At 70.6% G+C, this 57671-nt stretch carries 50 protein-coding genes (1 of these 50 cut by a window edge); 27 read left to right on the top strand and 23 right to left on the bottom strand.

All coding sequences use genetic code 11. The features are described 5' to 3' along the window. The 3 genes from ACFFCN_RS02000 to ACFFCN_RS01990 form a co-directional block, all read left to right on the top strand. Positions 1-667 carry the 3' portion of a glycoside hydrolase domain-containing protein gene (locus ACFFCN_RS02000; RefSeq protein WP_375489204.1) on the top strand. Its footprint begins 995 nt before the window's first position, so only the last 667 of its 1662 coding nucleotides appear in the window; the start codon falls outside the window, past its left edge; it ends in the stop codon at positions 665-667. Between the two features lie 133 nt (positions 668-800). Continuing rightward, positions 801-2573: a 3-hydroxyacyl-CoA dehydrogenase family protein gene (locus ACFFCN_RS01995; RefSeq protein WP_375489202.1), complete on the top strand. Its 1773-nt coding sequence runs from the start codon at positions 801-803 to the stop codon at positions 2571-2573. A 4-nt stretch (positions 2574-2577) separates the two neighbouring features. Beyond that, a complete protein-coding gene (locus tag ACFFCN_RS01990; protein WP_375489200.1) occupies positions 2578-2883 on the top strand; it encodes an ATP/GTP-binding protein in 306 nt (101 codons plus the stop codon). A 27-nt stretch (positions 2884-2910) separates the two neighbouring features. Here the strand turns inward: ACFFCN_RS01990 and ACFFCN_RS01985 are convergent, their stop codons facing one another. From ACFFCN_RS01985 to mce, 3 genes are all read right to left on the bottom strand, one after another. Beyond that, positions 2911-4005 (bottom strand): hypothetical protein, encoded by a 1095-nt coding sequence (locus tag ACFFCN_RS01985; RefSeq protein ID WP_375489198.1) that lies wholly within the window; start codon positions 4003-4005, stop codon positions 2911-2913. A 42-nt stretch (positions 4006-4047) separates the two neighbouring features. Continuing rightward, positions 4048-5400, bottom strand: a complete 1353-nt coding sequence (gene ccrA / locus ACFFCN_RS01980) for a crotonyl-CoA carboxylase/reductase (RefSeq protein ID WP_375489196.1) — start codon at positions 5398-5400, stop codon at positions 4048-4050. 70 nt (positions 5401-5470) lie between these two features. Next, complete coding sequence (gene mce, locus ACFFCN_RS01975; protein ID WP_375489194.1) at positions 5471-5905, bottom strand: methylmalonyl-CoA epimerase; 435 nt, start codon at positions 5903-5905, stop codon at positions 5471-5473. A gap of 133 nt (positions 5906-6038) precedes the next feature. On the opposite strand from mce, the gene ACFFCN_RS01970 reads away from it, so the two are divergent. The 4 genes from ACFFCN_RS01970 to ACFFCN_RS01955 all read left to right on the top strand — a co-directional run bounded on the left by ACFFCN_RS01970 (position 6039) and on the right by ACFFCN_RS01955 (position 9692). After that, complete coding sequence (locus ACFFCN_RS01970) at positions 6039-7223, top strand: acetyl-CoA C-acetyltransferase (protein WP_375489192.1); 1185 nt, start codon at positions 6039-6041, stop codon at positions 7221-7223. Positions 7224-7233: 10 nt separating this feature from the next. Beyond that, positions 7234-8202, top strand: coding sequence for a methylmalonyl Co-A mutase-associated GTPase MeaB (gene meaB, locus ACFFCN_RS01965; protein WP_375489190.1), 969 nt, complete (start codon positions 7234-7236; stop codon positions 8200-8202). Between the two features lie 87 nt (positions 8203-8289). After that, entirely contained in the window at positions 8290-9294 is a 1005-nt protein-coding gene (locus ACFFCN_RS01960; RefSeq protein WP_375489188.1) for a sulfotransferase, read from the top strand. A 68-nt stretch (positions 9295-9362) separates the two neighbouring features. Next, positions 9363-9692, top strand: a complete 330-nt coding sequence (locus ACFFCN_RS01955) for an HNH endonuclease (RefSeq protein ID WP_375489218.1) — start codon at positions 9363-9365, stop codon at positions 9690-9692. 41 nt (positions 9693-9733) lie between these two features. Here the strand turns inward: ACFFCN_RS01955 and ACFFCN_RS01950 are convergent, their stop codons facing one another. Then, positions 9734-10921 carry an alpha/beta fold hydrolase gene (locus tag ACFFCN_RS01950; protein ID WP_375489186.1) on the bottom strand — a complete coding sequence of 396 codons (1188 nt, stop codon included), beginning with the start codon at positions 10919-10921 and terminating at the stop codon, positions 9734-9736. A 23-nt stretch (positions 10922-10944) separates the two neighbouring features. Then, positions 10945-11697 (bottom strand): DUF2127 domain-containing protein, encoded by a 753-nt coding sequence (locus tag ACFFCN_RS01945; RefSeq protein ID WP_375489184.1) that lies wholly within the window; start codon positions 11695-11697, stop codon positions 10945-10947. A gap of 101 nt (positions 11698-11798) precedes the next feature. On the opposite strand from ACFFCN_RS01945, the gene ACFFCN_RS01940 reads away from it, so the two are divergent. From ACFFCN_RS01940 to ACFFCN_RS01925, 4 genes are all read left to right on the top strand, one after another. Further along, complete coding sequence (locus ACFFCN_RS01940) at positions 11799-12188, top strand: YciI family protein (protein WP_375489182.1); 390 nt, start codon at positions 11799-11801, stop codon at positions 12186-12188. A 5-nt stretch (positions 12189-12193) separates the two neighbouring features. After that, positions 12194-13420 (top strand): RNA polymerase sigma factor, encoded by a 1227-nt coding sequence (locus ACFFCN_RS01935; protein WP_375489180.1) that lies wholly within the window; start codon positions 12194-12196, stop codon positions 13418-13420. A gap of 124 nt (positions 13421-13544) precedes the next feature. Further along, a complete protein-coding gene (locus tag ACFFCN_RS01930) occupies positions 13545-13898 on the top strand; it encodes a VOC family protein (RefSeq protein WP_375489179.1) in 354 nt (117 codons plus the stop codon). Between the two features lie 28 nt (positions 13899-13926). Then, a complete protein-coding gene (locus tag ACFFCN_RS01925) occupies positions 13927-14310 on the top strand; it encodes a VOC family protein (protein WP_375489177.1) in 384 nt (127 codons plus the stop codon). 9 nt (positions 14311-14319) lie between these two features. Here ACFFCN_RS01925 and ACFFCN_RS01920 read toward each other — a convergent pair whose 3' ends face one another. Beyond that, positions 14320-15495 carry an acyl-CoA dehydrogenase family protein gene (locus ACFFCN_RS01920; RefSeq protein WP_375489175.1) on the bottom strand — a complete coding sequence of 392 codons (1176 nt, stop codon included), beginning with the start codon at positions 15493-15495 and terminating at the stop codon, positions 14320-14322. A gap of 61 nt (positions 15496-15556) precedes the next feature. On the opposite strand from ACFFCN_RS01920, the gene ACFFCN_RS01915 reads away from it, so the two are divergent. The 3 genes from ACFFCN_RS01915 (at position 15557) to ACFFCN_RS01905 (ending at position 18497) form a co-directional block, all read left to right on the top strand. Beyond that, positions 15557-16129, top strand: coding sequence for a MarR family winged helix-turn-helix transcriptional regulator (locus tag ACFFCN_RS01915; RefSeq protein WP_375489173.1), 573 nt, complete (start codon positions 15557-15559; stop codon positions 16127-16129). A 59-nt stretch (positions 16130-16188) separates the two neighbouring features. Then, positions 16189-16758 carry a DUF421 domain-containing protein gene (locus tag ACFFCN_RS01910; protein ID WP_375489172.1) on the top strand — a complete coding sequence of 190 codons (570 nt, stop codon included), beginning with the start codon at positions 16189-16191 and terminating at the stop codon, positions 16756-16758. 71 nt (positions 16759-16829) lie between these two features. Further along, complete coding sequence (locus tag ACFFCN_RS01905; RefSeq protein WP_375489170.1) at positions 16830-18497, top strand: methylmalonyl-CoA mutase; 1668 nt, start codon at positions 16830-16832, stop codon at positions 18495-18497. 13 nt (positions 18498-18510) lie between these two features. Here the strand turns inward: ACFFCN_RS01905 and ACFFCN_RS01900 are convergent, their stop codons facing one another. From ACFFCN_RS01900 to ACFFCN_RS01885, 4 genes are all read right to left on the bottom strand, one after another. Then, positions 18511-20070: a purple acid phosphatase family protein gene (locus ACFFCN_RS01900; RefSeq protein WP_375489168.1), complete on the bottom strand. Its 1560-nt coding sequence runs from the start codon at positions 20068-20070 to the stop codon at positions 18511-18513. Positions 20071-20133: 63 nt separating this feature from the next. Next, complete coding sequence (locus tag ACFFCN_RS01895; protein ID WP_375489166.1) at positions 20134-20547, bottom strand: hypothetical protein; 414 nt, start codon at positions 20545-20547, stop codon at positions 20134-20136. Beyond that, a complete protein-coding gene (locus ACFFCN_RS01890) occupies positions 20544-21098 on the bottom strand; it encodes a hypothetical protein (RefSeq protein ID WP_375489164.1) in 555 nt (184 codons plus the stop codon). The genes ACFFCN_RS01895 and ACFFCN_RS01890 overlap by 4 nt, the downstream gene beginning before the upstream one ends. A gap of 161 nt (positions 21099-21259) precedes the next feature. Continuing rightward, complete coding sequence (locus ACFFCN_RS01885) at positions 21260-22015, bottom strand: crotonase/enoyl-CoA hydratase family protein (RefSeq protein ID WP_375489162.1); 756 nt, start codon at positions 22013-22015, stop codon at positions 21260-21262. 164 nt (positions 22016-22179) lie between these two features. Between ACFFCN_RS01885 and ACFFCN_RS01880 the strand changes: the two genes are divergently transcribed. Then, positions 22180-23100: a tetratricopeptide repeat protein gene (locus ACFFCN_RS01880; protein WP_375489217.1), complete on the top strand. Its 921-nt coding sequence runs from the start codon at positions 22180-22182 to the stop codon at positions 23098-23100. Between the two features lie 71 nt (positions 23101-23171). On the opposite strand, the gene ACFFCN_RS01875 is transcribed toward ACFFCN_RS01880, so the two are convergent. Genes ACFFCN_RS01875 through ACFFCN_RS01855 form a run of 5 tightly spaced genes read right to left on the bottom strand, consistent with a single transcriptional unit; the run spans position 23172 to position 31851 of the window. Then, the gene (locus ACFFCN_RS01875) at positions 23172-24425 is read right to left on the bottom strand and encodes an MFS transporter (RefSeq protein WP_375489160.1); all 1254 of its coding nucleotides are present in this window, start codon (positions 24423-24425) and stop codon (positions 23172-23174) included. A 16-nt stretch (positions 24426-24441) separates the two neighbouring features. Next, positions 24442-26688 (bottom strand): 1,4-alpha-glucan branching protein GlgB, encoded by a 2247-nt coding sequence (gene glgB, locus ACFFCN_RS01870; protein WP_375489158.1) that lies wholly within the window; start codon positions 26686-26688, stop codon positions 24442-24444. After that, positions 26685-28070, bottom strand: a complete 1386-nt coding sequence (locus tag ACFFCN_RS01865) for a hypothetical protein (protein ID WP_375489156.1) — start codon at positions 28068-28070, stop codon at positions 26685-26687. Before ACFFCN_RS01865 ends, glgB begins: the two co-directional genes overlap by 4 nt. Continuing rightward, positions 28067-29824, bottom strand: coding sequence for a maltose alpha-D-glucosyltransferase (gene treS, locus ACFFCN_RS01860; RefSeq protein WP_375489154.1), 1758 nt, complete (start codon positions 29822-29824; stop codon positions 28067-28069). Before treS ends, ACFFCN_RS01865 begins: the two co-directional genes overlap by 4 nt. Positions 29825-29850: 26 nt before the next feature. Next, positions 29851-31851, bottom strand: coding sequence for a maltotransferase domain-containing protein (locus ACFFCN_RS01855; protein ID WP_375489216.1), 2001 nt, complete (start codon positions 31849-31851; stop codon positions 29851-29853). Positions 31852-31921: 70 nt separating this feature from the next. Between ACFFCN_RS01855 and glgP the strand changes: the two genes are divergently transcribed. After that, positions 31922-34486 carry an alpha-glucan family phosphorylase gene (glgP, locus tag ACFFCN_RS01850; protein WP_375489152.1) on the top strand — a complete coding sequence of 855 codons (2565 nt, stop codon included), beginning with the start codon at positions 31922-31924 and terminating at the stop codon, positions 34484-34486. A 434-nt stretch (positions 34487-34920) separates the two neighbouring features. Beyond that, a complete protein-coding gene (asnB, locus tag ACFFCN_RS01845; protein WP_375489150.1) occupies positions 34921-36492 on the top strand; it encodes an asparagine synthase (glutamine-hydrolyzing) in 1572 nt (523 codons plus the stop codon). Positions 36493-36500: 8 nt separating this feature from the next. Here the strand turns inward: asnB and ACFFCN_RS01840 are convergent, their stop codons facing one another. Beyond that, on the bottom strand, positions 36501-36806 hold the full coding sequence (locus ACFFCN_RS01840) for a DUF4190 domain-containing protein (RefSeq protein ID WP_375489148.1): 306 nt from the start codon (positions 36804-36806) through the stop codon (positions 36501-36503). A 153-nt stretch (positions 36807-36959) separates the two neighbouring features. On the opposite strand from ACFFCN_RS01840, the gene ACFFCN_RS01835 reads away from it, so the two are divergent. Next, entirely contained in the window at positions 36960-38390 is a 1431-nt protein-coding gene (locus ACFFCN_RS01835; RefSeq protein WP_375489146.1) for an amidase, read from the top strand. 563 nt (positions 38391-38953) lie between these two features. Here ACFFCN_RS01835 and ACFFCN_RS01830 read toward each other — a convergent pair. Then, positions 38954-39511, bottom strand: a complete 558-nt coding sequence (locus ACFFCN_RS01830) for a MarR family winged helix-turn-helix transcriptional regulator (protein ID WP_375489144.1) — start codon at positions 39509-39511, stop codon at positions 38954-38956. Between the two features lie 81 nt (positions 39512-39592). Here ACFFCN_RS01830 and ACFFCN_RS01825 point away from each other — a divergent pair, with 81 nt between their 5' ends. Further along, positions 39593-41548: an acetoacetate--CoA ligase gene (locus tag ACFFCN_RS01825; RefSeq protein WP_375489142.1), complete on the top strand. Its 1956-nt coding sequence runs from the start codon at positions 39593-39595 to the stop codon at positions 41546-41548. Here the strand turns inward: ACFFCN_RS01825 and ACFFCN_RS01820 are convergent. Continuing rightward, positions 41538-42386 (bottom strand): ABC transporter permease, encoded by an 849-nt coding sequence (locus ACFFCN_RS01820; protein ID WP_375489140.1) that lies wholly within the window; start codon positions 42384-42386, stop codon positions 41538-41540. The two genes, ACFFCN_RS01825 and ACFFCN_RS01820, sit on opposite strands and share 11 nt — an antisense overlap. Continuing rightward, a complete protein-coding gene (locus ACFFCN_RS01815; RefSeq protein ID WP_375489138.1) occupies positions 42383-43456 on the bottom strand; it encodes an ATP-binding cassette domain-containing protein in 1074 nt (357 codons plus the stop codon). The genes ACFFCN_RS01820 and ACFFCN_RS01815 overlap by 4 nt, the downstream gene beginning before the upstream one ends. A gap of 160 nt (positions 43457-43616) precedes the next feature. Between ACFFCN_RS01815 and ACFFCN_RS01810 the strand changes: the two genes are divergently transcribed. After that, positions 43617-44273, top strand: coding sequence for a biliverdin-producing heme oxygenase (locus ACFFCN_RS01810; protein WP_375489136.1), 657 nt, complete (start codon positions 43617-43619; stop codon positions 44271-44273). Further along, entirely contained in the window at positions 44270-46531 is a 2262-nt protein-coding gene (locus ACFFCN_RS01805; RefSeq protein ID WP_375489134.1) for a SpoIIE family protein phosphatase, read from the top strand. The genes ACFFCN_RS01810 and ACFFCN_RS01805 overlap by 4 nt, the downstream gene beginning before the upstream one ends. A gap of 13 nt (positions 46532-46544) precedes the next feature. Here ACFFCN_RS01805 and ACFFCN_RS01800 read toward each other — a convergent pair whose 3' ends face one another. Continuing rightward, a complete protein-coding gene (locus ACFFCN_RS01800; protein ID WP_375489132.1) occupies positions 46545-47315 on the bottom strand; it encodes an HAD-IIA family hydrolase in 771 nt (256 codons plus the stop codon). 41 nt (positions 47316-47356) lie between these two features. Then, positions 47357-49519 carry a glycogen debranching protein GlgX gene (gene glgX / locus ACFFCN_RS01795; protein WP_375489130.1) on the bottom strand — a complete coding sequence of 721 codons (2163 nt, stop codon included), beginning with the start codon at positions 49517-49519 and terminating at the stop codon, positions 47357-47359. A 133-nt stretch (positions 49520-49652) separates the two neighbouring features. Here glgX and ACFFCN_RS01790 point away from each other — a divergent pair, with 133 nt between their 5' ends. Together ACFFCN_RS01790 and ACFFCN_RS01785 are read left to right on the top strand one after the other, a co-directional pair. Then, positions 49653-51107 carry a S1C family serine protease gene (locus tag ACFFCN_RS01790; protein ID WP_375489128.1) on the top strand — a complete coding sequence of 485 codons (1455 nt, stop codon included), beginning with the start codon at positions 49653-49655 and terminating at the stop codon, positions 51105-51107. A gap of 96 nt (positions 51108-51203) precedes the next feature. Beyond that, positions 51204-52019 (top strand): ABC transporter ATP-binding protein, encoded by an 816-nt coding sequence (locus ACFFCN_RS01785; RefSeq protein WP_375489126.1) that lies wholly within the window; start codon positions 51204-51206, stop codon positions 52017-52019. A gap of 1 nt (position 52020) precedes the next feature. Here the strand turns inward: ACFFCN_RS01785 and ACFFCN_RS01780 are convergent, their stop codons facing one another. Further along, entirely contained in the window at positions 52021-52473 is a 453-nt protein-coding gene (locus ACFFCN_RS01780; RefSeq protein WP_375489214.1) for a nitroreductase family deazaflavin-dependent oxidoreductase, read from the bottom strand. Positions 52474-52556: 83 nt separating this feature from the next. Here ACFFCN_RS01780 and ACFFCN_RS01775 point away from each other — a divergent pair, with 83 nt between their 5' ends. Genes ACFFCN_RS01775 through ACFFCN_RS01760 form a run of 4 tightly spaced genes read left to right on the top strand, consistent with a single transcriptional unit; the run spans position 52557 to position 55624 of the window. Then, positions 52557-53354, top strand: coding sequence for an enoyl-CoA hydratase/isomerase family protein (locus ACFFCN_RS01775; protein ID WP_375489124.1), 798 nt, complete (start codon positions 52557-52559; stop codon positions 53352-53354). Continuing rightward, positions 53351-54283, top strand: a complete 933-nt coding sequence (locus ACFFCN_RS01770; protein ID WP_375489122.1) for a class I SAM-dependent methyltransferase — start codon at positions 53351-53353, stop codon at positions 54281-54283. Before ACFFCN_RS01775 ends, ACFFCN_RS01770 begins: the two co-directional genes overlap by 4 nt. After that, the gene (locus tag ACFFCN_RS01765; RefSeq protein ID WP_375489120.1) at positions 54280-54987 is read left to right on the top strand and encodes an HAD hydrolase-like protein; all 708 of its coding nucleotides are present in this window, start codon (positions 54280-54282) and stop codon (positions 54985-54987) included. Before ACFFCN_RS01770 ends, ACFFCN_RS01765 begins: the two co-directional genes overlap by 4 nt. Next, complete coding sequence (locus tag ACFFCN_RS01760) at positions 54965-55624, top strand: acyltransferase (protein WP_375489212.1); 660 nt, start codon at positions 54965-54967, stop codon at positions 55622-55624. The genes ACFFCN_RS01765 and ACFFCN_RS01760 overlap by 23 nt, the downstream gene beginning before the upstream one ends. A 505-nt stretch (positions 55625-56129) precedes the next feature. Here the strand turns inward: ACFFCN_RS01760 and ACFFCN_RS01755 are convergent. Continuing rightward, positions 56130-57671 (bottom strand): amidase (locus tag ACFFCN_RS01755; protein ID WP_375489118.1); only part of this gene is annotated, 1542 nt, incomplete at its 5' end.

Here is a 57671-nt window from a genome sequence, read left to right as displayed (position 1 = left end):
GAACACCGATCACTGCTGGGGCGTGGACACCGTCGACGCAGTTACCGCGGGCTCGTTGAGCGATCTCAACCATCGGTGGGGGCGCAACCCGGACTTCATCGGTCAGTATCTCAACACACGCCCAGGTTCGGGTCTGTCGAGTCTGACCAAGGACCACGCCGACTTCGCCCACTCCAAGAACATCGGCATCCTGTTGATCCAGGACGAGGGGCAGTGCACCAGCGACTCGGTCGGCAAGGGTTACGCGGACGATGCCGCCAGCGACGCCGGGAAGCTCTCCGTGCCCACCAACCAGGGCATCTTCATCTTCATGGACGTGGAGCAAGGTGACACGGCAACGAGCGACTGCATCTCGTCCTATGTGTCCGAGCTCAAGAGCAAGGGGTACCAACCGGGCTTCTACGAGAACCCGGACAACGGCGACTTCTCGAACAACTACTGCAGCGCTGTCAGCGCGAACTCCGACGTGGCGTCGGCCTACCTGTGGTCGAGCGAGCCGGGTGACACGGGATCCACGACCGCGGCCAATTCCCCGAAATTCGGCCCGGACAGATTCAGCGGTTGCGCAGACAAGACGGTCGCGTGGCAGTACGCCCTGCCGCCGGACAACGACTTCAACTACGACGAGGACGAGATCGTGCCCAACCGTCGTCCGTTGCTGTGGTGAACGACCCGGCTGACGTGAGTTCGCGCGCACTCGGCTGATTCGGACCGCGTCGGCGGTGGAGCTCGGGCTAGTGTTCGCGTCGATCGGCGCGTGGTCACCCGGCGCCGCCGCACTTCACGGAGGTCGACAGCAGATGGCACGCGAGTTCCAGCAGATCGGAGTCGTCGGGCTCGGCACCATGGGCGCCGGCATCGTCGAGGTGATGGCCCGCAACGGGCTGTCGGTCACCGCGATCGACAAGGACGACGCGGCTGTCACGCGCGGCCGTGGGCACGTCGAGGGCTCGACCGCGCGCGCCGTCGACCGCGGCAAGCTGTCCGCGGAGGATCAGACCGCGCTGCTCGAGCGCGTCAGCTGGGGGACCGAGGTGTCCGCGCTCGCCGAGTGCGACCTGGTGATCGAGGCCGTGCCCGAGCAGCTGGAACTCAAGCGCGCGGTGTTCACCGAGCTCGACACGATCTGCAAGCCGGACACCGTGCTGGCGAGCAACACCTCGTCGTTGTCCATCACCGAGATCGCGGTGGCCACCGGCCGCCCGGGCAAGGTCGTCGGGCTGCACTTCTTCAACCCCGCGCCGGTGATGAAGCTCGTCGAGGTCGTGCGCACGGTCGTCACCGAGCAGGACGTGATCGACGACGCCGAGAGCTTCGTCCAGCAACTCGGCAAGACAGACGTGACGATCGGCGACCGCGCGGGCTTCATCGCGAACGCGCTGCTGTTCGGCTACCTGAACCACGCGGTGTCGCTGTACGAGTCCAAGTACGCCACCCGCGAGGACATCGACGCCGCGATGAAGCTCGGCTGCGGGCTGCCGATGGGCCCGCTCGCACTGCTCGATCTCATCGGCATCGACACCGCGTACGAGATTCTCGACACGATGTACCGGCAGGGCCGCGACCGCCTGCACGCGCCGCAGCCGATCTTCAAGCAGATGATGACCGCCGGCTTGCTGGGCCGGAAATCCGGCCGCGGTTTCTACAGCTACGCCGACAGCGAGTCGCCGGAGGTTGTCGCGGACGACCTCACGCCGCCGGCGAAGCTGGACCTCGAGGGCGTACGTCCGGTGTCGCAGGTGGGCGTGGTCGGCTCCGGGACGATGGCCACCGGCATCATCGAGGTGTTCGCGAAGGCCGGGTACGACGTCACCTTCGTCGCGCGCAGCCAGGCGAAGGTCGACGGCGTGCTCGCGTCCGTCACCAAATCGCTGGACAAGGCCGTGGCGCGCGGAAAGCTCGCCGAGGACAAGCGCGACAGCGCGCTGGACAAGATCACCGGCGCGCAGACGCTCGACGCGCTCGGGGACGTCGACCTCGTGGTGGAGGCCATCGCGGAGGACTTGTCCGTCAAGCAGACGACGTTCGGTGCGCTGGACGAGATCTGCAAGCCCGGCGCGGTGCTGGCGACCACGACGTCCTCGCTGCCCGTCGTCGCGATCGCCGCCTCGACGAGCCGGCCGGCCGACGTCATCGGCATGCACTTCTTCAACCCGGCCGCGATCATGCGGCTGGTCGAGGTCGTGGACACCGTCGCGACGGCGCCGGACGTGGTGGCCACCGTGCTCGAGGTGACCGCCAACATCGGCAAGCACGCCGTGCGGTGCGCCGACCGCGCCGGCTTCATCGTCAACGCGTTGCTGTTCCCGTACCTGAACGACGCGGTGCGGATGCTCGAGGCGCACTACGCCACGGCCGATGACATCGATTCGGCGATGAAGGTCGGCTGTGGGTACCCGATGGGGCCGTTCGAGCTGCTCGATGTCGTCGGCAACGACGTCTCGCTGGCGATCGAGCGGGAGCTGTACCAAGAGTTCCGCGAACCGGGCTTCGCGCCCGCGCCGTTACTCGAGCAGCTGGTGACTGCCGGGCGGCTCGGCCGTAAGACCGGCAAGGGCTTCCGCGACTACTGAGCAGATGGGTCGTCGTAACCGGCGTGACGTGCCGCCCGCGCGAGCCTTCGGCGGCGCCGGCGCGCAGCGCACGGAGATGTGGCGGGGTGCGGACTACGTTGTTCGGTCGGTCACCGGGCAGTCAGCCACGAAGGACTACCGCTGCCCGGGCTGCGACCAGCTGATCCTGGCCGGGCGCCCGCACGTCGTGACGTGGCCGGCCGCCGATCCGGACGCGGACGACCGTCGGCATTGGCACACCGCGTGCTGGGCGGCGCGCAACCAGCGCGCACCCGGCGTGCAGCGCGGCCGCAACGCGCCGCGGCACTGAGAATCAGCCCCGCGGATCGATCGCGAGTCAGCTGGCGGCCGGCGGCGTTGGCTTCGGCCGGGTGTCCAGGTCGGCCGTCGAACCGGTGTCGGCCAACTCGGGCTTCGGCGGCGTCTCGGCCAGCGATTCGTCCAGCGCCAGGCGCAGAGTGCCGGACAGGGTCTCGAGCGAGGTGTGTGTGCGGTCGCGTTCGTCGTGCAGCCGCCGCACCTCGTGCGTGGCGTCGGCGATCAGCTGACGGGCGCGCGCCTGGGCGTCGGCGACGGTCTTCGCGGCGGCCGCGTCGGCGTTGGCCTTCTGCTCGGCCTGCTCGCGGGCCATCTTCGAACGGCGTAGGCGCAGCGTGATCTCGAAGTCCTCGTTGGCCCGCTCGCGCACGGCATTGGCCTGCGCGTCGAGGCGCTCGCGCTCGGCCGCGGACTTGGCGTCGAGGCGCTCGCGTTCGGTCGCCGACTCGGTGTTGCGGGTTGTGCGCGACGTATTCGCTTCGTCGTCGAGCCGGCCGCGCAGCGTGGCGGACTCGGTGTTCAGCCGCTCCCGCTCCGCCTCGGCCTCGGCGGTCAACCGGACCTGCTCGGCACGCAGCTTGGCGTCCCGCTCGGCGAGCTCGGCGTCCACCCGCACGCGATGGGCATCCGCTTCGTCCACGCGCTGGCGGTAGACGGCCTCGGCCTCGGCCTTGCGGTCGGCCGCCTCGCCGAGCAGCTGCTCCGCCTCGGTCTGTGCCGTGGCGCGCGTTCGGGCGGCGCTGTCCGCGGCGCCGGTGCGCGTCTGCTCGGCCTGGGTCTGCGCGTCCTGGCGCAGCTTGGCGGCGTCGGCCTTGGCGGCGGTCAGGATCGCGCGTACGCGCTCGTCGACGTTCTCCGGGGTGACCGCCTCGGTGGCGGTGCGCAACTGCCGGCGCATGGATTCCACCTGGGCGTGCGCACTGGCCAGCTGCGCGGCGAGGTCGGCGCTGCGGTTGGCCGCGGCGTCGCGCTCGGCGACGGTGACCCGGACCTCGTCGTCGAGCCGGCTGACCTCGCGATCGACCTGTTCGCGGTCATAGCCGCGCATCGCGGTATCGAAGCCGCGGCTGGATTCGTAGAGCGGCAGGAGGTCGGTCGGTGATGAGTCGCTCATCGACCCATAATCCCACCTGCGACCCGATTGCCGAAGTGCCCCTTACCGATTTCGGAATCGGTTGATCGCCTCGAGGTGTTGCTCGCGCAACTGCTGGTCGCGGACGCCCAACCCTTCCTCGGGCGCGAGGCACAGCACGCCGACCTTGCCCTGGTGCAGATTGTGGTGCACGTCGTTCGCGGCCTGCCCGGTCTCGGCGAGCGGGTAGACCCGCGACAGCGTGGGGTGGATGGCGCCCTTGGCGATCAACCGGTTGGCCTCCCACGACTCGCGGTAGTTGGCGAAGTGTGAGCCGATGATGCGTTTCAACGTCATCCAGAGGTAACGGTTGTCGTACTCGTGCATGTAGCCCGACGTCGACGCGCAGGTCGTGATGATGCCGCCGCGTCGGGTCACGTACACGGACGCGCCGAACGTCTCGCGTCCCGGGTGTTCGAAGACGATGTCGATGTCGTCGCCACCGGTGAGCTCGCGGATCTTCGAGCCGAACCGCTTCCATTCGGCCGGCTGCTGCTCGCCGTCGCGCCAGAACTCGTATCCCTCTGCGGACCGGTCGATGATCAGCTCGGCGCCCATCGCGCGGCAGATCTCGGCCTTCTCCGGCGAGGACACGACGCAGACCGGGATGGCCCCGCCGTTCAGCGCATACTGCGTCGCGTAGCCGCCGAGGCCGCCGGAGGCGCCCCAGATCAGCACGGTGTCGCCCTGCTTCATGTTCGCGCCGTGGTGGCTGACAAGCTGCCGGTAGGCCGTCGCGTTGACCAACCCGGGCGCGGCCGCCTCCTCCCACGTCAGGTGCGCCGGCTTCGGCATGAGCTGGTTGGACTTGACGAGGGCGAGCTCGGCCAGGCCACCGAAGTTGGTCTCGAACCCCCAGATGCGCTGCTGTGGGTCCATCATCGTGTCGTCGTGGCCCTGCGGGTCCTCGAGCTCGACGGACAGGCAGTGGGCGACGACCTCGTCACCGGCCTTCCACCGCGTGACGCCGGGGCCGGTACGCAGGACGACGCCGGACAGGTCCGACCCGACCACGTGGTACGGCTGGTCGTGCTTGGCGGCCAGGCTCGACGAGCGGCCGTAGCGCTTGAGGAAGGAGAACGTCGACACCGGCTCGAAGATCGAGGTCCACACGGTGTTGTAGTTGATGGCGCTGGCCATCACGGCGACGATCGCCTCGCCCGGGCCGAGCTCGGGGGTCGGCACGTCCTGCAGGTGCAGGCTCTTGCGCGGGTCCTTCTCCTTGGTCTGCAGACCCTCGAACATGTCGACCTCGTCGGCGCGCACGACCATGCCCTGGTAGCTCTCGGGGAGGGGCAGGTCGGCGACGGCCGAGTAATCGTCGTTCAGGATGGCGCTCTGCACCTTGCTGACTGCGTCAGAGTGAATGTCGCTCACGGGAGGCCTCTCTCGGGTGGGCGGATGTTACCGAAGAGTAACATGTGCGCGGATCGTCGGCGGGCGAAGGTCAGCGGGCGGGCTCGACCAGCTCGACGAGTACCCCGCGCGCGTCCTTCGGGTGCACGAAGTTGACCCGGCTGCCCGACGTCCCGCGCTTCGGCGCGTCGTAGAGCAACCGCATGCCGCGCTCGCGCAGGGTCGTGGACACCGCGTCGATGTCGTCCACCGTGTACGCGACCTGCTGCACGCCCTGACCGTTGCGGTCCAGGAACTTGGCGATGGTGGACTCGGGCGTCAGCGGCGCGAGCAGCTGGATGCGGGTGGATCCGCTGGAATCATCACCCTGGGCTACCTCGAGCATCGCTTCGCGCACGCCCTGCTCGTCGTTGGTTTCCTCATGGACGCTCACCACACCGAAGGTGTCGCGGTAGAAGGCGATCGCGTCGTCGAGATCGGGCACGGCGATGCCCACGTGGTCGATCTTGCGGAACAGACTGCTCATGGCCGCAATCCTGGCAACCTCAACCGCTTTCGGGCGATGTCCCGTGCCACGGCTCACACCGCGCGACCGTACGGCGCGGATACAGTCAGACGATTGCCCGCCGCCTGTCATTGCAGCGAGAGAGGACGCACACATGGCTGAATCGGTCATCGTCAACGGAGCCCGTACCCCGATGGGGCGGCTGCTCGGCTCGCTGAAGGAATTCTCCGGCGTCGACCTCGGCTCGTTCGCGATCAAGGCGGCGCTGGGGCGTTCGGGCATCACCGGCGACCAGGTCCAGTACGTGATCATGGGTCAGGTCATCACCGCCGGCGCGGGCCAGATCCCCGCACGACAGGCTGCGAGCAAGGCCGGCATCCCGCTGTCGGTTCCTGCGCTGACCGTCAACAAGGTGTGTCTGTCCGGCCTGGACGCCATCGCCCTGGCCGACCAGCTGATCCGCGCCGGCGAATTCGACATCATCGTGGCCGGCGGCCAGGAGTCGATGACCCAGGCACCGCACCTGCTGCCGAAGTCGCGCTCGGGGTTCAAGTACGGCTCGGTCGAGATGATCGACTCGATGGCCTTCGACGGCCTGACCGACAGCACCGAGAACATCCCGATGGGCGAGTCGACCGAGCACTACAACACCAAGTTGGGCATCGGTCGGGCGGAGCAGGACGAGTTCTCGGCACGCTCGCACCAACGCGCGGCTGTCGCCCAGAAGAACGGCTTGTTCGACGACGAGATCACCCCGGTCTACGTCCCGCAGCGCAAGGGCGACCCGATCGAGGTTCGCGAGGACGAGGGAATCCGTGGCGACACCACCGCCGAGGTGCTCGGCAAGCTGCGCCCCGCGTTCAGCAAGGACGGCACGATCACCGCGGGCTCGTCCTCGCCGATCTCCGACGGTGCGGCCGCGGTCGTGGTGATGAGCAAGGCGAAGGCCGAGGAGCTGGGGCTGACCTGGCTCGCCGAGATCGGTGCGCACGGCAACGTCGCAGGTCCGGACAACTCGCTGCAGAGCCAGCCCGCCAACGCCATCAAGCACGCGCTGGGCAAGGCCGGCAAGCAGGTGAGCGACCTCGACCTGATCGAGATCAACGAGGCGTTCGCGGCCGTCGGCCTGCAGTCGATGAAGGACCTCGGCGTCAGCGACGACATCGTCAACGTCAACGGCGGCGCGATCGCGCTCGGTCACCCGATCGGCATGTCCGGCGCGCGGCTCGCACTCACGCTGGCCCTCGAGCTCAAGCGCCGCGGCGGTGGCACCGGCGCGGCGGCGCTGTGCGGCGGCGGCGGTCAGGGCGACGCGCTGCTGCTCACCGTCCCTGCGTAATACTCGCGCAGTGGCGACAGCTCGCCGAGACGTCGACGTCGCGGACCTCGTGTCTCGCGCCCGCGACGGTTCGGCGCGCGCGGTCGCCCGGTTGATCTCGCTGGTCGAGAACGACTCGCCGGCGCTGCGCGAGGTGGCCGCGGCGCTGGCGCCGCACGGCGGCAACGCACAGATCGTCGGGCTGACCGGTTCGCCGGGCGTCGGCAAGTCGACGTCCACCTCGGCGTACGTGACGGCACTGCGCAGTGCCGGCAAGCGCGTCGGCGTGCTCGCCGTCGACCCGTCGTCACCGTTCTCCGGCGGCGCCCTGCTCGGTGACCGGGTGCGCATGCAGGACCACGCCACCGACGACGGCGTGTTCATCCGCTCGATGGCCTCGCGTGGGCAGCTCGGTGGTCTGTCTGCGGCGGTGCCGCAGGCACTGCGGGTGCTCGACGCCGCCGGTTGCGACGTCGTGCTCGTCGAGACCGTCGGCGTCGGGCAGGCGGAGGTGGAGATCGCCTCGCTGGCCGACACGACGCTGCTCGTGCTGGCCCCCGGCTTCGGTGACGGCATCCAGGCCGCGAAAGCGGGGATCATCGAGATCGCCGACATCTTCGTGGTGAACAAGGCCGACCGCGACGGCGCCGATCAGGTGGTGCGCGACCTGCGCTACATGCAGTCGCTGGGCGGCCGGCACTCCGCGGCCGGCGCGTGGCGCCCGCCCATCGTCAAGACCGTGGCCGCGCGGGCAGAAGGGGTCGACGACGTGGTCGCGGCGGTCGAGAAGCACCGGGGCTGGCTGGCCGAGCACGGCGAGCAGGAGCGTCGCCGCACGGCTCGAGCTGCGGCCGAGATCGAGGCGATCGCGCTCGGCACCGTGCGCCGCCGGCTGGGCAACGTGCACGGGTCGTCGGACCTGGACGCGGCCGCGGCACAGGTGGTCTCGGGCGAGACCGATCCCTATACCGCCGCCGAACACCTCGTCGCTGCCCTCTGAGCCGCCGAGTCGCGTCGGCGCGGTCGTCCGCGGCCGAGGAGGCCGTCACCGGCCGGAGCTTCGACAGATCAGTAGTGTCGTCAGGCAATGAGTGGCCGACCCGTACTGATGATGGGATGCCCGCGTTCGGGCACCACCTTGCTGAGCGCGCTGCTGCATGCGCATCCCGACTTCGCGGTCGCCCCCGAGACGCGGTTCCTGCTGCCGGCCTACCGGCGGCGCGCCGAGTTCGGCGATCTGCACGACGCGGCGAGCCGCAGGCGGCTGGGCGAGTTCGTCACCCGTCCGGAATCGTCGTTCAACGACCTGAAGCTGGACCGCGACACGGTCATCGCCGCTGCGGTGGCCTCGCCCCCATCGTTCGGATCCGTGGTCTCGGCGGTGTGGCGCGAGTTCGCGGCGCAGCGCGGTGCGCGCAGATGGGTGGAGAAACGACCGCTGTACTGGCGCTACACGGCCGTGCTCCTGCGCCTGTTCCCCGACGCGCAGATCGTGCACCTCGTCCGCGACCCGCGCGCGGTGGTCGCGTCGCTGATGCGCGTGCCCTGGTACCAGAAACCGGTGACGCACGCGTTGGCGCAGTGGGCATCGGCCGAACGCGAACTGCGCGCGCTCGGCCGTCGGCTGCCGTCGGACAGCTACTTCTGTCTGCGCTACGAGGATCTGCTCGACGATCCCAGGACGCAGCTCGGCGCACTGTGTCAGTTCCTGGACGAGCCGTTCGCCGAGCAGATGCTGGACTTCGCCGATGCCGCCGGAGACCTGGTGCCCGACCGCAAGACGTGGCACTCGCGGGTCCGTGGACCCTTCGACCCGAGTCGCGTCAACGCGTGGGAGCGGGTGCTGACGCCGGAGCAGACGGGTCTGATCGAGTGGGGCGTCCGGCGCTCGATGGGTCGGGTCGGTTACTCGGCGAGCGGCAAGGCGGCGCGCCCGACTGCGGTAGACGTGCGCGACTACGTCAAGGACCTCGGCATCGAACGCGCTAATCTGGTCCGCCGCGCGACCCGTGACCTGCGCGAGCGGCGCCGACATCCGATGGACCTCGCGGCGACGAATCCGGAGCGGGCGGACGGGCCGTCCGCCCGGTGAACCCGGCACGCAGCGAGACGGATCGGCCGGTGCACAGCGCCCAGCCCGGACGCGTCGAACGGCTGGCCATGATCCTTCGTCGCGACGGCCCGACGTGTGTCTGGTGCGAACGCGAGTTCGGCGACTTCGTGGTCCCGACGACCGATCATCTCGTGCCGCGCGTGCGGGGCGGGCCGTCCTGGCTGGCCAACGAGGTGGCCGCCTGCCGTCGCTGCAACGCCGAACGCGGGCACGAGGCGCCGGCCGCCTGGCTGGCGGAGTGCGAACGACGTGGCTGGCACCCGGACCGTGAGCGGGTGCGCCGCGTCCTGCTCGGCCTGCAGGCGGCGATCGCGGTGCGCGGCGGCCAGCGGCGCGCCCGTCCGTACCTGGCGAACCAGCTGCGCCGGTTGGCCTGAGCGGCTGCGCCGATTGGCCTGCGCCGGTCGACCTGGGCCGCTCAGCCGGTCAGGCCGCCGATGAACTCGCGGGTGAGTCGGGCGGTCTCCTCGCGGTACTCGAACTGCGGCACGTGCCCGCAGTTGCTGAACACCACGGTGCGCGCGGTGGGCAGTGCGTCGGACACGAACCGGGCGAACCCGGCCGGTACGAGCACGTCCTTGTCCCCCCAGACGAACAGCGCCGGCGGCTCGAGCGCGGGCAGCCGGTCCCAGAAGCCGCTCTCGCCGAACGGCTCGTCGAGATAGATGTTGCGCAGCGCGGAGAACGCCGCGAGCCGGTTCGCGCGGATCGACAACACGCGCACGAATTCGTCGATCGCGGCCTCGTACCACGCGTCGGGCAGCCGCGACGGGTCGGCGAACAGCCCACGCAGTCCGGCCAGCGCCATCCGTCGCGGCACGCGCAGCGGCAGCGCGGCGATCTCGTCGGGGACGAGCCGCACGAACGGCACGAGCTGGCGCAGCTTGCGGAACGCGACGGCCGGACACAGCAGCACGAGGCCGCGCACGTCGGCCGGAGAGTTGAGCGCCGCCTCGAGCGAGGTCCGGCCGCCCAGGCTGTTGCCCACGAGTACGGCCGGCTGGTCGCACGTCTCGCGCAGGAACGCGACGAGCCAGTCGCCGAGGTAGCGCGCCGCGTGCTGCGCGCTCGTCGCCTGCGTGCCGCCGTGGCCGGGCAGGTCCGGGGCGAGCACCCGGAAGTCCTTCGACAGGGCGGGGATGAGCGGCAGCATCGATGCGTTCGTCGCGCTCAGCCCGTGCACGAGCACTACCGGTGGCGCGTCCACCGGGCCGGCCTCGAGGTAGAAGGTCTCCAGGCCGCCGGCGCGCACGGAGCGCGTGTAGGTGCGGCTGTCGTCGGAGACGTCGCCGGGGAACAGACCATCGAGCTGCAACGCCAGGGACAGATCGCCGCGCACGGTCAGCGCGCCGTCGAGGAACGCCTGCACACCGGAGCGCTCGCCGGACACGACGTCGGTCAGCACGGGCAGCGCGGCGTGCACCGTCGTCGTGGGGCGTGCCGGTCCGCCGTGCCGCGCCGCGGTGCGGCCGCGCTCGATGTCCACCGTCCAATTGGCCATGCCACCGGCCGAGAACATCAGGCTGGCGTCGCGGTCGGCCAGCAACGGCGAGTAGGTGCCGGCCAGCCGCTCGCGCAGCAACGGCAGGAGATCGGTTTCCGCCACACCGGAATCTTGCCCGATGCGCCTCACGCGGCGGACGAGTGTTCGACCTCGAGCAGTGATTCCTCGTTCAGCGACGCTTCGTAGGCGCGGTAGCCGCCGCGCAATCCGAACAGCCGCTTGGACACGAGCAGGTACACCACCGCCGCGATATTGACGAGCAACACCACGATCTTCAGCCAGGTGATCGTCTCGGTCAGCTCGTAGACCTCGAGCGGGATGAACAGCGTGGTGCCGACGACGGCGACGTACTCGCCCCACCGCCGCAGCGACCACAGGCCGATGCCCTCGAGCACCTGCAGCAGGCCGTAGACCAGCAGTCCGACACCGACGACGGTCAGCGTCGAAGACTTCGTGTGCAGCACGTGCTGGATCGACTTGATCGTCGCGCTGTCGGAGATGTTGAAGTGCACCTGCCGGAAGAACGGCCGCAGCGCGCTGACATCGCGGGAGAACAGCTCCTGCAGGCTGACCTGCGAGCTCTTGAGCCGGAACACCGCGATGGCCAGCAATGTCAGCACGAGCCCGCGCACCCATCGCTCGATCGCGAGCAGCCGCAGGATGAACGCGCTGCGCAGTGCCTTGCCGCGCAGCAGCACCGGCGCGTCGTCGGCACGGCCCGAGCCGTGCGGCTCGCCGAGCACGTACGCGCCGCACCGCAGGCACCGCCACGCGTCGCCGAGCGGCGTGTGCGCCTCCAGCTTGTCGCGGTAGCGCGACTCCTCCGGCGCGTACGTCACGTGCCCCTTGCGCGAGCACGTGCGCAGGTTCCAGTCCATGGCTGGCGAGGGTAGTCAGCTCCAAGCCGATGTCCGGAGCGGCCGGCCGCAAGAATGTGCCGACCGGTTGTCGATTCCGGTTTCGGCCGTACGTCGGGACAATGACGGCCCGACCAGCGGACCGAGAACGCCTGGAGGCACACGTGTCGCAGTACCTCATCCTGATCTACGGAGACGCCGAGGCGGAGGAGCGGATGCTGACCGAGCGCAACGACGCGATCATGCAGGGCCACCTCGACTTCGGCGCGCGCAACCGCGCGGCCATCGTCGGCGGTGAGGCGCTGCAGCCGCCGTCGACCGCCACGACGGTGCGTGTCGACGGCGATGGCGGTTTCGCGGTCACCGACGGCCCGTTCGCCGAGACGAAGGAGGCGCTCGGCGGCTATTACGTCGTGGAGGCGGCCGACCTGGACGCGGCGATCGCGATGGCCAAACAGATTCCGACGATCGGCGGCGGCGTCGAAGTCCGCCCGATCATGGTGTTCACCTGAGCGCAGTGCGGGCGGCAGCCGCGGTCGCCGACGCGCACCGTCGCGAGTGGGCCTTCGTGCTCGCCGCGACGGTGCGTGTCACGCGCGACGTCGACGTCGCGGAGGAGTGCGTGCAGGACGCCTATGCGCGCGCCCTGCAGGCGTGGACCGAACGCGGAGTGCCGGCGAAGCCCGCGGCGTGGCTGACCACCGCTGCGCGCAATCGCGCGCTGGACATCTCGCGTCGGGATCAGCGCATGCGCCGGTTGCTGCCCGAACTAGTGCTCGACGACGTCGTGCCGCAGGATCACCGCGCCGCGGCCGACGACATCCCCGACGACCGGTTGCGGTTGATCTGCACGTGCTGCCATCCGGCGCTCGCGTTCGACGCGCGCGTCGCGCTCACCCTGCGGCTGGTGTGCGGGCTGACCACCGCCGAGGTCGCGCACGGATTCCTCGTGTCCGAGCCGACGATGGCCGCGCGCATCACCCGCGCGAAGAAGAAGATCGCCGCGGCGGGTATCCCGTACCGCGTCCCGGCGGCGAGCGAACTGCCGGCGCGTATCGGGGCGATGCTCGACGTCGTGCACCTCGTGTTCACGACGGGCCACAACGCGCCGGCCGGTGATCACCTGCGGCGCGGTGAACTGGTCGAACGGGCGCTCGACCTGGCCCGGATGCTGCGCACGCTGTTGCCGGCCGACGCCGATGTCGCGGGGCTGCTCGCCCTCATCCTGCTGACCGACGCGCGACGTGCGACCCGGGTCGACGCGACGGGCGCCCTGGTGCTGCTCGTCGACCAGGACCGCGCCGCGTGGGACCGCGCCGCGATCGCGGAAGGGGTCGCGCTCGTGCGCGCGGCGCTGGCGCAGCGGCCGCCCGGCCGGTTCGCGCTGCAGGCGGCGATCGCCGCCGTACACGCGCAGGCCGCAAGCTGGGACGATACGGACTGGGCCGAACTCGTCGGCCTGTACGACCTGCTCGTCCGGCTGTGGCCGTCACCGGTCGTCGCGCTCAACCGGGCGGTCGCAGTGGGGTTCGCGCACGGCGCGCAGGCCGGCCTGGACGCACTCGACCCACTGACGAGCGAACCGCAGCTCGCGACCTACGGCTACCTGTCCGCGGCGCGGGCGGACTTCCTGCGCCGGCTGGGGCGCACCGACGAGGCGCGGGTCGCCTACGACGAGGCCGTGCTGCTCACCGACAACCAGGTGGAGCGCCGCTTCCTCATCGGTCGTCGCAACTCTCTCTGAACGGCCAACGGAGCCGCCGGCTGCTGCGCGCTGATATTGCCCGACGGATGGTCGGCGGGCACGATGGCGTTGGTCTGCTGACCCGGACCGGAGGTAGGGCATGCGCGTCATGAGACGCATCGTCGTGTTCGACGCTGCGGATGTGGGTGCGGAGAGCCGATTCTGGGCCGGGCTGTTGGACGGGACGGTCCATCGGGACGGCGATTGGCACAGCGTTGTCGTCGATGGCGAATGGGTAATCGGTGTGCAGCACGCGCCGGATCACGTGCCGCCCGTTTGGCCGGGGGGTGCCCAACAGCAGCAGGTGCACCTCGACCTGCACGTCGACGATCTCGAAAGCGCCAGCATGCGGGCCGTCGCCCTCGGCGGCCGCATGCTCCAGGACGTGCGCAAGCCGGCGGACAACCCGGACGGCTCGGAGAGGTTTTCCGTTTACGCAAGTCCGGCCGGGCACCCGCTGTGCCTCGGCTCGCACTGAACTCACCCACCAGGACGGGGGATCTGCCTTGGCGCAGCCAGTGGTGCACTTCGAGATCATCGGCACCGACCCCGGCAATCTGCGCAGCTACTTCGGCGACCTGTTCGGCTGGGAATTCGACACGCCGTCGTCGGTGGCGCAGGAGGTGTCCGACGAGGGCGAATACGGCTTCCTGGAGCTGGTCACCGGCCCGGACGGCAGTGGCATCCGCGGCGGCATCGGAGGTGGTCCGCAACGCGTGCCGCGAGCGATGTTCTATGTCGCCGTGCCGGACGTCGGCGCAGCCTTGGCCCGCGCCGAGGAACTGGGCGGGCGACGGGTGATGGGCCCGGCGACGTCACCGAACGGGCTGGTGGTCGGGCACTTCACCGACCCGGAGGGCAACCTGATCGGCGTCGCCGGCGTCGGCTGACTCGGCGGCTCAGCGGAAGGCGTCGATACCGGTGAGCTTCGAGCCGAGTACGAGCGTGTGCACCTCGTGCGTGCCCTCGTAGGTGTAGACGGTCTCGAGGTTCACCGCGTGCCGCAGCACGGGGTACTCGGTGGTGATGCCGCTGCCGCCGAGGATCGAGCGCGCCTCGCGGCAGATGCCCAGCGCGGCGCTGACGTTGGCGAACTTGCCGAAACTGATGTGGTGCGGCTCCACGCGCCCGCTGTCCTTGAGCTCGCCGATGCGGCGCGCCGTCAGCTGCGCCTGCTGCAGGGCGACGGCCATGTCGGCGAGCTTCTTCTGCGTGAGCTGGAAACCGCCGACCGGCTTGCCGAACTGTGTACGGCTCGTGGCGTAGTCGAGCGTCGCGGCGAGCGCGTCACGAGCCGCGCCCGTGACACCCCAGACGATGCCGAAGCGGGCCTCGGTGAGGCAGCCGAGCGGTCCCTTCAGCCCGCGCACTTCGGGCAGCATCGCCGAGGCGGGCACCCGGACGTCGTCGAGGATGAGCTCGCTGGTCACCGAGGCGCGCAGCGAGATCTTGTGGTGCACGTCCTGCGCGGTGAAGCCCGGCATGTCCTTCTCGACGAGGAAGCCGCGAACACCCTCGTCCTCGGTGCGCGCCCACACGACAGCGACATCGGCCAGCGAGCCGTTGGTGATCCACATCTTGTTGCCGTTGATGACCCAGTCGTCGCCGTCGCGGCGCGCGCGGGTGCGCATCGACCCCGGGTCCGAGCCCGAGTCCGGTTCGGTGAGGCCGAAGCAGCCGATCAGTCGCCCGGCGGCCATGCCGGGCAGCCAACGCTGCTTCTGCTCCTCACTGCCGTAGGCGTGGATCGCGTACATCGCGAGCGAGCCCTGGACGCTGACGAGCGAGCGCAGGCCGGAGTCGACCGCCTCGACCTCCGCGCAGACCAGCCCGTACTGCGAGGCCTTGGCGCCCTGGCAGCCGTACCCCTCCAGGTGCATGCCGAGCACGCCGAGCTCGCCCAGTTCCTGCGCGAGCTCGCGCGCGGGCAGGGTGCCGTCCTCGAACCATTCCCGGATGTGCGGACGCAACCGGTCGTCGGCGTACTTGCGCACGGTGTCGCGCAGCAGGCGGTCGTCGCCGTCGAGTTCGTCGGCGAGATCGAGGAGATCCAGGCGGTCGAGTGCGTCGCTCATGTCGCCCGACGCTACGCCGTCGATCGGACAGGTCCTGATGCCGCTGGTTACCCTCTACCGCATGTCGCAACCGCTCGAGTTCGACCCGATCGAGCGAGCCGGGCAGCTGTGGACGAGAACGTGGCCGGACGAGCCGCCCGAGGTGTACGACGCGATGCGCGCCGTCACGTCGATCATGCGGGCGCATCAGATCCTGCTGGCCGAGCTCGACAACATGCTCCGCCCGCACGGCATCACCTTCAGCCGGTACGAGGCACTGGTGTTGCTCGTGCACTCGCGCGCGGGCGCGCTGCCGCTGTCGAAGATCGGCGAGCGGCTGCAGGTGCACGCGACGTCCGTGACGAACGTGGTCGACCGGCTCGAGGCGGCCGGGCTCGTCCGACGTGAGCCCAACCCGCGCGACGGCCGCGGCACGCTGGCCGTCATCACCGACGACGGGCGCGCAGTGGCGGCGAAGGCGACCGAGCAGCTCAACGGGGCGCGCTTCGGGCTGGCGGCGCTGGACGGAGCGGAGCTGGCGCAGGTGTTCGCGGTGCTGCGCACGCTGCGCGTCGGCGCCGGCGACTTCGCGACGCAGGAGGCTGAGACCCAAGACGTCGAGACCCACGCCACGGTGTCCCGCGCCGCCGGCTGAACGAAGGCGCGAGACACTGCGTCGCGGACCAGTCCGCTCCGCAGAGTCGAGGTGCACGCATGTGGCATGACATGTTCGTCGAGCAGATCCCCATCGCGGAGAAGCTGCTGCGCACGGTTTTCGTGTACGCGCTGGTGACGATCCTCGTCCGCGCGACCGGCAAACGGGGGCTGGCAGCCCTGAACACGCTGGACTTCGTCGTCATGTTCCTGCTGTCCAACGTCGTCCAGAACGCGATCATCGGTCCGGACAACAGCGTCCTCGGCGGCATCATCGGTGCCGTCACGCTGGTGATCGTCAACTCGGCACTGAACCGGGCCGCGCTGCGCTACGCGCTATTCGCCAAGATTTTCGACGGCACGGCGACGACGGTGATCAAGGACGGCGAGGTCCAGCAGAGGGCGGTGCGCCGACTCGGGCTGCGCCGCGCCGAGCTCGACCACGCCGTGCGGATGCAGAACGGCGACGACATCCGGCAGGTCGAGTCGGGCTCACTCGAACCCGGCGGGCAGTTGCTGCTGACCCTGCGCGAGACCGAGCAGGGAGCGACGAAGGCCGACGTCGACGAGCTGCGCGCCCAGCTCGACCGCATCGAGGCGGCGCTCGCCGGACGCCCGGCTGGCAGTTAGTAGGACGTCCAAGTAAATTGGTAGGACGTAGCACCAACCACGCAACGGCACCGCTTCCTAGGGTTGGACACATGGACGCCGAACAGAACGCCGCAGGCCGCGAGCGCTGGCAGCAGCGCTTCGACAAGGCCCGCAAGGCCGACCGCGACTACACGACGCTGTCCGGCGAGACCGTCGAGCCCGTCTACGGCCCGACCGGGGCCGATGACCGCATGGAGCGCATCGGCTGGCCGGGCGAGTATCCGTTCACCCGCGGCATCCACCCCACCGGCTACCGCGGCAAGCCGTGGACCATCCGGCAGTTCGCCGGCTTCGGCAGCGCGAAGCAGACCAACGAGCGGTACAAGATGATTCTCGACCAGGGTGGCGGCGGCTTGTCGGTGGCCTTCGACATGCCGACGCTGATGGGCCGCGACAGCGACGACCCGCGCTCGCTGGGCGAGGTCGGGCACTGCGGCGTCGCGATCGACTCCGCGGCCGACATGGACGTGCTCTTCGACGGCATCGACCTCGCAGCCACCACGACGTCCATGACGATCTCCGGGCCGGCGGTGCCGCTGTTCTGCATGTACGTCGTCGCCGCCGAACGCCAGGGTGCGGACCCGGCCAGGCTCAACGGCACGCTGCAGACCGACATCTTCAAGGAGTACATCGCGCAGAAGGAGTGGGTCTATCCACCGGAGCCGCACCTGAAGCTGATCGGCGACCTCATGGAGTACGTGACGTCCGACGTACCCGCGTACAAGCCGCTGTCGGTGTCCGGCTATCACATCCGCGAGGCCGGGTCGACGGCCGCGCAGGAGCTCGCGTTCACGCTCGCGGACGGCTTCGGCTACGTCGAGCTCGGCACGTCACGCGGCCTGGACGTCGACACGTTCGCGCCCGGGCTGTCGTTCTTCTTCGACGCCCACATCGACTTCTTCGAGGAGATCGCCAAACTGCGCGCCGCGCGCCGCATCTGGGCCCGGTGGATGAAGGAGGTCTACGGCGCCAAGACCGACCGCGCGCAGTGGCTGCGCTTCCACACGCAGACCGCCGGGGTCTCGCTCACGGCGCAGCAGCCGGACAACAACATCGTGCGCACCGCGGTCGAGGCCATGGCCGCCGTGCTCGCCGGCACCAACTCGCTGCACACCAATGCGCTCGACGAGGTGCTCGCGCTGCCGTCGCAGAAGGCGGCACAGATCGCGTTGCGCACCCAGCAGGTGATCGCCGAGGAGACCGGCGTGCTGAACGTCGCCGACCCGCTCGGCGGCTCGTGGTACGTCGAGGCGTTGACCGACAAGCTCGAGGCCGACGCGGAGAAGATCTTCGAGCGGATCAAGGAGCTCGGCGGCGACGGCACGATCACCTCGGGCCTGCTGCGCGGCATCGAGGACGGCTGGTTCATCACCGAGATCGCCGACTCCGCATTCGCCTACCAGGTCGCGCTGGAAAAGGGCGACAAGCGCGTCGTCGGCGTCAACACGCTGACCGGCGACGCGGGCGAACCGCTGGAGATCCTGCGCGTCTCGCACGAGGTGGAGACCGAACAGCGCGAGGTGATCGGCGCGCGGCGTGCCGCGCGCGACCAGGCCGCAGTGGACGCCGCGCTGACACGGATGGTCGATGACGCCCGCGCCGACCGCAACACCGTGCCGGCGATGCTCGACGCCGCCCGCGCCGAGGCCACGCTCGGCGAGATCTGCAACGCCTTCAAACCGCTGTGGGGCGAGTACCGCGAGGCCGCCCGCTTCTGACGCCGGCGCGGCCTCAGCCGTCGCTGCGGCGGCGGTGCAGGCTGAAGCGCTCGAACACCGACAGCTCGCCGTGCGGCTTGTTCACGTTGTAGTACGTGACGTGCATCGACGTGCGGCCGCCCGGTCGGGTGCCGGGGTCGACGGTGAACGCGGCGAAGCCGTACGGGTGCTCGCTGTCGCGCACCGCGCTCCACACCGCTTCTTCCTTGGTGAAGACCGACGCGCGCTTGCCGGTGGTCGGGTCGGCCGGCCCGACCGACGTGATGACCTTGGCGCTGCCGTCGGTGAAGAAGTCCTGGTTGCTGGTGCCGGACACGCCACCGCCGCCGAGCACCATGTGCACGGTGCCGAGCTCACTGTCGATGTCGTCCTTGGCGTCGGACGCCGGGTCCGGCGTCAGCGTCTCCGAACCGCTGACGACGCCGCGCACCGCGAGTGAGCGCTCGTAGTCGTGCTCGTGACCGCACACGACGATGTCCACCCCGTACCGGTCGAACACCGGCTGGTAGGCCTGGCGCAACCCGAGGTCCGAGCCGTTGAAGTCGGCGGAGCTGATCATGACCTCGTGCATGCACACGACGATCCAGTCGATATCGCGCGAGCGGCGTGCCCGGCGCAGGTCCTTCTCCAGCCAGGCGAGCTGCCGTCCGCCGGAGTAACCGCGCACGTAGTAGTCGCCGCCGTTCTGCAGGCAGTAGTCGTCGTTCTGCAGTGACACGACGTGCACCGAGCCGACGTCGAAGGAGTAGTAGAGCCCCGTGAGCTCGTCGTCGGTCTCGGTGGAGGGCAGGTCGAAGTAGGTCTGGTAGGCGGCGAAGCCCAGCGGGCCGTTCGCCTTCTCGATCTCGTGGTTGCCCGCGCACGGCATCCACGGGCGGAACCGCGCCGACCTCGTGTTGTTGGTGAAGAAGTTGTTCCACGTGCGGACACGGTCGACGTCGAGGTTGGCGTAGCAGAGGTCGCCGTTGAGCAGGTGGAACAGTGGCGCCACCTGCTCGACGCCGGACACTGTGTCCTTCGCGGCCGGCGAGGAGTTGGCGTCCAGGGCGACCTTGCCGGTGGCGTCCCAGGTGACCTCGGGGGTCGCCTGGTCGCCGAAGCTGGTGAAGGTGAACGGCGCGCGGCGCGCCGGCGCGGTGCGGAAGGTCGCGGCGTCCGGCGTCGCGCCCTGGTGGTGCACCGAATACAGGTACTCGGTGTCCGGCCGCAGGCCGTCGATGCGCGCATGGTGCACGTAGACGGTGCGACCGGAGGTGCCGTCGACATAGGTGCGGGTCTGCGCGTCGGCGCTCTTGCCGTAGCCGCCGTCGACGGTGCCGTACACGACGCGCGGCCGGCGTACCGCGGTGTCGGTCAGCCAGGACGCCACCATCTGCCGGGCCGGGTCGCGGCCGAACGTCAGGTGCAGGCCCTGGACGGGCGGCGCACCGCCGTGGCCAGCGCGCGGAGCGGCCTGCGCGGGCTGCGCCTGGGCGGTCTCGCCGCCGAGCAGGGTCGCGCCTGCCGTGCCGGCGCCCGCGGCGCCGAGCAGGCCGAGTGCACTACGTCGCGAGATGGTCGATTTGTCGCTCATGGGTGCGGACGCTAGGCAGCGTGCACCGCCTTGGGGTGAACGCCACGTGGCCGCCGTCGGAACTCAGCAGACGAGATAGTTGTCGCCGTGCTTCTCGACCTTGACGTGGATCGTCGTGCCGCCGCCCGGTCCGGTGGTTGTCAGCGGCACGTCCCAGGTGTCGTGACCGTTCGCGACTGCACTGCCGGCCTTGACGCCGGAACCGTTGAAGACCAATCCGTAGATCCCGAAGCCGTTCTTGGCCGACGGGCACGAGAGCGACGTCAACCGCGACGTGTCGTGGGACAACGCAGCCTTTCCCCAGGCCTGCGCTGCGGCCGTGGGCGAGTCCGCCGCGCCGTCACCCGAGCCGCCGAGCGTGGTCAACACGACGATGATCACGGCCGCGACGGCCAGGACGATGGCGATCAAGCAGCCGGCCATGATCCGTCGACGCCGGTGAAGCTGCGCTTCGGCGTCGACCGGCTGCGCGCTCACGACGACGTTCGCGCCGGCCGGGTGACGCTGGTGCCGCCGGACGGGTCCTGCAACGTCGCGCCCGTCAGGAACGACGCGTCGCCAGTGGTGTGGTCGATCGACTGCCATTCTGTGCGGCGCGCGAGTCGCAGGACCTGATACCAGAGCACGAGCGTGCCGACCGCCAGTCCGACGAAGCACAGCCAGGTCGCGGTCAGGAAGCCATTGCGCGCGGAGGTCGACAGGTCGGCGTCGCCGAACGCGCGGCTGGCGAGCGAGAAGGAACCCGGCCCGCGGTCCGCATCCGCGGGCAGGCAGCTGACGAAGCCGACGCAGCACACGGTGACGACGACGAAGACGGTTGCGAAGGCCCAGGTGACGCGCGCGGTCTTGAGGACGCGCCGCATCGGTTCCATGCAGAACGCCAGGTACAGCAGGCCGCTGGACCACACCAGCAGCACGTGGGTCGAGTCACTGTGACCGAGCACGGTCCCGGCCACACAGGCCGCCAGGACGATTGCGGCCGCGACGTGCCGGACGTCGATCGCCGACGGACCGCGACGAGTGCTCATTTGTCGAGCTTCTCCGTGATGTATCCCGCCGTGCCCGCGCTCGCCCAGGGGATCCCGCCGAGCGTCGGACTCATCGGTGCCCTCCTCGAACGTGCTGTCTGTGTGATCAATGTAGGGGTTCTCCGCGCCCGATGTCCCGGTGAACCAAGGGCGGTGCGCGCTCAGCCCGGCGAGCCGTGCCGCCCTGCGCCGCCGGCGAAACGCTGGGCCCCGGCCGAGGCATCGGCGCGCAGCGCCCGCGATCCGTGGTCGAACTCGACCGCCAGCGCGTCGCTCTCATCGTGGCCCAGCGCCTCGTACACCGACGCGCGGTCCGAGCGCAGACAGGTCTGCGGCAGCGTGGCGAGCTCGTGTGCGAGGCCGACGGCGTGCTCGACGGCGGTGCCACTGGGCACCACGCGGTTGGCGAAGCCCATGGCCAGCGCCTCCCCGGCGCCGACCGCCCGGCCGGTCAGGATGAGGTCCAAGGCGCGGCCCAGGCCGATGAGGCGCGGCAGGCGCACCGTGCCGCCGTCGATCAGCGGCACCCCCCAGCGCCGACAGAAGACGCCCACCACGGCGTCCGCAGCCAGCACCCGCAGGTCGCACCACGCCGCGAGCTCCATGCCACCGGCGACCGCATGGCCCTCGACCGCCGCGATCACCGGCTTGCCCAGCCGCAGCCGGCTCGGCCCCATCGGTGCGTCCTCGGACAGCTGCGGGTTGAGCGGGTTCGACATCAGCTTGAGGTCGGCACCGGCGCAGAAGGTGCCGTCCGCCCCGCACAGCACGGCGACCGCCACGGAGTCGTCGACGTCGAAGGCGCGGAACGCGTCGGCCAGTGCCGCGGCGGTCGGCCCGTTGACGGCGTTGCGTGCCGCCGGGCGGTCGATGACGATCACCCGGACCGGCCCGTCGTCGGCGATGCGCACGCTCATGCCGGCACGGTAGACGAGGGTCGTGACGCCGCTTGCCAGGGTCGGCCGCCGTCGACGCCCGTGCGGTGGCGGCGATCTGCAAAGCTGGAGGCATGCGTCCCGGAACTCCGCAACGCCCGCAACGCGGCGCCGCGCCCGCACCGAACCCGGCGACCGTCGCCGCCATGTCCGGCGCGGTCGACCTCGGCGCCCTCAAGGCGCGAAACGAGGCCGCTGCCCGCGCCGCCGATGCGCCCGCGCCGCAGGTCGGCCAGTTCGTCGTTGACGTGTCCGAGGCCGACTTTCAGGCGCAGGTCCTCGACCGGTCGTTCCAGGTGCCGGTGCTGATCGACCTGTGGGCCGACTGGTGTCAACCGTGCAAGCAGCTCTCGCCGGTGCTCGAACGGCTCGCGAACGCCGCGGGCGGCACCTGGGTGTTGGCCAAGATCGACGTCGACGCCAACCCGCGCATCCAGCAGGCGCTGCAGGTGCAGAGCATCCCGACGGTCTTCGCGGTGATCGGCGGCCAGCTCGTCCCAGGCTTTCAGGGGGCGTTGCCCGAGGCGCAGGTCGTCGAGTTCGTCGACGCCGTGCTGCAGGCGGCGGCGCAGGCGAACCTCAGCGGCCCCGGGGCCCCGCCACCGCCAGCCGACGGCGGCGATCCGGCCGTGCCGGACCAGCCGCCGGCCGAGCCGGAGGACCCGCGATTCGTCGCCGCCGAGGACGCGCTCGAGGCCGGGGACTACCGGCTGGCCGCCGAGCGCTACCAGGAGATCCTCGCCAACGAGCCGGCCAACACCGAGGCCCAGCTCGCGCTCGGCCAGGTCCGGCTGCTGCAGCGGCTGGAGACCGTCGACCGCGACGCGCCGGCCCAGGCCGACGCCGCCCCGGCCGACGTCGACGCGCAACTCGCCGCCGCAGACGTGTCGCTCGCCGGCAACGACGTCCAGGGCGCGTTCGACCGGCTGCTCGCCGCGCTGACCAGAAGCTCCGGCGACGACCGCGAGCGGGTCCGTCAGCGGGTGCTCGAGTACTTCGACCTGCTCGGCCCGGACGACCCGCGGGTGCCCGCTGCGCGGCGCGCGCTGGCCCGCGCCCTGTTCTGACCCAGCGGGCCGCTCAGCGTGCGCGCTGCCCGCGTGCGGGGTCGTCGGCGCGGGGGTGCGGACCGCGCGGACTAGGCGTTCGAGTCCACGGGCTCGCCCGCCGCGGCTGCGGCGTCGCCGGCATAGGTGCGCAGGGCGACGAGGCCGAGCAGCAGGCAGGCGACGAGCGCGCCGGTCATCACCAGGAAGGTCGGCCGCAGACCGATGTGCGAGCCGAGCACCCCGAACAGCAGTGGCGCGCTGGCGTCCGCCCCGTCCCGTAGTGCGTTGCGGACGGCCTCGGCGCGGCCGAGCAGCAGGGGCGGCACGATGTCGATGCGCGTCGCGTCCAGCGGCGGGTTCGCCGAGCCGAGCAGCACGCCGGCGACGAGCAACAGCGGCACGGTCACCGCGAGCATCGTCGTGCTGAGTGCGGGCACGAGGAACAGCACGCAACCGCCGAATGCGACGAGCACCGCGATCACCCGACCGGAGCGAAAGCCCCGGCGCAACAGCGAGTCGCCGAGCGGGCCGCCGATGACGACCCCGACCGCGAGCGCACCGCCCACGGCCAGCACGAGTATCGGCGCGACCTTCGCGCTCACGTGGTAGTCGTCGCGCCACAGCGACACCGCGAACGTCTGCACGCCGGTGAAGTAGTAGTAGCCGAGCGCGGACGCCAGCACCAGTACGACGTTCGTCCGGATCCGCACCAGCACCCGGATGGCCTGCCACAGTGTCATGGTTGCGGCGTCGGCACCGGTCTCGGCGAGAAGCGCGGTGCGCGCGGTGCTGCGCGGCGGTTCGCGTACGGCGAACACGGTGAGCAGCACCGTCGACCCGGTGGCGGCCAGTACGACATAGGCCCAGCGCCAGCCGACCGACGCGGCGATCTCGCCGGACAGTGCCGTACCGACGGCGGAGCCGACGAGCTCGCCGAGCAGCAGCACGCTGTAGACCCGCCCGCGTGCCGAGCGTGGGACGAGATCGCCCACCAGCGAGGCGATCAGCGGTGCGGCGGCCCCGGTGACCAGCCCGAGCACGCAGTGCGCGCCGAGCATGTACGCGAACGACGGCGCGGCGCCGACCGCCGCCGTGGCCAGGATCCACGCGCCGATGCAGATGCGCAGCAGCGCGAGCCGGTTGCGCCGGTCGGCCAACACACCGAACGGCACCGTGACGAGCACGCCGACGATCGTCGACGACGTCGCCAGCAGGCCGATCTGCGTCTGCCCGATGTGCAGCGCTGCGCGCACCTGCGGCGACGTCGAACCGATCGTGCTCTGGTCGGCCGAGTCCAGGCTCATCACGCCGGCGAGCGCCAGGACGGTCCGGCCGCCGGGCACCCGCGCGGCGAAGATGTCAGGCCATATCGTTCGCAGCGCCGGACGCGCCTGCGCCGGACTCGTCGCCCGCGTAGCGAAGCCACAGCGCGCCGAGCGGCGGCACCCGCAGCCGCACGGACGCCGGCTGCCCGTGCCAGGTCTCCTCGGTGGCCTCGACGCCACCGAAGTTGCCCACGCCCGAGCCGAAGTACGTTTCGGCGTCGGTGTTCACGATCTCGGTCCACCGGCCCGCGAACGGCAGGCCGAGCCGGTACCCCTCGTGCGGCACGGAGCTGAAGTTCGCGATGCAGGCGAGCACCGAACCGTCGTCGCCGAAGCGCAGGAACGAGTAGACGTTGCCCGACGCGTCGTTGGCGTCGATCCAGTGGAAGCCGTCCTCGGTGGTGTCGCGCGACCACAGCGCGGACGTCTCGGCGTAGGCGGCGTTGAGGTCGCGGATGACCCGGGCGATGCCCCGGTGGCCCGGATCGTCGAGCAGCCACCAGTCCAGCGAGCGCGACTCGGCCCACTCGCCGCCCTGGCCGAACTCCTGGCCCATGAACAGCAACTGCTTGCCCGGATGCGCCCACATGTAGGCGTACATCGCGCGCAGCGTGGCGAACTGCTGCCACCGGTCACCGGGAATCTTGTTCAGCAGCGACGCCTTGCCGTGCACGACCTCGTCGTGGGACAGCGGCATGACGAAGTTCTCGGTGTAGGCGTACATCATCGAGAACGTCAGGTCGTTGTGGTGGTACTGCCGGTAGATCGGTTCGTGGGAGATGTAGTCGAGCGTGTCGTGCATCCAGCCCATGTCCCACTTGAAGCCGAAGCCGAGACCGCCGAGGTGTGTGGGCCGGGTGACGCCCGGCCACGACGTGGACTCCTCGGCGATGGTCACCGCTCCCGGCACGCGCTTGTAGACGGTCGCGTTCATCTCCTGCAGGAACGCGACGGCCTCGAGGTTCTCCCGGCCGCCGTGGATGTTCGGCGTCCAGCCACCCTCGGGTCGGGAGTAGTCGAGGTAGAGCATCGAGGCGACGGCGTCCACGCGCAGCCCGTCGACGTGGAACTCCTCGAGCCAGAACAGGGCGTTGGCGACAAGAAAGTTGCGCACCTCCGAGCGGCCGAAGTCGAACACGTACGTGCCCCAGTCGAGCTGCTCGCCGCGGCGCGGGTCGCCGTGCTCGTAGAGGGGCGTGCCGTCGAAGCGGCCGAGCGCGAACGCGTCCTTGGGGAAGTGCGCAGGAACCCAGTCGACGAGCACGCCGATGCCGGCCGCGTGCAGGGCGTCGACGAGGTGCCGGAACTCGTCCGGCGAGCCGAACCGGGCCGACGGCGCGTAGTACGACGACACCTGATAGCCCCACGAGCCGCCGAACGGGTGCTCGGCCACCGGCAGGAACTCGACGTGCGTGAAGCCGGACTCCTTGACGTAGGTGACGAGCTCCTCGGCGAGCTGGGTGTAGGTGAGCCCGAGCCGCCACGAGCCGAGATGCACCTCGTAGATCGACATCGGCGCCTTGTGCCACTGCGTCCGTGCGCGGCGGTCCAGCCACGCGGCGTCGGCCCACTCGTAGCGCGACGTCGTGACGACCGATGCCGTGTCCGGCGGCGCCTCGCAGGCGAACGCCATCGGGTCGGCCTTGTCGCGCCACTGCCCGTCGGCGCCGAGGATCTTGAACTTGTACTTCGCGCCGTCGCCGACGCCGGGCACGAACAGCTCCCACACGCCGCTCGAGCCCATCATCCGCATCGGCAGCGTGCGCCCGCTCCAGTCGAAGTCGCCGGCGACGCGCACACCTTGCGCGTTGGGTGCCCAGACCGCGAACGACGTGCCGGTGACTGTCCCTCCAGGGGTGTCGTAGCTGCGCACGTGCGCGCCCAGCACCTGCCAGAGGTTCTCGTGCCGGCCCTCGCCGATCAGGTGCAGGTCGACCTCGCCGATCGTCGGCAGCCAGCGGTACGGGTCGTCGACGGTGTAGGTGCCCGCGTCGTACGCGACCTCGACGCGGTAGTCGGTGGCGGCACCGTCGAGCAGGGCCTCGAAGACGCCGCCGTCGTGGATGCGGCGCATCGGCAGCCGCCGGTGCCCGACGAGCACGGACGCCTCGACGGCGTCCGGACGCAGCGTGCGCACCACCGTGTCGGCACCGGCAGGGTGCGCGCCGAGCACGGCGTGCGGGTCGTGGTGGGTACCGTCGACCAGCCGGTCGAGCTCCGCGGCGGGCACGGACGCTGCCGGGGTGGGCGGCGACACGGAGCGGTTCTGCGGCGTACTCATGCTGTTCCTCCGTCGGTGGCAAGTCTGGTCAGCGAGGCGAGGGGGATGTCCAGCCAGGCAGGACGGTTGCGGGCCTCGTAGACGGCTTCGTAGACCGCCTTGTCCGCCTCGTAGGCGCGCAGCAGCACCGACTCCGCACGCGGGTCGGTGCCCGCGGCGTCGGCGTAGCCGGTGCAGAACGCGTCGCGGTTGCGCCCGGACCATTCGTTGGCGCGGTAGCTGAGCTGGGCGTCGTGCCCGGTCTCGATGACGCGGTGATGTCCGGCGTACTCGAACGAGCGCAGCATGCCGGCGACGTCGCGCAACGGGGAGTCGAACTCGCGCCGATCACCGATGTCGGCCATCGGCTCGCCCTCGAAGTCGATGAGCACCCAGCGGTAGACGGTGCGCAGCGCCTGCCCGAGGTGCAGGTCGCCGTGGATGCGCTGTACGGGTACGCCGCCGCCGAGCTGCGCGACGTCGGCGAAGATGTCGGCGAGCGGTTCGGCGATCTCTGCGAGTTGCGGCACGATCGCGATCGAACGTTCCAGCCGCTCGCGCATCGTCTGGGCGCGGACCGCGAGTTCCTGTTCGGTGGCGGTGCGGGTGCCGAATGCCGTGACGAGATCGGCGTGCACCTGCGCCACGGCCGCGCCCAGCCGCTCCGCCTCGCCGGCGAAGTCGCCGCCCGCCTCGTCGGCGTGCAGGTCGGCCTCGGCCATCAGGTCGCGCACGCTCGTGGTGGCCAGCACCCAGCCGTCGGTGGCGGTGCGCAGGTATTCCTGCAGCATGGCCAGCGAACTCGGCTCGCCGTCGACGTCCGCCTCGACCGCGCCGAGCAGCTTCGCGATGTGCTTGGCGCCCAGCTTCGACAGTTCGCCCTGCACCTCGATGTCCGGGTTGAGTCCGGGCTGCAGCCGACGGAACACCTTCAGGATCGCGACGTCGCCGAAGATCATCGACGTGTTGGACTGCTCGCCGGACAACGCGAGGCTCGGCTCGTCGACCGGGATCTCGGCCGGGTCGTCGACGTAACGCGCGAAGCGCACCGGCCCCTCCACCGCCCCGTCGCGCATGCCGAGCAGCCAGGCCGGCGTGGAATCCTTGTCGTGCAACGCGTCGTAGAGCCAACGGGTCCCGTCGTCGGTGTCGACGGTGCCGAGCAGCACGTGCTCGAGCGAGTCGAGCGGCGAGTCGCGCAGCACGAGCGGCACCTGATAGGTCTCGGTGTCGCCGTCGGCGTAGGCGACCCGCGCCGCCCAGATCGTCACGGGCGGCGCGCCCTCGAGGTCGGCGAGCCAGTCGATGTCGATCTCGGCGTCCCGGCCTTTGCCCGCGAACCAGCGCTGGCCCGGCAGCCAACTGCTCACGAGCGGTTGGATCACGTCTTTGCTGACAGTCACAGGGTTTCCTCGCTGTTGCTGGGGTGCCCTTGTTCTGCGGCCGGCTCACCGCTGGGCCGGTGCACCCGCGGGATGCGCAACCAGTAGAAGCCGTGGCCGGCAAGGGTCAGCAGGTAGGGCAGTTCGCCGATCTGCGGGAACTGCGAACCGCCGGTGAGCTCCAGCGGCTGCGTGCCGGCCCAGGCGCGCAGGTCGAGTTCGACGGCCTGCGGGAAGCGCGACAGGTTGTTGACGCACAACACGATGTCGTCGCCGAATTCGCGCACGAAGCTGAGCACCGACGGGTTGCTGCCGCCGAGGTCGGCGAAGCTGCCGACGCCGAACGCCGGGTTCGCCTTGCGCAGGTGGACCATCCGGCGCGTCCAGTGCAGCAGCGACGACGTGTTGCGCGTCTGCGACTCGACGTTGGTGACCTGGTAGCCGTAGATCGAGTCCTGGTTGGCCGGCAGGTAGAGGCGCTGCGGCTCGGCGGAGGAGAAGCCGGCGTTGCGGTCCGGTGTCCACTGCATCGGGGTGCGCACGCCGTCGCGGTCGCCGAGCCAGATGTTGTCGCCCATGCCGATCTCGTCGCCGTAGTACAGGACGGGCGAGCCGGGCAGCGACAAGAGCAGTGCGGTGAACAGCTCGATCTGGTCGATGTCGTTGTCCAACAGCGGCGCAAGCCGCCGCCGGATGCCGATGTTGGCCTTCATCCGCGGGTCCTTGGCGTACTCGGACCACATGTAGTCGCGCTCTTCGTCGGTGACCATCTCGAGTGTGAGCTCGTCGTGGTTGCGCAGGAAGATGCCCCACTGGCAGTTGTCCGGGATGGCCGGCGTCTGCTCCATGATCTCCGAGATCGGATACCGCGACTCGCGGCGCACCGCCATGAAGATGCGCGGCATCACCGGGAAGTGGAAGGCCATGTGGCACTCGTCGCCGCCGACGGACGGGTCACCGAAGTACTCCACGACGTCGGCCGGCCATTGGTTGGCCTCGCACAGCAGGACACGATCCGGGTAGTCGGCGTCGACCTCCTTACGCACCCGGCGCAGGAACTCGTGCGTCTCGGGCAGGTTCTCGCCGTTGGTGCCGTCGCGCACGTAGAGGTAGGGCACGGCATCGAGCCGGAAGCCGTCGATGCCGAGCTCGAGCCAGAACCGCAGCGCCTCGATGATCGCCTGCTGCACGCCGGCGGAGTCGAAGTTCAGGTCCGGCTGGTGGCTGAAGAAGCGGTGCCAGAAGTACTGCTGGCGGACCGGGTCCCATGTCCAGTTCGACGGCTCGGTGTCGACGAAGATGATGCGCGCATCCGGGTAGCGCTGGTCGTCGTCGTTCCACACGTAGAAGTCGCCGTACGGGCCGTCCGGGTCGGACCGGGAAGCCTGGAACCACGGGTGCTGATCGGACGTGTGGTTCATGACGAAGTCGACGATCACCCGGATGCCACGCTCGTGCGCCGCGTCGAGGAAGGCTTTGAAGTCTTCGATGGTGCCGAACTCGGGCAGCACGGCGGTGTAGTCGCTGATGTCGTAGCCGCCGTCGCGTAGTGGGGACGCGTAGAACGGCGGCAGCCACAGGCAGTCGACGCCGAGCCACTGCAGGTAGTCCAGGCGTTCCTGCAGCCCGCGCAGATCGCCGGTGCCGTCACCGTTCGAGTCGGCGAAGCCCCGCACGAGCACCTCGTAGAACACCGCGCGTTTGAACCAGTCGGGTTCGCGCGGCAGCGTGTAATCAGGATCGCCGGGGCGCGGCCCGTAATCGAGGTCGGTCATCGGTCCTTCCGAGTTGGCAGCGGCCGTCAGCGGATGACGGTGAAGATGTGCGCGGCGTCGACGTGCGGATCGAGGCGCACGTAGTTGAATTCGCCCCAGCGGTACTCGGCGCCGGTGAGCTCGTCGCGCACGGTGTACGTGGCGTCCCAGCCGTCGGCGTCGAAGCCCAGCGCCTCGAGATCGACGTGCACCGTCGCCTCCCGCCAGACGTGCGGGTTGGTCGTGGCCACCACGAGCACGGTGTCGCCGGACTTGTCGTCGCGCTTGCTGAACGCGAGCATCTCCGGGTTGTCCACCTCGTGGAAGCGCACGTTGCGCAGCTGGTGCAGCGCCGGGTGCGCGCGCCGGACCTCGTTCAGCCGGGCGATGAACGGGGCGAGCGAGCGGCCGTCCTCCTGCGCGCCGTGGAAGTCGCGCGGCCGCAGCTGATACTTCTCCGAGTCCAGGTACTCCTCGGACCCCGGCCGCACCGGCAGGTGCTCGTAGAGCTCGAAGCCCGAGTACACGCCCCAGCTCGGCGACAGCGTGGCGGCCAGCACCGCGCGGATCGCGAACGCCGCCGGGCCACCGGTCTGCAGGTACTCCGGCAGGATGTCCGGCGTATTGACGAAGAAGTTCGGGCGCATGTACGCCGCGGATTCGGCCAGCTCCTCGGCGTACTCGACCAGCTCGTCCTTCTCGTTGCGCCAGGTGAAGTAGGTGTAGCTCTGGTGGAAGCCGATCTTGCCGAGCTCGTGCATCATGGCCGGCCGGGTGAAGGCCTCGGCCAGGAACAGCACGTCGGGGTCGGTCTTGCGCACCTCGCCGATGAGCCACTGCCAGAAGTTGATCGGCTTGGTGTGCGGGTTGTCGACGCGGAAGATCCGCACCCCCGCCTTCATCCAGAGCCGCACGACGCGCAGGCACTCGGCGTAGAGGCCCTTCGGGTCGTTGTCGAAGTTCAGCGGGTAGATGTCCTGATACTTCTTCGGCGGGTTCTCGGCGTAGGCGATCGTCCCGTCGGGCTTGGTGGTGAACCACTCGGGGTGCGCCGTCACCCACGGATGGTCGGGCGCGCACTGCAGCGCCAGGTCAAGCGCCACCTCCATGCCCAGCTTCTTCGCGCGCTTCACGAGTGCCTGGAAGTCGGCCATCGTGCCGAGATCGGGGTGGATCGTGTCGTGGCCACCCTCGGCCGAGCCGATCGCCCATGGCGAGCCGACGTCCCAGCTGGCGGCGACCAGCGTGTTGTTCGGGCCCTTGCGGTTCACCGTGCCGATCGGGTGGATCGGGGGCAGATAGACGACGTCGAACCCGAGCGAGGCGACGTAGTCGAGATGCGCTGTGGCGTCGGCGAACGTGCCGTGCCGCGCGGGTTTGGCCGGCGCGACGGGGTCGGCGGCCAACGCGGCGCCGACCGAGCGGGGGAAGAACTCGTACCACGAGCCGTACAGCGCGCGCGCCCGGTCGATCCACAGCGGATAGCGCGGCGACGAGGTGACCATCTCGCGCAGCGGGAACTGCGCGACGAGTTGTTGCATGTGGGCGTCGAGCGCGGGTGCCACCCGGTGGGCGACGTCGAGGGACGTATCGCGCAGCGACGTCGCCGCCGCGCTCGCCCGGGCCCGCTCGTTCTTCGGGAAGATCTTCACCAGCTGGTCGAAGATGCGCGCTCCGGACTCGAAGTCGTTGGCTAGGTCCTCGCTGCCCTGTCCGGCGTCGATCTTCGCGGTGACCGCGTGCTCCCAGGTGCTGTACGGGTCGCTCCAGGCCTCGACGCTGAACGACGCGGTGCCCGGTGTGCTGAGCACGACGTCCGCGTGCCACCCGTCCGTGCCGGCGGCGCCGGGCTGCATGCGCACGCTGGCCGTCTTGCGGCCGGCCTTGTCCCGGACGACGACCGTAGCGGCGACGGCGTCGTGACCTTCGCGGAAGACCCGCGCGGAGACGGGCAACGGCTCGCCGACGACGGCGCGGGCGGGGAACTCGGCAGCGGTCGTGGAGCCGACGACCGGCTCGATGTCGGTCAGTCCGAAGCGTCCTACCACCTGCGTCACGTTACCCACGGGCGTGCGGCGCAGTGCAAGCTCGGCGTTTGCGCTGCTAGCGTCGCCGGACGTGAAAGCTCTTCGCCGCCTCACCGTCCGCGCGGCCTACCCGCAGGAGCTGGCGCCGCTCGGAGAGATCGTCGCGAACCTGCGGTGGTCGTGGCACGCGGAGTCGCTCGACCTGCTCGAGTCGGTGGACCCCGGCCTGTGGCAGGCGTGCGGCCACGACCCGGGCCGCATGCTCGGCGAGGTCAGCGCGGAGCGATTCGCCCAGCTGGCCGCCGACCGCCGTTTCCGGCGCCGGCTCGCCGACCTGCACGAGGACCTCACCGACTACCTGACCCAGCCGCGGTGGTACCAGCAGGAGAGGCAGCGCAGCGATGCGGTGCTGCCCGCCAGCATCGCCTACTTCTCCCCGGAGTTCGGCATCACCGAGGTGCTGCCGCAGTACTCCGGCGGCCTCGGCATCCTCGCCGGCGATCACCTCAAGGCGGCCAGCGACCTCGGCGTACCGATCATCGGCGTCGGGCTGCTCTACGGGGCGGGTTACTTCCGCCAGTCGTTGTCGCGCGACGGCTGGCAGCTCGAGCACTACCCGTCACTCGACCCGCAGGGCCTGCCGATCACCGCGCTCGTCGGCGCCGACGGCCTGCCTGCCCGGGTGTCGATCGCGCTGCCCGAGTCCCGGACGCTGCACGCCCAGATCTGGGTCGCGCAGGTCGGGCGGGTGCCGCTGCTGCTGCTCGACAGCAACATCGAGGAGAACGACGCCGACGCGCGGCAGGTCACCGACCGTCTGTACGGCGGCGGTAAGGAGCACCGGCTGCAGCAGGAGCTGTTGCTCGGCGTCGGTGGCGTGCGCGCCATCCGCGCCTACTGCGCGGCCACCGATGCTTCCGAGCCGGAGGTGTTCCACACCAACGAGGGGCACGCCGGGTTCCTCGGCGTCGAGCGCATCCGCGAACTCGTCGACGGCGCGGGTCTGACGTTCGACGAAGCACTGCGTGCGGTGCGCGCCGGCACGGTGTTCACCACGCACACTCCCGTGCCCGCCGGCATCGACCGGTTCGAGCGCGACCTGGTCGCTGCGCACCTGACCGGGCTGGCCTCGGGGGACAAGCTGCCCGCCGAGCGCGTGCTCGCGCTGGGCGCCGAAGAGGACCCGACGATCTTCAACATGGCGCACATGGGCCTGCGTATCGCGCAGCGGGCCAACGGCGTCTCGCTGCTGCACGGCGAGGTCAGCCGGGAGATGTTCAACGACCTGTGGTCGGGCTTCGACGTGTCCGAGGTGCCGATCACATCGGTCACGAACGGCGTGCACGCCCCCACGTGGATGTCGCGCGACGTCGTCGAGATCGCCGAGCGCGAGGCAGGGCCCGCCGCGCTCGCGGACGGCAAGGGGTGGGACGCGATCGATCGTGTGCCCGACGCCGAGATCTGGCGCATCCGCAATCGGTTGCGCACCAAGCTGGTCAAGGAGATCCGTCGGCGCGTGCACGCGTCGTCGCTGACGCGCGGCATGAGCGAGGCCGAGCTCGGCTGGACGGAGTCGACATTCGACCCGGACGTGCTGACGATCGGCTTTGCGCGGCGGGTGCCGTCGTACAAGCGGCTGACGCTGATGCTGCGCGATCCGGACCGGCTGCGCGCCCTGCTGCTCGACCCGCAGCGGCCGGTGCAGATCGTGATCGCGGGCAAGAGCCATCCGGCAGATGACGGCGGCAAGCAGCTCATCGCGCAGATGGTGCGCTTCGCCGACGATCCGGCGGTGCGGCATCGCATCACCTTCCTGCCCGACTACGACATCGGCATGGCGCGCTACCTGTACTGGGGTGTCGACGTCTGGCTGAACAACCCGTTGCGCCCGCTTGAGGCGTGCGGCACGTCCGGCATGAAGGCGGCGCTGAACGGCGCGCTGAACCTGTCGATCATGGACGGGTGGTGGAACGAGTGGTTCGACGGCGACAACGGCTGGGCGATCCCGACGGCCGATGGGCTCGCGGATGCGGACCGGCGTGACGACCTCGAGGCGCACGCGCTGTACGACCTGATCGAGAAGAACGTCGCGACCCGTTTCTACGACCGTCCGGACGGCGTCGTGCCGACGCGCTGGGTGCAGATGGTGCGGCACACGCTCAAGACGCTCGGGCCCAAGGTGCTGGCGACGCGGATGGTGTCCGAATACGTGCGGCGGCTCTACGTGCCCGCCGCGCAGTCGGCGGCCCGGCTCATCGCCGACGACTACGCGCAGGCGCGCGACCTCGCTGCGTGGACGCGTGCCGTCGAGGACAAGTGGCCGGAGGTCGCGGTGCTGCACGTCGATTCGCAGCTGTCCGGTGCCGAGGCGCAGGTGGGGGAGACGCTGACGCTGCGCGCCGAGGTCGCGCTCGGCGGGCTGGCGCCGGACGACGTGGACGTGGAGGCCGTGTACGGCGGCGTCGACGCCGAGGACCGGCTGACCGACATCGACACGGTGTCGCTCGCGCAGGTCGGCGCCGTCGACGGCACCACCCGCTACGAGGGCGAGGTGCCGCTGCGGCGTACGGGTGGCTTCGGCTACACCGTGCGGGTGCTGCCGAGGAACCGCCTGTTGGCCAACCCGGCCGAGCTGGGCGTCGTGGCGTCCGCCTGACGACCTGCGCAGGACGGGACCGCCATGGCCAGCGTCGAGGCGTCGGCGATCGTGCCGATCGCGCCGGACCTCGCGTTCGCGGTGTCGCAGACGACCGGTGACGTGCGCTATCGCTGGGATCCGTTCGTGCACGAGCAGCACTTGCTGCGGAGCCCGTCGGGCGTCTGGTTCTCGGCCGGGAGCTTCGCCGCCGGCTGGCCGGGTACGTGCGCGGCTGCGGCGACGACGTGGTGCTCGCGGCCGCCCGCAGCGCGCTCGACCCCTCCCGTTGACCAGCGACAACCCTCCCGTTGATCAACGACACCCTCCCGTTGATCAACAGTCGGTTGTGGTCGCCAGAGCGACCATCTGCTGCTGTTGATCAACGAAATGGATTCGACACATTGCCTCCGTATGATGGCCTGCAGCCGATCAGCTAAGGGAGCTGAGCACGCGTGTGCGGCATAGCAGCCATTCATGACTTCCGACCCACGCCGGACCGGCTGCGCGCCGCCGAGCAACTCGGGCAGCAGATGCTCGACTCGATCGAGCACCGTGGCCCGGACGGCCGCGGCTCGCGGGTCGTCGGCGCCACCTGGCTCGGCCATACCCGGTTGTCGATCGTCGATCTCGACGGCGGCAGCCAGCCGATGACGAACGCCGACGGCGCCGCGCGCGATCTCTGGGTGGTGGCCAACGGCGAGATCTACAACCATGACGCGTTGCGCGACGAGCTGGCCGGGCCGTTCGAGACGGGCTCAGATTCCGAGGTCGTGCTCCACGTCATCGCCGAGCGCGGCACCGATGGCGTGCACGACATGCGCGGTATGTACGCGTTCTGCGTCGCGGGGCCCGACGACGCCACGACACCGATGGTGCTCGCGCGCGACCCGCTCGGCGTCAAGCCGCTCTACTGGGCGCGCCACGACGACCGGCTGCTAGTCGCGTCCGAGCTGTGCGCGTTCCCGTCGGACGTGCGGCCGCTGGTCGAGGAGTTCCCGCCGGGGCACCACTGGACGCCCGAGGCGGGGTTGCAGCCCTATGTGGACCTGCGCACCGACCCGCTCGGCACCGGCTCGCAGGATCCGGTCGGTCCGCAGTTCACGCAGCGGGCGCAGGCGCACATCGCGATCCGCGAGACGCTGATCAAGGCGACGAGCGAACGCATGATGGCCGACGTCCCGGTCGGCGTGTTCCTGTCCGGTGGCCTGGACTCCAGCATCATCGCGGCGATCATGGCCCGGGAGAGCGAGCCGGGGGCGACGGTGCATTCGTTCGCGGCGGGCACCGCGGACAGTCCGGACCTCGTCGCCGCACGACGCGTCGCGGACGCGCTCGGACTCGAGCACCACGAGCGCGTCTACACCGACGACGAGGTCATCGACGTGCTGCCGGAGGTCGTGCGTGCCACCGAGAGCTACGAGCCGTCGCTGATCCGCAGCGCCGTCCCGAACTACCTGCTCGCCGAACTGGCCGCGCAGCATGTCAAGGTGGTGCTGACCGGCGAGGGCGCGGACGAGCTGTTCGCCGGCTACCACCACCTGCGTGAGCTCGACGCCGACGCGCTGCGCGATGCGCTGACCGCCGGCCTGGCTGCGCTGCACAACCTCAACCTGCAGCGCTGCGACCGCGTCACAATGGCGCACGGGCTCGAGGCGCGGGTGCCGTTCCTGGCCCGCGAGCTGCTCGCCGTCGCGCAGCGCATCCCGCTGGAGTGGAAGCTGCTCGGCGACGACGGGCAGGAACGCGCACACGAGAAGGCGATCCTGCGCGAGGCGTTCGAGGGCTGGCTGCCGGAGGAGATCCTCTGGCGACGCAAGGAGCAGTTCGGCGACGGCTCGGGCACCGCGGACGTCATGACGCGGCGGGCCGAATCGTTCGTGCCGGACGCGGACTGGCGAGCCGTGCGCATTCCCGGCCTGCCGTCCGCGCGCAGCCGCGAGGAGCTCGGCTATCAGCGGATCTTCGCCGAGCACCTCGGCGGCATCCGCGCCGAGGCGGTGTTGGGCCGCTTCGCGACCGCCTGACATCTAGGTCAGTAGGTGAATCCGTTGCTGTTGCGTACCGCGACGATGATGACCACCCACACGACGATGTCGACGATGCCGAGCACGATTCCGGCGATCGCCTGACCCTTGTACTTCGCGCCCTTGTTGGCCCGGGAGAGCCCGACGCCACCGAAAATGATCGCCAGCGGGCCGAGGATGACGTTCGCGATCAGGAGGCCGACGATGCCGCACACCATGCCGGCGATCGCGAGACCGTTGCCCTGCTGGGCCACCGGTCCGGGGTAGTTGCCGCTGGGTGCGTTCGGGTATCCGCCGGGCTGTTGGTAGCTCATGTGTTCTCCTCGTGGACGGCGCCCGCTCGGCGACCGAAGTAATGCCGGTGTTTACCACTGCATGATCGGCACGGCAAGCACCCGCGCGGATCCGTCGACCGCCGATCATGCAGTTGTCACATGATCGCAACACCTCGCTGTCACGCTCAGCGCATGGAGCCGCTGCGCAGCGCGTCGGTCCGGGGCCTCGGTGTCGTCGCCCCACCGCTGGACACGCCTGCGCTGACCGCGACGTCGGCGGTGCAACTCGCTCGCATGATCGCGGCCGGCGAGGTGAGCGCGCAGCAGGTCACCGCGGCTCACCTGCAACGCATCGCCGACGTCGATCGTGAACTGCATGCGCTCGTCCACCTCGACGGTGACGGTGCGCTGGCGGCCGCGCGGCGCGTCGACTCCGCGCGGCGGCGCGGTCGCCCGCTCGGGCCGCTCGCCGGTGTGCCGGTGGTGATCAAGGACAACATCGACGTGCGCCGCCAGACGACGGCGTGCGGCTCGCGTGCGCACGCCGGGGTGCTGGCGCTGCGTAACGCTCGCGCCGTCGCGCGGGTGGGCGCCGCCGGCGCGGTGCTGCTCGGCCGAGCCAACATGGATGAGCTCGCGATGGGTGCGTCGACGCTCACCTCGGCGTTCGGGCCGACGCGCAACCCGTGGGACGCACGCCGTAGCCCAGGTGGCAGCAGTGGGGGCAGTGCCGCAGCGGTCGCCGCCGGTCTGGCGCCGCTGGCGATCGGCACGGATACCGGTGGCTCGATCCGCGAGCCGGCCGCGCAGTGCGGTGTCGTCGGCATGGCGCCGTCACCCGGCCTCGTGCCGATGACCGGAGTGGTGCCGTTCGCGCGCGAGCTCGACCGCGTCGGCCCGCTGGCGCGCGATGTGCCGGACACGGCGCTGCTGCTCGCCGTGCTGTCCGGGCGCCACGAACTCGCTGCTGCCGGCGCGCGGCCGAGCGGTGTGCGGGGTCTACGTGTCGGTGTCGTCGACGAGCTGTGTTCGGCGCGCAACTCCAGCGGCGTGCTGGCCGGGCTCGCTCGCGTGCGCGAACGTCTGGACGTGCTCGGTGTGCAGACCGTCGCGGTGTCGATCCCGTCGGCCGTCGACGCGCTCGAGACCTACCTGCATCTGACCTCTGCGGCGTGCGTGCCGTTGCTCGCCGACTACGTGCGCACCGGCAACGCGGGACCGGAAGTGCTTCGTCGCTTCGAGATCGGCCAGGCCCTGCGCTCGCGCAACGACGGACGCCTGGCCCACGCCCGCTCGGTGCGCGACCTGCTGCGTCAGCAGACGGCTGCAGCACTGGATGGTTGCGACATGCTGCTGGCACCGACGATGCCCACCACCGCGCCCGTGTTGCCCGGACCCCCGCTGGACGGCACGACCCGCGACGATCTGGACGACCCGCTGGCCGCGCCCTACACCGACTGCTGGACGGTCGGGGCGAATCTTGCCGGCAGTGCGGCGCTGTCCGTCCCGGCCGGTCGGTGCCCGGACGACGGCATGCCGGTTGCGGTGATGCTGTCCGCAGCGGCGGGTTCGGATGCGCGCCTGCTCGAGCTCGGCGCGGCGATCGGTTCGTCCGCGACCTGATCAAGGACTCGCGGCGAGGTGCAGGTCGCGGTGCGGGTCGGTTCGGTCGGCCGTCCTTTCAGTCAGCACCGGTCCGGCGCGACCCGTTCTTCGGCGGGATTTCTCGGCAATGCTGCGGGCAGCGTTTGACACATTTATCTTCCGGGGAAGATACTTTCCATACAGCCGCGGAAGGGGCAACGGGGGGATCTCGGCCGCGGGTGCGTCTTCGGATCTATCGGGGGATCGATCCGAGGGCAGGGAACGGGCACGGCCACGAGGGATCCGTCCACACGTGGCCGCGGCACGGTCGGGGGCCTCCGCGTGGGGTGCGGGCATGACGCGCACGATCACGCGGGGGCCTTCTCCGGCCGGCCGGTCCACCGGACGCGCCGCCCCCGACCACCACCTGACCGCAATGTCCGCGGCCCTGCGGCTCCTGCGACTAGTGTCACCCTGCTCCGCGAAACGCCAACTATCCGTCGCTACAGCGACACATAGTTGGCGTTTCTCGCAAGGAGCAACCCAGTCCGGCCGGCGAATCCGGTGCAGGCGCAACTGGCGCAGGCGCACCGGCGGCGTATTCAGGAGCGGTCGTCGCTGCGCCGCCGCGGAGGTGGCTGGACTGCACTCGGGTCGTCCGCCACGAACTCGCCCGCTGCAGGCTCCTCGACCCCGCGCGCGATGTCGCGCATGACGCGGGTGATGCCGGCAAGCCCATCGGGGGAGACCGACTCGAGCACGCTGCTGCGCAACGCCTGCTCGTACACGGCGGCGGCGCGCTCGGTCAGCTCGCGGCCGGCGTCGGTCAGGGCCGCGTGCACCACCCGGCGGTCGTCGGACGACCCGCGCCGGTCGATCAACCCCTCACGTGCCATGCGGTCGGCGAGTTTGGTGAAACCGCCGGTCGTCATCGAGACCTCGCGAGCGAGTCGACTCATCGGCATGCGATGACCCTCGGCGCGCATGAGCTCGTACAGGACGGCGAACCAGTGGCCCGACACGCCGGCGGTCTCGAGCGCCTCGTCCACGCGTCGCTGCACCCGCGCGACCGCCGCCGTCACCGTTTGCCAATCCGCGACGACGGAGTCGTCCGCACCGACAGCCGGATCCGTCCGGCCGCCCGGTATGCCCACACCCACGGTGACGACCGTAGCGGGCGCCTCGTCGGCGGACGACGCGGTGCGAGCGATGCGGCGTGCTCTGGTCGGTAGGTTGCGGCAATGACCAACGAGGGCGCGCTGCTGTGGGAACCGGACGCACACCGCATCGAGGACGCGCGGCTGACCGAGTTCGTTCGGTGGCTGGCCGCGCAGGAGATCGTCAGCGTCGACAGCTATGACCAGTTGTGGCAATGGTCGGTGTCCGACGTCGGCGGGTTCTGGGCCGCCGCGGCACGCTGGTTGCAGGTGCGCTGGCACGCCGTACCGGCACAGGCACTCGGCGACGCGCGGATGCCGGGCGCGCAGTGGTTCCCCGGCGGCACCCTCAACTACGCCGAGCACGCGCTGTTCCCACCCTGCGGCGTCAACGACGACGACGTCGCAGTCGTGTTCGGACGCGAGGACGGCATGGATCGCACGCTGACCTGGGCGCAGCTGCGTGCGCAGGTCGCATCGGTGCGCGGTGCGCTCGTCGATCTGGGTGTGGGTGCGGGTGACCGAGTCGCCGCGCTGGTGCCGAATGCGCCGGAGGCGTTGGTCGCGATGCTCGCCACGACGTCGCTCGGCGCGATCTGGTCGTCGTGCTCGCCGGACTTCGGTCCCCGTGCCGTCGTCGACCGGTTCGGCCAGATCGAGCCGGCCGTGCTGGTGAGCGTGGACGGCTACGTCTACGGAGGCAAGCGCTTCGACGTGCGCGACACGCTCGACGGGCTGCGCCGCGAGTTGCCGTCACTGCGCGCGACGGTGCTGATCCCGTACCTGGATCCGGCCGCCACGGTGCCGGACACGCTGCGCTGGCCGGACCTGCTCGCCGAGCCCGGTGAGCTGGCGTTCGAGCCGATGCCGTTCGACGCACCGATGTGGATTCTCTATTCGTCCGGAACCACCGGGCTGCCCAAGCCGATCGTGCACGGGCAGGGCGGCATCCTGCTCGAGCACATGAAGCAGCTAGCGCTGCACCTCGACCTGCGTCCCGGTGACCGCTTCTTCTGGTTCAGCACCACCGGCTGGATGATGTGGAACCTGCTGGTGTCCGGCCTGACGGTCGGCTCGGCGATCGTGCTGTTCGACGGCAACCCCGCCCACCCCGGACCGGACGCGCTGTGGCGGTTCGCGCAACGGACGCAGATCACCTGCTTCGGCGTATCCGCGCCCTACGTCGCGGCGTGCATGGCCGCGGACGTGCAGCCGTCGTCGCTGGACCTGTCCGCGCTGCGCACGATCGGCTCGACGGGTGCGCCGCTCGCCCCGGAGGGTTTCGCCTGGGTGTACTCGCACGTCAAGTCCGATGTAGCGCTGTCCTCGCTGTCCGGGGGCACCGACGTGTGCACCGCCTTCGTCGGTGGCAGCCCGACGCTGCCGGTCCGCGCGGGGCAGATCGCCGCCCGACTGCTCGGCTGCGCCGTCGCCGCCTACGACGCCGCGGGACGTCCGCGGATCGGTGAGGTCGGCGAGCTGGTGATCACCGAGCCCATGCCGTCGATGCCCGTGTCGTTCTGGAACGACCCGGACGGCTCGCGGTTGCAGGCCGCGTACTTCGAGGACTTCCCGGGCGTCTGGCGGCACGGCGACTGGATCCGGATCGACGCCGACGGCTCGTGCGTGATCTACGGGCGCTCGGACTCGACGCTCAACCGCGGCGGCGTGCGGATGGGCACCGCCGAGTTCTACCGCGTGGTCGAGGACGTCGACGGTGTGGCCGACTCGTTGGTCATCGACACGTCGGCGGCCGCGGGCAGCGAAGGCCGGTTGCTGCTGTACGTGGTGCTCGCCGACGGCGTCGCGCTCGACGACGTACGGGACGAGCTGCGTGCGCGCATCCGGCGCGAGCTGTCGCCACGGCACGTCCCGGACGAGATCGTCGCCATCGACGAGGTGCCGCGCACGCTCAACGGCAAGAAGTGCGAGGTGCCGGTCAAGCGGGTACTCGCCGGGGTGCCGGTGGACGAGGCAGTCAGCCGCGGCGCGTTGCGCAACCCGGACGCCATGGCACCGTTCGTACCGGTCAGCGGCTGAGGCTGCGGTACTTGCGGGTGCACAGCAGCCCGAAGACGAGCCCGATACCGATGGTCCACGCCAGCGCCTGCCACACCAGGGACGCGGTGTCGGAGCCGCCGAGCAGCAACGAGCGCTGCATGGGGGTGACCGAGTCGCCGAGGATGAGCGAACGTGCGCCGTTGATCACCACGCTGACCGGTTGGTGCGCGGCGAACCCGCGCAGCCAGCTCGGCATGGTCTGCACCGGCACGAACGCCGACGACGCGAACGTCAACGGGAAGATGATCGGGAAAGTCGCGGCGTTGACGGCCTCCGGGCTGCGCACGGACAGCCCGATGAGCGCGTAGCCCAGGCTGACCGCGAGCGCGAACAGCAGCAGGAGGAGGGCGGCCAGCAGCAGACCGAGCACGCTGCGCGGCCGGAATCCGACCGCGAACCCGGTCGCCACCAGGATGACCAGTCCGAACGCGTTGTTCAGCGTGTCGGACAGCACCCGGCCGCCGAATACCGCGCTGCGCGCCATCGGCAGCGAGCGCAGCCGGCTGATGAAGCCCTTCTGCAGGTCGTCGGCGAGGGCGAAGCCGGTGACCCCGGCGCTGAACAGCACGGTCTGCACGGCGATGCCGGGGATCAGGTAGTTGACGTAGTTCAGCCCCTGCAGGCCGTTGATGGCACCGCCGAACACGTACCGGAACAGCAGGACGAACATGATCGGCGACACGAGGTTGAACGACACCTGTTCGGGCTGACGCATCAGCCGGCGCAGGTTGCGTCCGGCCATCGCGACGGCGTCCTGCACCGGCCAGGCCAGCGTCCGGCCCGTAGGTGCGGGCGGACGCGCCGTCGACGCCGTCATGAGTGGGCTCCTGAATCCGCCGCGACGCTCGTGTCCGCAGACCCCGCCGGCGGCCCCGCCGCCGAGTCTGCCGCCGAGTCCGCCGGCGGCCCCGCCGCCGAGTCCGCCGCCGGCTCGTCGGACGCGGCCTCGGCCGGGTGTCCGGTCAGGGACAAGAACACGTCGTCGAGGCTGGGCTCGCGCAGTTGCAGGCCGCGCGCGACGATGTCGTGGGCGTCCAGTCGCCGCACGACCTCGGTGAGCACCGAGGTGCCTGCGGTGGCCGGAACGCGCACGAGGTCGTCGTCGACGCCGACCTCGCCGTCGCCCGCGCCGTCGACGATGCCGGCGACCTGCCGGGCCTGCTCGGCGTCGTCGCAGCGCACCTCGAGCACGGCGCCGCCGAGCCGGGATTTCAGCTGCTCGGCCGTTCCCTCGGCAATGACCTTGCCGCGGTCGACGAGGCAGATCTGATCCGCCAGTCGATCGGCCTCTTCGAGGTACTGGGTGGTGAGCAGCACGGTTGTCCGCTCTCGGACGAGCTCGTCGATGACGCGCCAGAGGTCGTTGCGACTACGCGGGTCGAGGCCGGTGGTCGGTTCGTCGAGGAACAGCACCGGCGGGCGCGCGACGAGCGCCGCGGCGAGGTCGAGACGCCTGCGCATGCCGCCCGAATAGGTCTTCGCCGGTCTGTCCGCGGCGTCGGAGAGCTCGAACTGGTCGAGCAACTCACCTGCGCGGGCCCGGGCGTCGGATCGCGACATGTGGTTGAGCCGGCTGACCAGCTTCAGGTTCTCGGCTCCGGTCAGCATCTCGTCGACGGCGGCGTACTGGCCGGCGAGCCCGATGCTGCGTCGCACGGCGTCCGGGTCGGCGGCGACGTCGATGCCCGCGACCTCGGCGCGCCCGGAGTCGGCACGCAACAACGTGGTCAGGACGTTCACCGCGGTGGTCTTGCCCGCGCCGTTCGGGCCGAGCAGGCCGAGGACAGTCCCCGTGCGTACCTGGAGGCTGACGCCGTCGAGCGCGCGCACGTCCTTGCCGAATGTCTTGACCAGATCCTCGGCCAGGACCGCGATGTCACCGGGCATGACTGTCTCCTTCCACCTCCTTCCACGCGCGGTCAGCCTAGAGGGCGCATCCGACAAGCGGAGTGGTCGCTGCAGCCCGCGCCGTCGGCGTTCCGCACGGGTGGGCGATTCCGGTCAATCCCGGCGCTCCGACGCCTCGCAGCGGGGCCGGGAGTTTAGAGTGAGCGCGAGATCTTGCGCGCCGGCAGGTGGGGAGGACGCACTGAACGCAACCGCGCAACTGCTGCGCCAGCGCACCGCGTCGACCCACGCGCGGGTCGAGGACGGCCTGGCGTTGCTCGATCCTGCGCTGACGCCGGCTCGCCTGCGCACCGTGCTCGAACGTTTCCACGGCTTCTGGCACGGCACCGAACCGGTGCTCGACCGGTGGGCCGACGTCGACCCCGGGACGGCGGCGTCGCTCGACTGGCCCCGCCGCCGCCGCACGCTGGGTCTGCGTGCGGATCTCGCCGTGCTGGGCGCATCGGACGCGGACGTCGCGGCGTTGCCCGTGGCGGCTGCGGTGTTCGACACCGCCGACACCGCGCAGGCGTTCGGCTGGCTCTACGTCAGTGAGGGGTCGGCGCTGGGCGGTGCAGTGATCAGCCGGCACCTCGTCGCCTGCGACACCTTGCCGAGTGCCCCGTCGGGACGGTTGGCGACCTTCACGCCGTATCCCGAGGGCCCCGGCCCCATGTGGCGCTCCTACCTCGCGCGGCTCGACGAATTCGTGGGTGACGACCAGGCACGCGCCGGGCAGGTGGCCGACGCCGCCGCACGCACCTTCGACTCGCTCGCCACGTGGTTGAGTCCCCTGATGGAGCAGGTGGCGGCGTGACCACCGAGCAGGGCGACTTCGTGCCGGTGGGCGAGGCCATCGACCTCGACAACTGCGCCCGGGAGCCCATCCACGTGCCGGGCAGCGTGCAGCCACGCGGCGTGCTCGTCGTGCTGCGCGAACCCGAACTGGTCATCACGCAGGTCAGCGCCAACACTGTCGACCTGCTCGGGGTGCCCGCCGAGCAGGTGCTCGACGGCCCGCTCGCCGGGCTCGTCGGTAACCAGGCCGCGCAGACGATCGAGCGCGCCGTGGCCACCTTCGGCGCCCTGCACGACCGCAACCCGCTCGAGTTGACGCTCGACGTCCGCGGGGAGTCGTTCGTGCTGGACGCGATCCTGCATCGCGAGCCGGGCGGCATCCTGTTCGTCGAGCTGGAGAACGCTTACGGACCCCGGCCGTTCTCGTTCCCGAACACCTACCAGGCGGTGCGTGGCGCGGTCGGCGAGCTGAACCGTGCGGCCTCGCTCAACGAGCTGTACCAGATCACCGCGACAGCCGTCCGCGACCTCACCGGCTTCGACCGGGTGATGGTCTACCGCTACGACCACGAGTACAACGGCGAGGTCGTCGCCGAGGCGAAGCGCGAGGATCTCAACCCGTTCCTCGGCCTGCACTACCCGGCGTCGGACATCCCGGCGCAGGCACGTGCGCTGTACGAGAAGAACTGGATCCGGTTGATCTCGGACGTCGACTACACGCCCGCGCCGCTCGTCCCGGCGGTCAACCCGATGACCGGTCAGCCGCTCGACCTCACGTTCTCGACACTGCGCTCCGTGTCGCCCATCCACGTCGAGTACCTGCAGAACATGGGCGTGGGCGCGTCCATGTCCATCTCCCTGCTGCGCGAGGGGAAGCTGTGGGGGCTGATCGCCTGCCACCACTACTCCGGCCCACACCTGCCGCCCTACGGCACCCGGGCGGCAGCCGAGTTCCTGGGTTCCACCCTGTCGCTGCGCCTGGTCGACCGCGCGCAGGACGAGCTGCTGCACGAGCGGATCGCTGCGCAGGCCATGCTCGCGAAGCTGACGACCGGCCTCTACGACGAGAGCGAGTCGATCGTGTCGGCGCTGCTCGGCGCGCCCGACCTGCTCGACCTCGTCGCGGCCGACGCGGTGGCCGTGAGCATGCAGGGCCGGGTGCAGACGCGCGGTGAGGTGCCGTCCCCGCAGGTGCTGGAGGAGATCGTCGCGTGGGCCGTCGCCGCCGACGAGGAGGTCGTCGCCACCGACTGCCTCGCGCGGACACTGCCGCACGTCAGCGTCGACCCGCAGCTCGCGGCGGGCGCCCTGGCGATCGTGCTGCCCGGTGGCCAGTACGCCATCTGGCTGCGCGCGGAGGCGCGCCGTGCCGTCGACTGGGGCGGCGACCCGCACAACAAGGCGCTCGCCGTCCAGGAGGGCAACGACTTCCGGATCAGCCCACGCAGGTCGTTCGAGCGCTGGCGCGAGATCGTCGAGCTGCGCTCGCAGCCGTGGACGGTCGGTGAGCGTGACGCCGCGGGCCAGCTGCGCCGCCACCTCGTCGAGTCGATGTACCAGCGCTCGCGCGGCGAGCTGCGCATGGCCGAGGCCCTGCAGCGCAGCCTGCTGCCGACCCTGCTGCCGCAGCTGCCGGACTGGCAGCTGTCCGCCCACTACGAGCCGGCGGCCGGCGGCCGGATCGGCGGCGACTGGTACGACGCGTTCCGGTTGCGCGACGGCCGGCTGGTCGTCGTGCTCGGCGACGTCGCAGGCCACGGCATCGGCGCGGCCGGCACCATGGCGCAGCTGCGCAATTCCCTGCGCGCGTACCTGTTCGTCGGCCGCGAGCCGGCCGACGCGCTGAACCGGCTCAACGAGCTGTGCACAGCACTGCTGCCCGGCACCTTTGCCACTGCCGTCGTAGCCGTCTTCGACCTCGACACCGGCGCGGTCACGGCGGCCAGCGCGGGCCACCTGCTGCCGCTCATCGACGATCCGGCCGACGGCACCGTCGAGTCCCCGATCGCCGTCTCACCCCCACTCGGCGTCGCCGGCGTCCAGTACCAGCAGTCGCAGTTCGTGCTGCAGCCGGGATGGCGCATCGTGCTGTTCTCCGACGGTCTCGTCGAGCGTCGCGGCGAGTCGATCGGCGACGGTCTGGACCGGCTGATGTGGTTCCTCGCCGACGCGCGCGACACGTCGGCGCGCGCAGTGTGGAATGCGCTGGCCGGTGAGGGCGCTGACGCGCCGGTCACCGACGACGTCACCGTCGTCACGCTGCGCCGCCCGCTCTGAGCGGGCGCGCCGGTCAGACGAGGTCGACGACGTCGGCGATGGAGTCCACGACGCGTGCCGGCCGGTAGGGGAACCGGACGACATCGCCCGCGCGGGTCGAGCCGGTGAGCACCAGGATCGTGTCCAGCCCGGCCTCGATGCCGGCGATCACGTCGGTGTCCATACGGTCGCCGATCATGATGGTGTTCTCCGAGTGCGCCTCGATCCGGTTCAGGGCACTGCGCAGCATCATCGGATTCGGCTTGCCGACGAAATAGGGCTGCTGCTGCGTCGCCGCGGTGATCATCGCAGCCACCGAACCGGTGGCCGGCAACGGCCCTTCCTCGGACGGGCCGGTCACGTCCGGGTTGGTCGCGATGAACCGCGCGCCGTTCTCGATGAGCCGGATCGCGCGGGTGATCGCCTCGAACGAGTAGGTGCGCGTCTCGCCGAGCACGACGAAGTCCGGGTCGCGGTCGGTCAACGTGTAGCCGACCTCGTGCAGCGCCGTCGTCACCCCGGCCTCGCCGATGACGTACGCGGAGCCACGCGGCAGCTGGTCGTCGAGGAACGTCGCGGTCGCGAGCGCGGACGTCCAGATCGACTCCTCCGGGATCTTCAGGCCCGAGCGAGCGAGCCGCGCAGCAAGATCGCGCGGCGTGAAGATCGAGTTGTTGGTGAGGACGAGGTAGCGGCGGCCGCGTTCGGTGAGCCGGGCGAGGAAGTCCGCGGCGCCGGGCAGCGCCGCTTCCTCACGAACGAGCACGCCGTCCATGTCGGTGAGCCAGCACTCGGCGGTCCGCATGGGTCCAGTGTCGCAGTGCGGGGAAGCACGCGCCGCCGGGCTCAGCCGCGGCTGATCTCGAGCAGCTGTACCGAGCGCGCGACCATCGGCAACGTGGCGCCACCGCCGAGCACCGCTGCCCGCGGCGCGCCGGCCGGCTGCGCGGTGTCGATCACCGGCAGGTAACCGGCAGCCCACGGGCGGCCCGGTAGCCGGACCTCGACGTCGATATCACCGGAATGCAGCAGGAACAGGAACGACGTGTCCTCGATCGCCCGGCCACGGCGGTCGCGATGGCGCAGGCCGCGCCCGTCCAGATACATGCCGAGCGTGCGCAACGCCGGGTCGTGCCAGTCGCGCGTCGTCATCTCGTTGCCCGTCGGATGGAACCACGCGATGTCCTTGGTGACGCCGCCCTGCTCGGCGGCAGCCTGTTCGCCGAGGTCGATGGGGCGGCCGGCGAAGAACGCGCTCTGCCGCAGCACGGGATGGGTGCGGCGCAGCGCCAGCAGCCGGCGGACGAGCGCCAGGACGTCGGTGGCCGCCGGATCGCCCGTGTCGGCGTCGATCGACGACCAGTCGAGCCAGGACAGCTCGTTGTCCTGTACGTAGGCGTTGTTGTTGCCACGCTGGGTGCGCCACATCTCGTCGCCCGCGACGAGCATGGGCGCTCCGGTGGACAGCAACAACGTCGACAGCAGATTGCGGACCTGACGCCGGCGAAGCAGCTCGACATGCGGCGGGGCGGGCTCGCCCTCCACGCCACAGTTGTACGAGCGGTTGTCGTCGGTGCCGTCGCGGTTGCGCTCACCGTTGGCCTCGTTGTGCTTGCGCTCGTAGGACGCGAGGTCGCGCATCGTGAAGCCGTCGTGTGCGGTGACGAAGTTGATCGACGCGAACGGCAGCCGGCCGTCCGCACTGTAGAGGTCCGACGAGCCGGAAAGCCGGGACGCGAGATCGCGCACGCCGTCCGCGCCGTGCGCCCAGAACGAGCGCACGGTGTCGCGGTACTGGCCGTTCCACTCCGTCCACAGCGGCGGGAACTCGCCCACCTGGTAGCCGCCCGCACCGACGTCCCACGGCTCGGCGATCAGCTTGGCCTGCGAGATGACCGGGTCCTGATGGATGGTGTCGAAGAACGACGACAGCTTGTCGACGTCGTGCAGCGAGCGCGCGAGCGCCGAGGCGAGGTCGAAGCGGAAGCCGTCGACGTGCATCTCGGTGATCCAGTAACGCAGCGAGTCGGTGATCAGCTGCAGCGGGAACGGGCGGCGCGGGTCGAAGGTGTTGCCACAGCCTGTGTAGTCGACGTAGTGCGCGCGGTTGTCCGCGAGCCGGTAGTACGAGCCGTTGTCGATGCCGCGGAACGCCAGCATCGGCCCGTCCGGTCCGCCCTCGGCGGTGTGGTTGTAGACGACGTCGAGGATCACCTCGATGCCCGCCGCGTGCAGCGCGCGCACCATCGACTTGAACTCGCGCACCTGATTGCCGCGACGCGACGCGTACGCCTCGTGCGGGGCGAAGAAGCCCAGCGAGTTGTAGCCCCAGTAGTTGCGGGCCCCGCGTTTCTGCAGGTGTGACTCGGACACGAAGTGGTGGATCGGCAGCAGCTCGACGGCGGTCACGCCCAACGACCGGAGGTGGCCGATCGCTGCAGGATGCGCCAGACCCGCGTACGTGCCGCGCAGTTCCGGCGGGATATCGGGGTGCTGCTGGGTGAATCCCTTGACGTGCAGCTCGTAGATCACTGTGTCCGCCCACGGCACCCGCGGTGGCAGGTCGCCACCCCACGGGAAGGCGTCGTGGATGATCACCGATCGCGGGACGTACGGCGCGGAGTCGTCGGCGTTGCCGGGGTAGACCGCGGGGTCGTCGACGAAGTCGCCCTCGAGCGCGCGGGCGTACGGATCGACGAGCAGCTTGTTCGGGTTGTGGAACAGGCCCTGTGCAGGGTCGTACGGGCCGTCGACGCGGAAGCCGTACCGGTGTCCCGGCCCGACGCCGGGCAGGTAGCCGTGCCAGACGTGATAGGTCGACTCGTCCAGGGGTATGCGTAGCTCGTGCGTGTCGTTGAACAGACTCACCGACACGGCCGTGGCCGTCGTGGACCACAGTGCGAAATTGACGCCGTCGCCGTCCCAGTGGGCGCCGAGCGGGAACGGCGTGCCCGGCCAGGCGCGCTCGAGCCGCGCCGCAAGCGCGGCGGTGAGCTGCTCGGGCCGCACCGATCGGACTGTAGTGGAATCGCGGCCGGTCGCCCCGACGACTCGGGGCGCCCGAAGTCGCAACGCCGTATTTCTCAGCAAGCACCTTGGTTGGGCTCAGCTGCTCTCTCGGAAGGCACGTTTGAGTGATGTCATGACCGACGACGCACACCGTCCGCAGCAGCCGGACCAGCAGCCGCAGCACCCCGACTGGTCGGGGCACCAGCCCGACGGCACCCGTGCCTGGGGCATCCCTACGCACGCCCACGACCCGCAGCACACCGAATGGGTCTACGACCGTGGCGCCCAGGGCGGGTACGCCGCCGGGCACCCAGGTACACCGACGCAGTGGGGTCCGACGTACTACGGCGCACCGCTTGCGCCGCCCGCGCCGCCGCAGGGGAGCGGCGCGCGGCGGCGGAGCTGGTACGTCGCCGCCGGTGCCGCGCTGGTCGCTGCAGCGGCCACCGCGTTCGGCTTCGTCGCGACGGGCAACACCGGGTCGAGCGTCGCCGGGTCGGGCTCGCTGTTCCCGTCGACGGGCGGCGGCTCGGCCAGCTCCGGCACGGTCAACCCGGGCAACGGCTCGAGCGGCAACGGCTCGAGCGGCAACGGCTCGAGCGGCAACGGGTCGGGCAGTCTGCCCGGCGGCCTGCCGAGCAGCGGCTCCGGAACCACCAGCGCATCGGTGGCGACGGATGCCCAGCAGAAGGGCATCGTCACCATCGTCTCGGTGCTGAAGTACCAGAACGCCGAGAGCGCCGGCACCGGCATGATCCTCAGCTCGGACGGCGAGATCCTGACGAACAACCACGTGATCAGCGGCGCGACGAGCATCACGGTGACCGTCGAGACCACCGGCAAGTCCTACACCGCCGACGTCGTCGGTACCGACGCCACCGACGACGTCGCGGTCGTGAAGCTGCGCAACGCATCCGGGTTGACGAAGGCCAAGATCGGTGACTCCGGCACCGCCGCGACCGGCGACTCGATCGTCGGCGTCGGCAACGCGGGCGGCACCGGCACACTGCGCGCGTCCGCCGGCAAGATCACCGCACTGAACCGGACGATCACCGCAAGCGACGGCAACGGGACGGCCGGCGAGCGCCTGCACGGGCTGATCGAGATCAACGCGGGGATCATCTCCGGCGACTCGGGTGGTCCGCTTTACGACGCCAAGGGCAACGTCATCGGCATGGACACCGCGGCATCGGCAAGCAGCTCGCGGGCGCAGACGACGACGTCCGCGCAGGCCTACGCGATTCCGATCAACTCCGCGGTGTCCCTGGCCGACAAGATCGAGTCCGGGGTGACCACGTCGACGATCGTGCAGGGCGTGCCCGGCTTCCTCGGGGTGGGCGTCGCCGACGCATCCAACGGCGGCGCGACCATCACCTCGGTGCTCCAGGGCGGTCCGGCGGACAAGGCCGGCATCGCGTCCGGCTCGGTGATCACCTCGGTGGACGGCAAGAAGACCGGTTCCGCAGACGCGTTGAAGAGCGTGATGGGTGGCGTGAAGCCCGGCACGTCGGTGCAGGTGCGCTGGACCGACTCGTCCGGCGCGACGCACTCGGCGAGCGTGACGCCGATCAAGGGCCCGGCCGCCTGACCTGCGGCCGTTGCACGCTACGTCCGATGCTCCCGTCGAGCCACGACTCGACGGGAGCATCGTCGTGTCCGGACTCGTCGACGCGAGCGCCGACGCATGCGAAATGATGTGCCGGTGGTGGAGGCGAATCCCGATGCGGTGCTGCAATTCGCCGGCGTCGGCGTGCGGCGCGGCACGAAGGCGTTGCTGACCGACATCGACTGGACGGTCGAGGAGGACGAGCGCTGGGCGGTGCTCGGGCCCAACGGCGCCGGCAAGACGACGTTGCTGCAGATCGCCGCGGCCCGCATGCACCCGTCCACCGGCGAGGCGTGGGTGCTCGGCGAACAACTCGGTGCCGTCGACGTGTTCGAGCTGCGACCGCGCATCGGGCTGGCCAGCGCCGCGCTGGCCGACCGGATCCCGATGAACGAGCGGGTGCTCGACGTCGTCGTCAGCGCGGGTTACTCGGTGATCGGCCGGTGGCGCGAGGCGTACGGGCGCGCCGACGTGCGCCGGGCGGCGGCACTGCTGGCACGGGTGGGCGCCGCCGAGCTCGGCGAGCGCACGTTCGGCACGCTGAGCCAGGGCGAACGCGCGCGCGTGCAGGTCGCGCGCGCCCTGATGACCGACCCCGAGCTGCTGCTGCTCGACGAGCCGGCCGCCGGGATGGATCTCGGCGGCCGCGAGGACCTGCTGCGCCGGCTCGCGACCTTCGCCGACGACCCGGACGCGCCGGCGTCGGTGCTGGTCACGCACCATGTCGAGGAGCTGCCGCCGGGCATCACGCACGTGCTGCTGCTGCGCGAGGCGCGCATCGTCGCGGCAGGACTCGCTGCCGACGTGCTGACCGCGGGGCCGCTGTCTGAGACGTTCGGGCTGGCACTGGACGTCGAGCGCCGCGCGGGACGCTGGTACGCCCGCGCGGTCTGATTCAGCGCGGCGTCAGGCGGACCACCGGGATCTGTCGCGACGTCTGTCGTTGATAGGCGGTGTACCGCCCGTCGTTGCCCTCGTTCGCCAACCGCCACAGCCGCGCGCGGTCCGGGTCGTCGTCGGCAACGGTGTGGGCAGTGACCGGAACGCGTCGCGTGCCGACCTGGATCTCGGTGTCCGGGTGCGCGCGCAGGTTGTGGTACCAGGCGGGCGAGCGCGGCGCGCCGCCGTAGGAGGCGACGATCACGTAGTTCTCGCCGTCCTTCGCATAGGTCAGCGCGTTGACCCGGGCCGCGCCGGTTTTCGCGCCGGTCGTGTGCAGGATCAGGTTGCGTGTGCCGAAGAGCCGGTGCCCGATGCGCCCACCGCTGCGCACGTAGATCTCCTGATGCACCTGCAGCGCGCGGGTGCCGATCGCCCGGACCACGGGCAGCGCTTCGATCCGTCCCAGGTTCACGCTGTCGCCTCTCGTCGCCCCCGTTGCCCGCTACACCGTAGGCTCTCGCAGAACTTGCACGGGTCGGGAGGCAGTGGATGGCGCAGCTGGTACAGGTCGAGATCGGCGACGGGTCCGACGGGTCGGTGCCGGCGGGTGTCGCGGTCGTCCGGCTCGACCGGCCGCCGATGAATGCGTTGAACACGCAGGTGCAGGAGGAGCTGCGTGCCGCGGCGGCGCGGCTCACCGCGGACGCCGACGTGCGCGCCGTCGTGCTGTTCGGCGGTGACAAGGTGTTCGCGGCCGGCGCCGACGTCAAAGAATTCTCCCAACAGGACCACGAGACGATGTTCGTCGACGCGGGCCGGTTGTCGTCTTCGCTCGATGCTGTGGCGCGCATCCCGAAGCCGGTCATCGCCGCGGTCACCGGCTACGCCCTCGGCGGCGGCTGCGAGTTGGCGCTGACCGCCGACTTCCGGGTCAGCGCGGACAACGCCAAATGGGGGCAGCCGGAGATATTGCTCGGGATCATCCCGGGCGCCGGCGGCACGCAGCGCCTGCCGCGGCTGATCGGTCCCGCGCGGGCGAAGGACCTGATCTACACCGGCCGCTTCGTCGACGCCGAGGAGGCGCTGCAGATCGGCCTCGTCGACGCCGTCGTGCCCGCCGCCGAGGTGTACTCCACCGCGCTCGCGATGGCGGCGAAGTTCGCGACGGGCCCGTCACTCGCGTTGGCCGCGGCGAAAGCCGCGGTCGACGAGGGCCTCGACGGCGACCTCGCGTCCGGGTTGCGGCTCGAGGCGCACCTGTTCGCGTCACTGTTCGCGACCGAGGACCGCACCACCGGCATGCAGTCGTTCATCGAGAACGGCCCCGGCAAGGCGGTATTCAAATGAGCGCAACAGCGGAAGAGGTCGAGGCTGCCTGGTCGGACAAGAAGCTCGCGAACATCCTCTATCACGACTGGGAAGCGGGCACCTACGACGAGAAGTGGTCGATCTCGTTCGACCAGCGGTGCGTCGACTACGCGCGCGACCGCTTCGTGCACGTCGCCGGCGACGGCAGCTGGCCCTACGCGACGTCGCTCGAACTCGGCTGCGGCACCGGCTTCTTCACGCTCAACCTCAAATTGGCCGGCGTCATCGACGACGCGCACGTCACCGACCTCAGCCCCGGCATGGTCGAGGTCGCGCAGCGCAACGCACGCGGGCTCGGCTTCGAGATCGAGGGCAGGGTCGCCGACGCCGAGCGGTTGCCCTACGACGACGACACGTTCGACATCGTCATCGGACATGCGGTTCTGCACCACATCCCGGATCTCGACCTCGCGTTCGCCGAGATCATGCGGGTGCTCAAGCCGGGCGGCCGGTTCGTCTTCGCCGGCGAGCCGACCGAGCACGGCGACTACGTCGCACGCCGGCTGTCGCGGTTCACCTGGTGGGCGGCCACGAACATCACCCGACTGCCGCGCCTCGAGGCGTGGCGGCGTCCGCAACCCGAGCTCGACGAGTCGTCGCGCGCCGCAGCACTCGAGGCCGTCGTCGACGTGCACACGTTCGCGCCGAAGGCGTTGGCGGCACTGGCCGCGCGGGCCGGTGCGGTGGACGTGCGGGTCGCGACGTCGGAGCTGCTCGCCTCCTGGTTCGGCTGGCCGGTGCGCACCTTCGAATGCGCCGTCCCCAAGGAACGACTCGGCATGCGCTGGGCGAACTTCGCGCTGCACGCCTGGCAGTGGCTGCTGCGCATCGACACCCACCTCGAGGGCATCGTGCCGAGCGGGTTGTTCTACAACGCCGAGGTCACCGGCGTGAAGCCAGGCCCGTGACGGTGCCCTCGGCCGTCCCCACCTCAGTCGTGCTGTTCGATCTGGACGGCACGTTGTCGGACTCGGCGCCGGGCATCCTCTCGGCGCTGCGGCACGCCTTCGCGGTCAACGGCATCGCGCCGCTGGACGCGCACACCGAGCAGGCGCTGCTCGGGCCGCCGTTCTACGAGTCGCTGCCACCGCTCATCGGCGGGACGGACCGGCTCGACGCCGTCATCGCGGCCTACCGGGAGCGCTACGCCGCGGGCGACATGTACGACACCCGCGTTTACGCCGGCATATCCGACGCGCTGGCCGCCGCGCGCGACGCCGGCCTGCGGATGGCGGTCGCCACCAGCAAGCCCGAGCACTACGCGCTGCCGATCGTCGAGCACCTCGGACTGGACGGGTACTTCGAGACCGTGGGTGGCGACGAACTCGACGGCTCGCTGCGCACCAAGGCGCTGGTGATCGACAAGGTGCTCGGGCGCCTCGGGCGACCCGCGGCCGACAGCGTCGTGATGGTGGGCGACCGCTCGCACGACGTCACGGGCGCGCGGGAGCACGATATCCGGTGCGTGGGCGCCGGTTGGGGGTACGGGCTGCCCGGTGAACTCGTCGCCGCCGGCGCGCAACCCCTCTGCAGCACGCCGCACGAACTGTTCGATGCCCTCGGCCTCGCGGCACCCGGCGCGGATGGGGATGCCGGTGCTGCATCGGCGTGACGACGACCCGGCGCTGCGCAGCGCCAGGTTCTGCACCCCCGCCTCGCTGCGCTGGGTGATCCGCCACCGGGCGTGGACGCCGTGGTACCTCGTGCGTTACTGGCGCTTCTTCCGCTTCAAGCTCGCGAACCAGCATGTGATCACCCGCGGCATCGTGTTCATGGACCGCAACGTGGAGCTCTACGCGCGCCGCGGGTACGGCCGGCTGGTCCTCGGCCGGTGGGTCCATCTCGGCGTCGGCACCGCGCTGCGCTGCCACGAGGGCACGCTGAGCGTGGGGGACAAGAGTGTGCTCGGTCGGGAGAACTCGATCAACTGTTACCTCGACATCGAGATCGGCGCGTCGTCGCTGTTCGCCGACGACATCTACATCGCCGATTTCGACCACAACTTCGCCGAGCTGAACCTCCCGATCAAGGACCAGGGGATCGCGAAGTCACGTATCCGCATCGAGCCCGATGTGTGGGTCGGCAGCAAGGTGACGGTGTCGCGCGGCGTCGTCGTCGGCACCGGGTCGGTGATCGGTGCGAACGCCGTCGTGACCCGCGACGTGCCGCCGTATTCGGTCGCGGTCGGCGTGCCGGCACGAGTGATCAAGGACCGGCGCAAGCCACCGCCGGCGGCCGCGTCGCGGTGAGGGCAACTACGCTGCTCGGGTGAGTCGCCGACCGTCGCGTGCACCCGCCCGGACGCTGCTCGCCGGCATCGTGCTGGTGGTCCTGGGCGCGCTGTTCTGGGTGCTGTCGCGGGTAGCAGCGGGCGGAGAGGCGCACGCCTTCGCGCCGGGACATCCGCCGCCGCACGACGTGCACCTCGTGTCCGGTCAGACCTACCGGTTGGCTATTCACGATGGCGTCCGAGCCGCGCAGCGCAGCGGCCGGGACCCCAAGTCGGTGGCGTGCTCCGCTGACTACGGCGACGTCGCCCCGACCGCGCTGCGGCTCACGCCGGAGACCTCGGACACCAAGGCCACCGACACGATCGCGTCCTTCATCGCGCCGACCACCGGCAACGCCCACCTCGCGTGCGCAGGGCTGCCCGCCGTGTACGTCGAAGGCACGGGCGGCGGCGACGCGTCCGGCCTGCTCGTCGTCCTCGCGGCAATCGCGCTCGGCGTCGGGGTGCCGCTGCTGCTGTCCGGCCTACGTACGCGTTCGGACGTCGCGCGGATCGACCCAACCGCCGAAGGCGCGCTCGAGTTCGAGCGCGACGGCGAAGCAGACGTGGTCGGCGCCGGGCCGGGCAACGACCTGCGCGCCCAGCGGCAGCCCGGCGTCGCCGATCCCCAGCGGAACCTGGGTCGCGGGTAGGCCGTACAGGTTGAAAATGGCCGTGTTGGTCGCCAGCCACGGCTGGCCGAGCGTGCTGCGGTGCCGCGGCGCCAGACGCGGGAACGGCGGGTAGAGCAGCACGCCGTCGCCGATCTCCTCGAGCACCGCGTCGCGTGCCTGCCGCGCCGAATCGATGAGGCGACGCGCGGCGGCCGTGCGCACGGCGCGCAGCGGTGCCACATCCGCCAGCTTCAGCACCGCCGAGGGGGCGCGTACCAGCAGCGGGTCCCGAGGCCGGCCGGCCGGATTAGTGGACGCGGTGATGCCCTCCCAGGACGTCAGGAGGTCCAACTCCGCGGACGCGATGGCCGCGAACTGCGCGAGCGCCCACCGCATCTGGCGTAGCGGCTTCTCCGTCACCCGCGCTCCGCGCGTCTGGAGTTCGGCGGCGGCGTCGTCGAGCGCGCCGCGCAACACCGGCCGCAGCGGCACCGTCGACGCGTGCGTCGACACCGTCACCGGCAACCCGTCGATCGCGACCGTCGCCGGGTCGCCCACGTGCGCGCGCTCGGTGACGAATTCGTCCACGCCGTCCGGGCCGGACACGATGCGCAGCAACGGCGCGAGATCGGCCGCCCGGCGCGCGAGCAACCCGGGGTAGAGCATCCGGCGCACCTCGCCCTCCGGCACCGGGAAATGACCGGTCAACGGGACGAGGCCCTGCGACGGCAGGTGACCGAAGACGCCGTTGAGATACGCGGGGATCCGCACCGATCCGCCGAGGTCCGAGCCGAGCGCCACGGGGGCCCCGCCGGACCCGACGATGGCGCCGTCGCCGCCGGTCGAGCCACCTGCGGTGCGGCCGGCGTCGTACGCGTTGCCGACCCGGCCGTAGATCGGGTTGTTCGACTCGATCCAGATGAACGCGCCGCAGGTGTTGCCGACGGCGAGCACGATGCCGCCGGCGGCGCGCAACCGTGCCACGACGGTCGCGTCGTCGGTCTCGCGGAATTTGCGCCGGTGCGGGTAGCCGCCGGTGTGCGGCATGCCGGCGACGCCGAGCATCTCCTTGATCGTCACCGGTACGCCGTGCCACGGCGGCAGGTCGGTGTCGCCCGCGCGTACGCGCTGGTCGGCGGCCGCGGCTTCCTCGCGCGCGGCGTCGAAGCGCTGCGCCGCCACCGCGTTCAGCGCTGTGATCCGCTCGAGCACGGCGATGTGCGCGTCGACCACCTCGGTCGACGTCACCTCGCCGCTGCGCACCATGGTCGCGAGTTCGGTGGCCGACAGGTGGGTCAGCTCGGTGGCGGTGGCAGTCACCGGCCAGATCCTGCCGCGTCGGCCGGGGGGGGGGCCCGGGGGGGGGGGCGGGCCCCCCCCGCCCCCCCCCCGAGGCGGGGGGCCTGCGCGGCG

Source organism: uncultured Jatrophihabitans sp. (assembly GCF_964246335.1).
GTDB lineage: Bacteria > Actinomycetota > Actinomycetes > Mycobacteriales > Jatrophihabitantaceae > Jatrophihabitans.
Note: the sequence above shows the minus strand (reverse complement) of the source record. Positions and strands in the feature narration are given on the sequence as shown.

What these genes read in the sequence shown, in the direction of transcription:
- ACFFCN_RS01995 (WP_375489202.1), top strand. Translation starts at nt 801, where the DNA reads ATGGCACGCGAGTTCCAGCAGATCGGAGTCGTCGGGCTCGGCACCATG.
- ACFFCN_RS01990 (WP_375489200.1), top strand. Translation starts at nt 2,578, where the DNA reads ATGGGTCGTCGTAACCGGCGTGACGTGCCGCCCGCGCGAGCCTTCGGC.
- ACFFCN_RS01985 (WP_375489198.1), bottom strand. Translation starts at nt 4,005, where the DNA reads ATGAGCGACTCATCACCGACCGACCTCCTGCCGCTCTACGAATCCAGC.
- mce (WP_375489194.1), bottom strand. Translation starts at nt 5,905, where the DNA reads ATGAGCAGTCTGTTCCGCAAGATCGACCACGTGGGCATCGCCGTGCCC.
- ACFFCN_RS01970 (WP_375489192.1), top strand. Translation starts at nt 6,039, where the DNA reads ATGGCTGAATCGGTCATCGTCAACGGAGCCCGTACCCCGATGGGGCGG.
- ACFFCN_RS01960 (WP_375489188.1), top strand. Translation starts at nt 8,290, where the DNA reads ATGAGTGGCCGACCCGTACTGATGATGGGATGCCCGCGTTCGGGCACC.
- ACFFCN_RS01955 (WP_375489218.1), top strand. Translation starts at nt 9,363, where the DNA reads ATGATCCTTCGTCGCGACGGCCCGACGTGTGTCTGGTGCGAACGCGAG.
- ACFFCN_RS01945 (WP_375489184.1), bottom strand. Translation starts at nt 11,697, where the DNA reads ATGGACTGGAACCTGCGCACGTGCTCGCGCAAGGGGCACGTGACGTAC.
- ACFFCN_RS01940 (WP_375489182.1), top strand. Translation starts at nt 11,799, where the DNA reads ATGACGGCCCGACCAGCGGACCGAGAACGCCTGGAGGCACACGTGTCG.
- ACFFCN_RS01920 (WP_375489175.1), bottom strand. Translation starts at nt 15,495, where the DNA reads ATGAGCGACGCACTCGACCGCCTGGATCTCCTCGATCTCGCCGACGAA.
- ACFFCN_RS01915 (WP_375489173.1), top strand. Translation starts at nt 15,557, where the DNA reads ATGTCGCAACCGCTCGAGTTCGACCCGATCGAGCGAGCCGGGCAGCTG.
- ACFFCN_RS01910 (WP_375489172.1), top strand. Translation starts at nt 16,189, where the DNA reads ATGTGGCATGACATGTTCGTCGAGCAGATCCCCATCGCGGAGAAGCTG.
- ACFFCN_RS01905 (WP_375489170.1), top strand. Translation starts at nt 16,830, where the DNA reads ATGGACGCCGAACAGAACGCCGCAGGCCGCGAGCGCTGGCAGCAGCGC.
- ACFFCN_RS01900 (WP_375489168.1), bottom strand. Translation starts at nt 20,070, where the DNA reads ATGAGCGACAAATCGACCATCTCGCGACGTAGTGCACTCGGCCTGCTC.
- ACFFCN_RS01890 (WP_375489164.1), bottom strand. Translation starts at nt 21,098, where the DNA reads ATGAGCACTCGTCGCGGTCCGTCGGCGATCGACGTCCGGCACGTCGCG.
- ACFFCN_RS01885 (WP_375489162.1), bottom strand. Translation starts at nt 22,015, where the DNA reads ATGAGCGTGCGCATCGCCGACGACGGGCCGGTCCGGGTGATCGTCATC.
- ACFFCN_RS01880 (WP_375489217.1), top strand. Translation starts at nt 22,180, where the DNA reads ATGTCCGGCGCGGTCGACCTCGGCGCCCTCAAGGCGCGAAACGAGGCC.
- glgB (WP_375489158.1), bottom strand. Translation starts at nt 26,688, where the DNA reads ATGAGTACGCCGCAGAACCGCTCCGTGTCGCCGCCCACCCCGGCAGCG.
- treS (WP_375489154.1), bottom strand. Translation starts at nt 29,824, where the DNA reads ATGACCGACCTCGATTACGGGCCGCGCCCCGGCGATCCTGATTACACG.
- ACFFCN_RS01840 (WP_375489148.1), bottom strand. Translation starts at nt 36,806, where the DNA reads ATGAGCTACCAACAGCCCGGCGGATACCCGAACGCACCCAGCGGCAAC.
- ACFFCN_RS01835 (WP_375489146.1), top strand. Translation starts at nt 36,960, where the DNA reads ATGGAGCCGCTGCGCAGCGCGTCGGTCCGGGGCCTCGGTGTCGTCGCC.
- ACFFCN_RS01825 (WP_375489142.1), top strand. Translation starts at nt 39,593, where the DNA reads ATGACCAACGAGGGCGCGCTGCTGTGGGAACCGGACGCACACCGCATC.
- ACFFCN_RS01820 (WP_375489140.1), bottom strand. Translation starts at nt 42,386, where the DNA reads ATGACGGCGTCGACGGCGCGTCCGCCCGCACCTACGGGCCGGACGCTG.
- ACFFCN_RS01815 (WP_375489138.1), bottom strand. Translation starts at nt 43,456, where the DNA reads ATGCCCGGTGACATCGCGGTCCTGGCCGAGGATCTGGTCAAGACATTC.
- ACFFCN_RS01800 (WP_375489132.1), bottom strand. Translation starts at nt 47,315, where the DNA reads ATGCGGACCGCCGAGTGCTGGCTCACCGACATGGACGGCGTGCTCGTT.
- ACFFCN_RS01790 (WP_375489128.1), top strand. Translation starts at nt 49,653, where the DNA reads ATGACCGACGACGCACACCGTCCGCAGCAGCCGGACCAGCAGCCGCAG.
- ACFFCN_RS01785 (WP_375489126.1), top strand. Translation starts at nt 51,204, where the DNA reads ATGCGAAATGATGTGCCGGTGGTGGAGGCGAATCCCGATGCGGTGCTG.
- ACFFCN_RS01775 (WP_375489124.1), top strand. Translation starts at nt 52,557, where the DNA reads ATGGCGCAGCTGGTACAGGTCGAGATCGGCGACGGGTCCGACGGGTCG.
- ACFFCN_RS01770 (WP_375489122.1), top strand. Translation starts at nt 53,351, where the DNA reads ATGAGCGCAACAGCGGAAGAGGTCGAGGCTGCCTGGTCGGACAAGAAG.
- ACFFCN_RS01760 (WP_375489212.1), top strand. Translation starts at nt 54,965, where the DNA reads ATGCCGGTGCTGCATCGGCGTGACGACGACCCGGCGCTGCGCAGCGCC.